We start from the raw sequence: 52873 nt of genomic DNA on the forward strand, positions 1-52873 counted from the left end.
GGCGCAGGGACAGGTAGATCGTGATATCGACCTCCTGATCCTCGAATCGATCGCGGACGGCGTCCACCAGACAAGCGGCCAGATCGGGTGCAGCTGCATACCCCTGTTCGATATTGCGGCTGGGTCGCAGGCCGCTGAAATTTTCTTCACTGACGATCAGGCCGCGTTTCGTTCCGAAGTTCCGCGTGGCCAGATACTCTCGGGCCTGCGAGCTGAATTCGGACAGTGTTCCCACGGTTCCATAGATGGAATGGCGGGTCGCGGCACCTGACAGCCCCAACTTGCGCGTCTTGTAAGGCAGCAACAGCGCAAAATGTGGCCAGATCAACTCGCGGTTTTCATACAGAAACGACTGTGCTGCAGTGGTTCCGGTTTTGTGCAGCCCCAGATGCAGCAGTACGCGTCGCATCAGATCAGCCCCTCGGGCGGGTCTGCGATGATGCGGCCTTTGTCCAGATCCACGGTCGGAACAACCTCAAGCGTGAAGGGCAGCAAAACGGTGCCTTTCAGCCCCGGCCCGTGCAGTTCTAGAAGATCTGCAGCACCGTGGTTTTGCACTGACTTTACACGACCCAGAAGCGTTCCGCCGGTGTCATAGACCTCAAGCTCGATCAGGTCGGTGTGGTAAAATTCATCATCAGGCAATGATGGCAACTGATCACGCCGCGCGAACAGGCGTAAGCCGTTGATGGCGTCTGCCTGTTCTTTGGTCTCGATCCCCCCCAGACGCGCCGCAAAGCCGTTTTTGATTGGGCGGGTCAGGACCAGCGGATAGCGTTCCTTGCCGTCTTCGTCAGTTAGGGGCGAATAGGCTTCGATATCCTCGGGGATTGCGCAAAAACTTTTCAGCCGCACTTCGCCGCGCACGCCGTAAGACCCCGCAACGCTGCCGACGCAGATCAGATCACTCATTTGGCCCTTCCGTCGTTACACATAATCCGTCCTGCCAGTCGCCCAGCGGGACACATGCCTCGCGTTGATTGTTGCGCTCAAAGAACACGCCCACAATAAATGCGATCAGCAGCAGGATGGGAAGTCGTATCAATCCGAACATCTGGATTTACCGCGTTTCGATATGCAGCCGGGCGCTGCGCTGTTCCCAGCCGGCACGCTCAAGTTCGGGTCTTTCAGACATTTCTTCCGGCCAGCCCACACAGTAGTAGCCGACCAGAGACCAATCGTCAGGCACAGCCAGATCGCGTTTCATCTGTTCTGGATCAAGGATCGAGACCCAGCCCAGACCCAACCCCTCGGCCCGCAAAGCGAGCCAAAACAAGGTGATTGCGGCAACGACGGAATAGCGGCGCATCTCGGGCATCGTGCCCGCGCCCAGCCCCAGACCTTTGTTGGTCGTCTCGTCTGAGAAAACAGCCAGCTGAACAGGCGCTTCCTGCATGCCGGACAGCTTGAGGCGGCTATATTTAAGTGCCTTGTCCCCCGAGTATCCCGCAAGGGCCTCTTCGTTGGCGTTTTGGAAATTCTCCAGCGCTGCGGCACGCGCCGCTTCGCTTTCGACGCGAATGACGCGCCAGGGTTCGCTCAGCCCCACTGAAGGGGCCAGTCGAAATGTGTCGAGGCAGCGCGTCAGCACCGCCTCGTCCACGGGATCGGTGCGGAACCGGCGCACATCGCGCCGGAGCCGCATCAACAGTTCGAACTGCGTGCGAAAATCGTCGGTGAAGTCCTGATCCTGCACGCGCCGACCTGCTTACTCTTCTGCTGCTTCTTCAGCCGGCGCAGCAGCCGCTTCGGCAGCTTCAGCAGCCTTTGCAGCTTTTTCTTCTGCGCGTTCCTGAGCTTTCTTGCCCGGGGTGCCCTTGTTGGGGTTGTTGCGCTCGGCCTTGTCGCGGGTGCCGGCAGCTTCCAGCATCCGTGTGATACGGTCGGTGGGCTGTGCGCCCTGGTCCAGCCAGTACTGGATGCGCTCCATGTTCATTTTCACGCGCTCTTCGCTGTCTTTGGGCAGCAGCGGGTTGTAGGTGCCCAGCTTTTCGATGAAGCGACCATCGCGGGGCATACGGCTGTCAGCCGCTACGATGCGATAGAAAGGACGCTTTTTCGAGCCGCCGCGGGCGAGACGAATTTTCATTGCCATGGTGGTATCTCCTTTGAATGGCGTATCCGGTGGTTCACCGGTTTAGTTCTGGTGTTTCTTGTGGTGTCGGATGACTTCCTGAATGATGAAATTCAGAAAAGCCTTGGCGAAATCGGGGTCCAGATCGGCTTCTTTCGCCAGTTCTTCTAACCGTGCGATCTGCGCGGCCTCGCGCGAAGGATCGGACGGGGGAAGTTCGTGTTCGGCCTTGAGCTTGCCAACGGCCTGGGTGTGCTTGAACCGCTCGCCCAACGTGTAGACAAGGATCGCGTCCAGCCGATCAATGCTTTCGCGATGCTCTTTCAGCAACGTCGCAGCCCGTGTCACAGGGTTGTTCATTGGCCGGTCCTCTCAGCGGTCAAAGCGGTGTCGGAAATGTCGATTATCGGGTGCCGCCAAACCTGGCAGCGTTCGCCGACAACCTCGCCTTCGCGCTCATAAGTGGCACCAAGACGTTCGGCTAATGCGCGCGAGCGGTCATTCGCGTGGGCGATGTATGAGATCGGACCGTTCACCCCCTGGTGTTGGGCGGCATAGGCGCGGGCAGCCATCGCAGCTTCGTATGCAATGCCCTTGCCTTCGAAGCCGTCGAAAACGACCCAACCCAATTCCGGCTCATCCCAGCCCGGGGCGTTGATGATCCCGGTCCAGCCTGCAAACGCGCCGCTTGCCTTTTCAACGATGTGCCAACCGCCGTAACCCATGATGGCCCAGTGCCCGATCCGGCCCAAAAGCGACCGCCATGCCTCCAGCGGCGTTTTTGGTCCACCGACCATACGGCTGCGGTCCGACGCGAAGAAGGTTGTCATCGCGGGCAGATCACCCTCTTGTGGTGCCCGCAGGATCAGGTTTTCTGTTTCAACGGTGGGGATGGTGTACGACGTCATGCGTAGGCCTCGATCCCGCCATTCACCAGATCGGCCGGCGCAGGGTGCCGCCAGACCTGCATTGTGCCGAAACCCGGGTGTTCGTAGGTATAATCAAACTGCGCGCCCAGCCTTTCGGCCACGGCCTTGCTGCCCAGATTGTCCGGATCGATCAGAGAAATCGCCGTTTCCCACCCCAGCACATCATAGGCATGCGCACGCGCGGCCAGAGCGGCCTCGGTCGCGTAACCTTTGCCGGTGGCGTTATTCATCAACGTCCAGCCGATTTCGGGCTCGGGCCAGCTATGGGGGAACCACAGGCCCACATGGCCGACATAGGTGCCGGTGCCCTTTTCTTCGATGCCCCAGAACCCATATCCGCGCATGGCCCAGTGACCCAGCAGCATCGCCATTGCGCGCCAAGTTTCGTCCGGGCGTTTTGGGCCGCCGACGAATTTTGAGGCATCGCTGGCAAAGAACTCGGCCTCGGCTGCGAAGTCAGCTTCGCAGGGGGCACGCATGATCAGGCGCTCGGTTTCCAGCGTCGGGATCGCCATGGAAAGTGTCATGCCTGCACCTCGCCATAGCGCCAGACATGTTGGTCTGCGCCAAAGGCGCTCTCAGCCATGGCGTCACGGGACGCACCAAGGCGTTGAGCCAGCGCATTCGAGCGGACGTTGGATGCCGATACATAGCTGACGAACTGGCCGGACCCGAGCAGGTCAAAACCGAAGTCGCGAACGGCAGTGCAGGCCTCAATGGCGTAGCCTTGCTTGCGGTATTCGGCGCTTAAAACATAGCCAAGCTCGGGTTCTTGATCGTCCCATTCCAAGCCCAGAATGACAAAGCCAATGACCTGACCGCCGTCTTTTAAAGTGACTGAGAACAGGCCATGACCATGCAGAAGCCAGCCGGAGGTATAGTAGGAAAACTCGGTCCAGGCTTCTTGCTCAGTGTCACCAAAGCTTTCTGCGCAGACTGACGTCCACACCGGCAGGTCGTCCAAAGTGGGCGCACGCAGGACCAGCCGCCGGGTCTGAATGACCGGCAGGGCCGCGCGATATTGCGCTGCTGCCATCGCCGCCTTTCCGGACGGGGGCTGGGTGCAGCGTGCTGGCGTCACTTTTTCTTTCCAAATCCGCTCAGACCCGGAGGCAGAGCCATGCCGCCACCCATTCCGGGCATGCCGGGCATTTTGCCGCCCATCGCTTTGGCGGCTTGTTCCAGTGCCTTGGGGTCCATACCCGCGGCCATTTCCTCAGGGCTGGGGCCACCTTTGCCAAACATGCCCTTCATGGCCTGCTTCAGCATCTTGCCTTTGCCCATTTTGCCCATCTTCTTCATCATGTCGGACATCTGCCGGTGCATCTTGAGCAGCTTGTTGAGGTCGCTGACCTCCATCCCCGAACCGGCGGCGATCCGTTTCTTACGGCTCGCTTGCAGCAACTGCGGGTTGGCGCGTTCGCGTTTGGTCATGGACTGGATCATGGCGATCTGGCGTTTGAGCACCTTGTCATCCATGCCTGCTTCTTCGACCTGCTTGGCCATTTTACTCATGCCCGGCATCATGCCCATCATGCCCTGCATACCGCCCATCTGGATCATCTGTTCCAGCTGCATTTTCAGGTCGTTCATGTTGAACTGACCTTTGACCATGCGCTTCATCATGCGCTCGGTCTGTTCCATCTCCATCGTTTCCTGGGCTTTTTCAACCAGGGCTACGATGTCGCCCATGCCCAGAATCCGGCCGGCAATCCGATCCGGTTCGAAGGTTTCGAGCGCGTCCATCTTCTCGCCCAGACCGACAAAGCGGATGGGTTTGCCGGTGACTGCGCGCATCGACAGCGCCGCACCGCCGCGCCCGTCACCGTCCATTCGGGTCAGGACGACGCCGGAAATGCCGACCTTGGCGTCGAACTCTTCGGCGACTTCAACAGCGACCTGTCCGGTTAGGCCATCGACGACCAGCAGGGTCTCGCGCGGGTCAACCGCGTTACGGACCTGCTCGACCTCGTCCATCAGGACTTCGTCGATATGCAGACGGCCAGCAGTATCCAACATATAGACGTCATAACCGCCAAGCGTCGCCTGCTGCTTAGCGCGTTTGGCGATATCGACCGGTTTCTGGCCGGGGACAATCGGAAGGGTGTCAACGCCAACCTGCGTGCCCAGAACGGCCAACTGATCCATCGCGGCCGGGCGATAAACGTCCAGCGAGGCCATCAGGACCTTCTTGCCCTCTTTCTCTTTCAGGCGCTTCGCCAGCTTACCGGTTGTGGTCGTCTTACCCGAGCCCTGGAGGCCGACCATCAGGATCGGGGCAGGCGGGTTGTCGATCTTCAGCGCACCTGGATCTTCTTCACCGCGCAGGGTGTCGACCAACGCGTCATGCACGATCTTGACGACCTGCTGTCCGGGGGTAATCGACTTGGTCACCGCCTGGCCGGTGGCCTGATCCTGCACTTTCTTGACGAATTCACGGGCAACCGGCAGCGAGACATCGGCCTCAAGCAGCGCAACCCGAACCTCACGCAGAGCGGTTTTGACGTCTTCTTCGGACAGGGCACCCTGTTTGGTCAGCCGGTCAAAGACGCCAGAAAGGCGTTCGGATAGATTTTCAAACATGCCTTCGGCCTCCTATGCCGGTTATCTGGTGGCGTGCCCTAGATAGGATGCGCCGGTTAAATGCACAAACGCCCCCACGGGCGTAACACGCTGGTGGGGGGCGATCCCTGAACGACTCAAGGGACCGGAAGATCAGACGCTTCCGGATGTTGGGTTGGGCTTTAGGCCGATCGGCTGGCAGAGTCAACCTTGCGCGCCGGAAGCCAGTCATTGACCGCATCAACCAGCCGATGCGCACCCCGACCATTTGAGAATGCCTCGACGATGGGATGCCGGCCCTCGCTCATTCCCTTGCCCAATATTAGCACAGGCCGATATAGGGTGGATGTCCCCTTATTGCTTCTCGATGCCGTGCTTTCGATCTCCGCATGGGACAAGTTTGAAAGCAAATGCTCGACGGTATCATAGCCAAAGACGGACTGCCTGCGGATCATTATTTTGTCTTTGTTCCGGTCCAAGATAACCTGAACGCGGCGCACAAAGGCGCAGAAGGCCCCAAGACCCATCCCACCGCCGAATAGGGCAAAGAAGATGCCGAACAAGATGCCCTCACCGCCCTCACTGACCATGAACAGGCCCGCGCCGACAAAAGCCAGAATGAAGAAGACCAGCGTGATGCCGATAAACCATGGCGTATCGGACAAGATCAGTTGGTTCGGAGAATTGCGCGTGACTTTCATGGCGGCACGCTAGCATCGATTTTCAGGCCTGTCGTGGCTTGAATCTGTCAGCGCATTGCGCGATTAGCGCCTCAAACGAGGAGGTACCCATGGATGCGTCATCCGCTTTTCAAGACACGCTGCCGATCAGTTCAGACGCGCTGTTGCAGCGGCTGGATGACGGGGGGCTGAGCTATCGTCTGCACACGCATATCCCCCTGCGCACGGTTGAGGATGCCAAAGGCGTTGAAGAGCAATTCCTGGTACCAGGCGAAAACGCCTTGCGCCTCAAGAACTTGTACCTGCGCGACAAGAAAAAGCGGAACTATCTGGTGACGCTGGAACAAAGCCGCGAGATTGACCTCAAGGCGTTGGGCACAGAGCTGGGGATCGGTAATCTGTCGTTTGGATCGGCGGATCGGCTGTTTCAGAACCTTGGCATCCGCCCCGGCGCGGTCAGTCCGCTGGCCATGATCAACGGGGCGTCAAACGATGTGCGGTTCTTCATGGACGCCGCCGCGCAAACGGCGGACGTCATCTATATGCATCCATTGGTAAATGACCGGACTGTCGCCATGACACGCGATGACCTGATGGCATTCTTCGATCAGATCGGATGCGAGATCACCTGGCTGCCGTGATCAATCGCTCAGCGCCTCTTCGAGGGTTGCGGCGACATGGGCGGCGGACGGATTGACGAACAGGTGGCCGTCAGCCTCAAAAACAGGGTCATCCAGATGGTCGGGAAAGGCCAGCGGTAGTTCGGTGCACGCCAGCAAGATCGCAGTTCCAGGCTTTGCGTGCTTGTCGCACAAAGTTAGTAAACGAGCACGCGCCGTGTCTGATGCGCCGCCGTAGAAGTCACTGTCGATCATAGCCTGAATCTCGGCAATTTCCGTTTCGGGCAAGCGATCATTTGCAGTGATCCCTTCAGCGGCCAATCGGTCTGAATAATTGCTGGCCTGCATGGTCACCGTCGTTCCCAGAACCAGGGCTGTGGACGCCTTGGCAGATGCCGTGGCCTCAGCCGTTGCATCGAAAATGCTGAGAATGGGCATGGTGATACCTTGCCGGATCGCATGCAGCCGCGCGTGCGGAGTGTTCGAGGCGATGATGCCAAAGTCGCAGCCCGCGTTTTCAAGCGTTAGCAATGCCTCGCGAAACACCGAGTCGAACCCGGACCAACTTGCCTCGTCCCCGGCGGTTCCCCGCAGGGCGCGGGTTTTGGCCTGCGTAACGGATTCGATTGTCATGGGCGGGATCGGCAGGGGCGAGCCGTGGCCGCGATTGGCAAAGTGCCTGCTGGCCCCTTCTGCGATCGCTCGGTAATAATCCACGGTCGAGGCCCAGCCCACACCGCCCAGAATGCCGATTTTCTTCATGATAGACGTCCAGTCTGCAAATCTCGCTTAAGGCAGACTGGACGTTATATAAGACAAAGGCCAGAGGTGGATCAGGCGGCGAGTTGAGTTACCGCTTTTTGGGCATTCGCCAACGCGGCGTCCGCATCCAGCGCCATCTTGTCAGCCGCAATCACGTCGACGTCGTGGATGCCGATGAATCCTAGAACGTGCTTGGCATAGTTGGTGGCAAAGTCGATCTCAGACCCTACTTCGGTGCCGCCGGACGCGATTGCCAGCACGGCGCGCTTGCCTTCCAGGAGGCCTTTGGGGCCAGTTTCCGAATAGGCAAAGGTCAGACCCACGCGGGCGACAAGGTCGATCCAGGCCTTGAAGGCCGCAGGCACCGAGAAATTGTAGATCGGCAGGCCAATGACAATGGTGTCGGCGTTTTGTAGCTCGCCAACCAACTCGTCGGACAGGGCCAACAGATCGCGTTGAACCTCGTCACGTTGATCGGCGGGGGTGAAGTTGGCGTTGATCCAGTCTTCGGTCAGCAGGGGCAGGGGGCTGGCAAGATCGCGGCGGATAATGCGTTGGGCTCCAAGGTGCCCGATAATCTGGCCGGAAAGGTCGCGGGTGGCGGATCCGGTGCGGCGGGCCGAGGCGTCGATATGCAGGATGGTCTTGGTCATGTCAGGGTTTCCTTTTTGGCGGGGAATCTGCTTCCGGTCCCAATATGAGTGTTGCGTCAGCGAACGAAACGCAGATATACCAACAGGTATTGTTGGATTTTGCACAGTAGGCTTGAGCATGGATAATTGGGACGAAGTCAAAACCGCGTATCAGGTCGCTCGGATGGGTACTGTCAGCGGCGCGGCCGAAATCTTGGGCGTTCACCATGCCACCGTGATCCGCCATATCGACGCGATCGAAGCGCGGCTGGGCGTCAAGTTGTTCCAGCGCCACGCCCGTGGCTATACCCCAACCGATGCCGGAGAGGACCTTCTGCGCGTGGCTCAGGCCACCGAAGATCAGTTCAATCAGTTGGTGGGCCGAATGAAAGGGCGTGGCGATGATGTGTCGGGCGAATTGGTTGTGACGTCTCTGGCCTCGCTGGCGCCCTTGGTCGTTCCCGCCCTGTCCGAGTTTCAATCAATGCATCCGGGTCTGATCGTGCGTTACCTCACCGGAGACCGCCTGTTCCGCCTGGAATACGGCGAGGCGCATGTGGCCATCCGTGCGGGTGCCGCCCCGGACCAACCCGACAATGTTGTGCAGCCGTTTATCGAACAGGAGGTCGGCTTGTTTGCCAGCAAGTCATATATCGAGCGCCGAGGCAAACCAGCGAGCATTGACGAATTTGCAGACCACTTGTTTGTCGGCACGGACGATGAAAACAGCCGCGCTCCGTTTTCCAAGTGGTTGCGTGCTACTGTCCCGGCCGAGGCCATCGCATTCCGCTGTACCAACAATTTCTGCTTGCGCGAGGCGGTTCTGGCCGGGGCCGGGATCGGTTTCATGGCCCGGTGGGAGGCATCGCGCGATCCGGAGTTGGTCGAAGTTATTGAGCCCTTGCCCGAATGGTTCGGCAAACTTTGGCTGGTGACCCATGTCGACCTGCATCGCACGACCAAAGTGCAGGCCTTCCTATCGTTCCTTAAGAAAGAATCCAAAGGTTGGCTCTCGTGACACCGCAGGGGCGTGGTCATTTGGCAATGATCACATTCACTCTGCTGGTGGCGGGTAGTTTCTCGTTGGGATCGATTGTTGCCAACCAGATTGCACCGTTGGCGATTACAGCCGGACGGTTTCTGATTGCGGCCGTCATCATCGGCATTGCGGCGCTTGCCACCACCGGGTTGCCGCGCAGCGCTGCGCACGCGCCGTGGCGATACGCTGTTTTGGGCGGGCTGTTCGCCACTTACTTTGTTCTTATGTTCTACGGCCTGAAAACCGCCGATCCGGTCAGCACATCCGCGGTCTTCACCCTGACGCCGATCATGTCGGCCATCGCCGGATGGGTTCTGCTGCGCCAGATCACCACGCCGCGCATGGCTTTTGCATTGACGGTGGGGGCTACCGGGGCTTTGTGGGTTATCTTTCGCGCCGATTGGCAGTCCTTTCGCGCCTTCGAGATCGGTGGCGGAGAGATCATCTTTTTCTGGGGCTGCATGGCGCATGCAATCTACACGCCGATGGTGCGTAAATTGAACCGGGGCGAGCCCGCAGTCGTGTTTACATTTGGAACACTGGTTGCTGGTTGTGTGATCCTGACGGTGGTCGGCTGGTCAGACATCCGTGCAACCGATTGGGCGAACCTGCCGCTGATCGTCTGGGTCAGTCTGCTGTATCTTTCTATCTTCGCAACGGCCTCCAGTTTCGTTCTGGTCCAGTTTGCAGCGCTACGCCTGCCGTCGGCCAAGGTTATGGCCTACACTTATCTGATCCCCAGCTGGGTGATCCTGTGGGAGATCGCGCTTGGGCGGCCTGCGCCAACCGTCATGGTGCTGGTCGGTGTCGTTTTAACCGCGATCGCGCTTGTTCTGCTGCTCAAAAGCGAAGAGCAACCTGCGAAAGACACTGCGCCGCTCTCGGAATGACCCTTGTCTTTTGGCCGTAATCTAACAACCCTCGGGTCTGATGAACCATCCCGGAGGGAATGATGAAGCAAGCTATTCTATTTGTCGTCGGTGCGATGTTATCCGCCTGTACGCAAGGAGGGGGGCAGGGGTCGTCGGAGACCGACCTTCAAGGCAGTTGTGAGGCGCTGGTATCGGCTGAGACGGGTGTTCAGGCCGCTGACGTCAACGCGATTTCGACTGAATCGGTACCGACCGGAACAATCACGACAATTGAGGTCACTGGCGCTCAGGCACCGTGGTTGTGTCTTGCGGATGCAACGGGTGTGATCATCGGCGTCGAGTATAGTCAGGAAGGCTAGCTGGGAACCGGCCGAACCGGATGAAATGGTCGGAGTCATCTACATGAGACAGATCAAAGTGCTCTATTCCTGAGCCCGCTAACATCGGCGGCAGGAGGAAGATGCCATGTTTAATCACATTATGATCCCGGTCGATATTCATCTGCCGCCGGAAATTCGCAAAGCTCTGGATGTCGCGGCGCAAATGGCGAGATGGCAAAACGCCCGGATCACGATCGTCAGCGTGACCGGAACCCAGCCGGGCGACGTCACGCATTCAGACGCGGAGATCAGCGTCGAGCTGCAAGCCATTGTGGATCAACTTACCGAGCAGAGTGGCTCCGAGGTTTCAGCGCGCAACATCCACTCGGTAGATGTAGCTGCAGAGGTCGACGGTGATTTGACCCGCGCCGCTGAAGAGATTGGGGCCGACCTAATCGTCGTTGGGACGCACGCACCGCGCATCACGGACCACATCTTTTCCAGCCATGCCGGATATCTGGCCAAACACGCCAAAGTATCGGTGTTTGTAGTTAGATAGATCTAGGGATCGTCTGTTGCGGGCAGTTCGACTTCCAAAAATCGTTCAAACGCATCCAGATTGACCGGTTCGAACTGACCGAACCCCTGCATCCAGACGGATGCCGCGCGCAGCGCATCCGGTTCCAGCTTACACCACTTCACCCGCCCGCGCTTTTCCTGGCTGATCAACCCGGCCTTGGTCAGGATGATCAGATGTTTCGAGATCGCGGCCAGCGACATCTCGAACGGGTCGGCGACGTCGGTGACGGCCATGTCATCCTCAAGCAGCATCGCAAGGATGGCGCGGCGGGTCGGGTCGGCGAGGGCCGCGAAAACGGTATCGAGGTCATTGGACATGCTATCGCTCAATCACAGCGCCCGGTTTTGGTCAACCATTTGGTTGAATATACGAATTGAGTGGTTTTTACGTGCGCCGATGGAAGAGGGCAACTTCAGGGTGCCTCGAGCTCATGAATAAATCACCTAAAAACAATTGTTTAACGTGCGGCAAATCGAACATTTAACACCGTTGACTCTGTGCCCCGCGCCCCTTAGCACCCTACTCAAGACTGTGCGAGGGAATTGCCCGTGACCGATGACGACCAAAAGCAGCGTATGGCGCAGCTGGAGGCCAAGATCGACGCGGCAAAAAAGGCCAAAGCGCCGAAACCTCGTGCGGATGCTGACGTATCCGGGGGCGAGCTAGCCTGGAGGATGGTCATCGAAATGGTATCCGGTCTGGGGATCGGATTTGGCATCGGATACGGGCTGGACAGCCTGCTCGGGACAATCCCGATCTTTCTGGTGCTGTTTACAATACTGGGCTTGATCGCCGGGGTGAAGGTTATGCTCCGCAGCGCACAGCAGGCTCAGGAAAAGCAAACGGCGGCTGAGGCAGCCGACAAGGACGAGAGGGACTGAACGTGGCGACTGAGACCACCGCAGCAGAAGGCAGCAGCCTGGTTTTTCATCCGATGGATCAGTTCATCGTCAAGCCGCTTTTTGGCGGTGACACGATTGCCTGGTACACACCTACCAATGTGACCCTGTGGTTGTTCCTTGCCATTCTGGCCATCATCGGCCTGTTGGTCCTGAGCACCTCGAAGCGCGCTATCGTTCCGACCCGTATGCAATCGATCGCGGAACTGGCTTACGGCTTCATCTACAAGATGCTCGAAGACATTTGCGGTAAGGAAGGCGTCAAATACTTCCCCTATGTCATGACCCTGTTCATGTTCATCGTGACCGCGAACTTCCTGGGTCTGATCCCGACGTCGTTCACGACGACATCCCATTTCGCCGTCACCATTCCGTTGGCGTTGGCCGTATTCCTGACCGTGACCATCCTGGGTTTCGTCAAGAACGGTGCCGCGTTTTTGGGACTGTTCTGGGTTTCAAGCGCGCCACTGGCGCTACGTCCGATCCTAGCGATCATCGAGCTGATCTCGTACTTCGTGCGCCCGGTCAGCCACTCCATTCGTCTTGCCGGTAACGTCATGGCAGGCCACGCGGTTATCAAGGTTTTCGCAGGATTCGCCGCGATTGCCGTGATCTCGCCCGTGTCGGTTCTGGCGATCACCGCTATGTACGGTCTTGAGGTCCTGGTGGCCTTCATTCAGGCCTACGTCTTCACCATTCTGACCTGTGTTTACCTGAAAGATGCGCTGCATCCTTCGCACTAAGGTCTGATACCCAAACATCGAAACTTCCAATTCGTAAGGAGAAACATCATGGAAGGCGATCTCGCACACATCGGCGCAGGCCTGGCAGCAATCGGTTCCGGCGCAGCCGCAATCGGGGTGGGCAACGTTGCAGGCAACTTCCTGGCCGGCGCCCTGCGCAACCCTTCGGCGGCTGCTTCGCAGACCGCAACCCTGTTCATCGGTATCGCATTCGCAGAAGCCCTGGGGATCTTCGCATTCCTGGTCTCGCTGCTGCTGATGTTCGCCGTCTAATCTGCGGAACCTGATCCTTACGCGCAGGTGGGTCCAAGCCATAGCGGCCCACCTGTTGTAAAGACAACGTTCCGACGGAGGACATCATGGCGACAGAACCCGTATACGAAGAGATTGCAGGTACCTGCGTTGACTCTCATGGGTCGGCGATCGGGATGCCCCAGCTCTGCTTCGATTGGTTCCCCAACCAGATTTTCTGGCTGGTCATTACGCTGGTCGTCATCTTTCTGGTCCTGTCTCGCGTGGCCTTGCCCCGCATCGCGGCAATCCTGGCGGAACGTCAGGGGACCATTACAAATGACCTGGCTGCGGCCGAAGATCTGAAGGCCAAAGCGGTCGAGGCTGAAGAGGCCTATAACAAGGCGCTGGCCGATGCCCGTTCTGAGGCACAGCGTATCGCAGCAGAAGCCCGCGCTGAAATTCAGTCTGGTCTGGATGACGCGATTGCCAAGGCAGACGCGGAAATCGCTGCAAAGGCGGCTGAATCGGAAAAGGCAATTGCCGATATCCGAGCCGGCGCGCTGGAAAGCATTCAAGTGGTTGCCAAGGACACGGCAGCTGAACTGGTCACAGCTCTGGGCGGCGAGGCGGATGCCAAAGCCATCGACAGTGCAATTGACGCGCAGACGAAAGGATAAGTGACATGCGGAATACTCTTGCCCTTATCCTGACCGTCGGCACCGCCAGCCCCGCGCTGGCCGCAAGTGGCCCGTTCTTCTCGCTTGGCAACACCGACTTTGTGGTCCTTCTGGGCTTCATCGTTTTCATCGCGGTCCTGTTCTACTTCAAGGTTCCGGGTATGATTGGTGGCGCGCTGGACAACCGCGCCGACGGCATCAAATCCGAACTGGATGAAGCCCGCGCCCTGCATGAAGAGGCACGCAGCCTGTTGGCCTCGTACGAGCGCAAGCAGCGTGAAGTGCAGACCCAAGCGGATGCCATCGTGGCTGCAGCCAAAGAAGATGCTGTTCTGGCGGCAGAACAGGCAAAGGTCGATTTGGAGAAATCCATCGCCCGCCGTCTGGCTGCAGCTCAGGACCAGATCGCTTCGGCTGAAGCGTCAGCTGTCAAGGAAGTCCGTGATCAGGCCATCACCGTTGCGGTATCGGCTGCCAACGCGGTTCTGGCCAAGCAGATGACGGCCGCACAGGCGAACAAACTGATCGACGCAGCGATTGCGGATGTTGGTGACAAACTGCACTGATTTTCACAACCGTTGAAGAATCTTGACCCGGAAGCTTGCTTTCGGGTCAAAGTGTTTTTGCGCCTCTGTTTTTCAGTCAATTGGAGGTCCCATGAACATTCTAGGAAGTGTCCGCTTTGGTGGGGACGCACTGGTTGCAACGCTGGCCCGCATTGACCGTCTGAGACGACAACTGCCCCGCAGCCACGTAATCATCGCCACAAACGACAATTCCGGCGAAACGGATCAGGTTCTGAAGGCGTTTGTCGAGAAGAACTCGGATGTCTATGTATTGGTTCCTAATTGTTTGCCTCGGCTCCTCGAGATGTAACGTTCCGGGGTGGAAGGACTAGATCGCCAATGAATTTGCCAAAGATTAGCCTGATCATCCCCAATCTGAACTGTGCCGGGTTTCTGGAGCAGACCATTACCTCGGTGCTGGATCAATCCTACCCAGATCTTGAATTGGCCCTGTCCGATGGCGGCAGCACAGACGGATCGCTGGAGATTGTCGAACGCTACCGGGATGCGTTCAGCCACGTGTTGTCCGGGCCGGATACCGGGCAGGCTAATGCTGTCAACAAGGGCTTTGCCGTGGCCACGGGCGAGGTCATGGGGTGGATCAATTCCGACGATATGCTTATGCCCGGAGGGTTGGAAACAGTGGGGTCCCTGTTCGCGGGAAACTCGGGTCCCGAGTGGATCACCGGCAAACTCACGACGATTGACGAATCCGGGCACGTTCTGCGCGCGGGCCGGCCCAGGCCGGTTTCATACCCTCGGCTTCTGGCGGGCGACTATCAATGGATTCAACAAGAGTCGACCTTTTGGCGGCGCAGCCTGTGGGACAAGGCAGGCAGCGGATTGGACGAATCTTTGAAATTGGCGGTGGATGGGGAATTGTGGCTGCGCTTTTTGCGTCACGCGGACCTGGTTCCGGTTCATACCGGCATCGGCGCGTTTCGCTTTCGTACGGGACAACGCTCTGAGGCGATGGATGCTTACCACGCCGAGATGCTTGAGGTTATTGAACGCGAGCGACAAAGGCCGATTATCGTTGGTGACATTGTAGAATCGGTTCTGAAGGAACCGCTGAAACTCAGGACGCGCGAGGAAGCAGATCAGGCATTTCCAACGCTTCGTCGCTCTGATCCGAAGCCTTTGAAACCTTTAGATTTGTGGAAGTCCAGGTTGGTCAGCAGGTTGCGTGGATTGTGACCAGGGATAAAACGTCGATGCCAAAATAAATGCTTACCGGGCAGCTGGGTACGTTCTTGTCCGATGCAGAATTCGTTGAGCGCCATATGGCCGCTTAGGTGGCTGCGCCGAAACCATGAAATATTGTATTGCGGCGCAAGTCTTGTCCGGCAGAACAATCACGAAATGACGCGGCGTGTCAGGGACCTTCAGCGCAAGCGTTAAGTGGTGCCTGCCTCGTGTTGAAGGCGTTGCTGAGCGATTTGTTCGTTTCTTTTTGCTTTTTGTTGATCGGCCATGCAGCGTTCAACAAAGCTCAGGTGTTCTTGAACCGCCTGTCTGGCAGCGGCCGGGTCGCGTGCCTGAAGCGCGGTGTTGATGGCGCGGTGCTGGTCCAGGATGGCCTCGCGCGTAGTTTGCTGCTGGAACATCATCTGGCGGTTATAGAACACGCCTTGCCGCAACAGATCGAACATTGACCGCATCATATGCAACATGACCACATTATGGCTGGCCTCGATGATAGCCATGTGGAATTGCGCGTCCAGCTGCGCCTCATCTTCGGTCGCATTGCTGGTATGGGCGGCTTCCATCTTTGCAAAAATCGTCTGTACCACCTTCAGGTCGCTGTCCGACCCCAACCGGGCCGCGCGTTCGGCGGCCAACCCTTCCATGTCGCGCCGGAACGAGAGGTAATCGAATACCGCCTCGTCATGACTGCCGAACAGCCGGATCAGCGCCGGGGAGAAGGCTGAGCCCAGAACCTCGGCCACATAGATCCCGGATCCTGCTTTTGCTGTTAGCAACCCTTGGCTTTGCAGGTCCGCGATCGCGTCGCGCAGGGACGGCCGGGATACGCCCAGCCGCTCGGCCAATTCGCGTTCGGCGGGCAGACGTTCGCCGGGGCGCAGTATGCCGCGCAGTATCAGCAGTTCAATCTGGCGAACCACCGCGATTGAAAGCTTTTCGGTCTGAACTTTTTGAAAAGGCATACAGGCGTCATTCCGGAAATTGGTCAAATGATATGACCATGGATGGCGGCGAGGTTCAAGAATTCGGGTTCACGTGGCTTGAAAAGATTAGGTCAGTATTGTTGACTTTATACTGTTCCTCTCTACGCTAGCCGTGAATGAGAGCGGAGGAGACTCATGTCTACGCACGAATTGTTCGCCACGCGGACATCCCGGATGAAAGCGTCTGAGATACGCGAATTGTTAAAGCTGTTGGATCAGCCGGGGATCATCTCGTTTGCAGGCGGCATCCCCGATCCCGCGTTGTTTCCAGCCGAAGGGTTCTCTGCCGCCTTTCAAGCTGCGTTGGGGCCGGACCAGCAGGCCCAGGCGCTGCAATATTCCGTCAGCGAAGGCTACGTCCCGCTGCGGGAATGGCTCGTCGACCACATGCGTTCAATCGGAGTGGAATGCGGGCTTGAGAACATTCTGATCACATCGGGCTCGCAGCAGGCGCTGGATTATCTGGGTAAACTCTATCTGTCGCCGGGCGATACTGCGTTGGTCGGATGGCCGACTTATCTGGGCGCGCTGGCCGCATTCAATGCCTATGAACCGCGGTTTGACCGGCTCAGCATCAATGGCAATCGGGGCGCGGCAGAATACGCGGCGTCAGCGGGCGAAGGCGCGGTCAAATTCGCCTATCTCTCGCCCGACTTCGCCAACCCGACAGGCGAAACCGTGGATCTGCGGGGGCGGGAGGCGCTGCTGGATCTGGCAGATGAGTTGAACTGTGCGGTGATCGAGGATGGCGCCTATCAGGCCCTGCGTTATGACGGGGATGCCATCCCCTCGGTTCTGGCACTGGAATTGGCGCGTAAAGGGTCGATTGAAGATTGCCGCACGATCTATTGCGGAAGCTTTTCGAAAACCCTGTCACCGGGGTTGAGGGTTGGTTGGGTCGTGGCGGCAAAGCCGGTGATTTCTCAATTGGTGCTGATGAAACAGGCTGCCGATCTTCATTCGGCGACCATCAACCAGATGGCCATTGACCAGGTGGCACGGGCTTGCTTCGACACGCATATCCCGATGCTGCGTCGTGTCTATGGTGCCCGCCGCGACGCCATGTTGCAGGCGTTGCAGGACCATATGCCCGATGGCGTGCAGTGGACCAAGCCCGAAGGCGGCATGTTCGTGTGGTTGACATTGCCGGTCGGTACAAACGGGGCCGAACTGTTAGCCCGGGCGCTGGACACGGTCAAAGTCGCCTTTGTCCCGGGTGGAGCCTTTTTCCCGGACGGCAGCGGGACCAACACGATCCGGCTGAGTTTCTCAAACTCGGATGAGGATACAATCCGCGAAGGTATTCAGCGATTGGGCGAGGTTCTGCGCGCCTGACCGGCGGAAAGGTTTTGTTAACCTTGATGGCGCAATGCTGGGGGTATGATCCGGTATCTGTCCCTCCTAGTGCTGGCCGCTTGCTCGGCCGGCACGCCCCACTTTCGCGATGTGCCTGCGACCCGTGTGGCGGTGAACGGCAGTGTATTTGACGTGCGGATCCGCGATCAACTGGCTGAGGCTGTACGCATCAATTCTCAATATGCTCCGCGCCTTGGCCCCGTACGCGACCGGGCCGCACTGGCTATGGCACAGGTGTCGGGTTGCCCGTTGCTGGATGTTCTGGGCGACGCTGCGGTCACTGTGGGCATTCTGGGTTGCGACCGGGAACTTGGGAAAAAGCTGATTTTCGGCAGCCTTCTTCGCGGTCCCTATGAATGTTCCGACTATGGCTACTACGAAGACTATGGCTATCAGGTTTTTGAGTGTGCTCCTTACTGAGATACGCGCTTTTTTGCGTATTTTGGCAAGATATTGTGGATAACTTGGCATGAAATCCCATATCCTGCGTTACTCCGTTGACTCACCCCCAATGGGTTGCGCAGACTTCCAGATATAGGAATCATGGGACGAGCGGCCTTTGCGTTTCAGCAAACTCAAACTCACCGGCTTCAAAAGCTTTGTTGACCCGACCGATCTGATCATCGCGGATGGGTTGACCGGTGTGGTGGGCCCAAATGGCTGCGGCAAGTCCAATCTTCTGGAAGCGTTGCGTTGGGTGATGGGTGAAAATCGCCCCAAATCCATGCGCGGTGGCGCGATGGAAGATGTGATCTTTGCCGGGGCCGCGACGCGTCCGGCACGCAATTTTGCCGAAGTTGTCCTGACAATGGATAACTCGGAGCGGTTGGCGCCCTCGGGGTTCAATGACAGCGACCAATTGGAAATCGTTCGCCGCATTACGCGTGATGTGGGCAGCGCCTACAAAACCAATGGTAAGGACGTGCGGGCGCGTGACGTGCAGATGCTGTTCGCTGACGCCTCGACCGGTGCGCATTCACCGGCGCTGGTGGGGCAGAACCGCATTGCCGAGTTGATCAACGCCAAGCCCCGTGCACGCCGCCGCATTCTGGAAGAGGCGGCGGGTATTTCGGGCCTTTATCAGCGCCGCCACGAGGCGGAGCTTAAGCTGAAGGGCACCGAATCCAACCTGACCCGTGTCGATGACGTGCTGGAGCAACTGGGCACCCAATTAGCGCAGCTTGCGCGTCAGGCGCGTCAGGCGGCGCGGTACCGCGAGATTGGCGAGCAGCTAAGGCAGGCCGAGGGCATGCTGCTCTATCGACGCTGGAAAGAGGCCGACATGGCCCGCCAGCAAGCCGAAGACGTCTTGCGCGAGCGGATCACCGAAGCTTCCCGTGCCGAGGCCGAAGCGCGCGCCGCCAGTACCAAGCGGTCTGAAATCGAGGAAACTCTGCCACCGTTGCGCGAGGAGGAGGCAATCGCCGCCGCCGTCTTGCAACGTCAGCAGGTGCAGCGTGATCAGCTGGCTGATCAAGAAACCCGCGCGTGTCAGACGATCGAGACGCTGGCCAACCGAATTCAGCAGTTGGCCAACGATATCGAACGCGAAACCGGCCTGAACCGGGACGCGGGCCAGATGATCGAGCGTCTGGAATGGGAAGCACGCGAACTGGCCAAAGCGGCAGAAGGGCATGACGACAAAGTGGCTAAGGCCGCCGAGATCGCGCGCGAAGCCGCATCTGTGCTGCAGGATCGTGAAGATCACTTGTCGCAGGAAACCGAGGATATGGCGCGTCTTGTAGCCCGTCACCAGTCGGCGCAACGATTGGTCGAAGACAGCCGTAAGACACTGGCCCGGTCCGAGGGTGAGGAAGAGAAAGCCCGTGGTGCAGTAGACGAAGCCCGAGATGCTTTGACCCGCGCCAGCGAAGCATACGAACAAGCGCAGGAAGGCGAGGAAGAAGCGCGCGAGGCTGCAGAGGCCGCCGAAGAAGCGCTGGCTGCGGCAGATGAATTGCGCAACGAAACGCAGGCGCGCGAGGCCGAGGCGCGCGCTCAGCGATCCGAGGCAGAGGGTGAATTGGGTGCAATCCGCGCTGAGACATCGGCCCTCGCCAAACTGGTCGAACGGGATACGGCCGAAGGCGGGCAGGTTCTGGATCTGCTGCGGGTCGAGCCCGGTTATGAAAAGGCGCTGGGGGCGGCACTGGCTGACGACCTGCGTACACCGTTGGTCGACGCCGACGGACCGTCGGGCTGGGTACAAGTTTCGGGCTATGATGCAGATCAGCCCTTGCCCGACGGGGCCGAACCATTGGCGCTGCATGTCTCGGGCCCAGACCGTCTGAGCCGCCGGATCGCTCAGATCGGGTTGGTTGATGCGGATCAGGGCGCGCAGCTGCAAGCCTCATTGAAGCCGGGGCAGCGTCTGGTGTCCCGTTCAGGTGACTTGTGGCGTTGGGATGGATTTCGGGCATGGGCCGAGGATGCGCCAAGCGCTGCAGCCTTGCGGTTGGAGCAGCTCAACAAGCTTGAAGCTCTGAAACAGGAACTTACCCGCGCCGAAGCGCAGGCTGATGGTGCCCGCGCCGCGCATGAAGCGCTGTCGCAGCAATTGGCGGACGTCACCGAAGCAGACCGCCGGGCCCGCGAAGCCCGCCGAGCAGCCGACCAGCGGATGGCGGAAACCGCGCGTCAGCTGAGCCGGGCCGAGGCCGACCGCAATCTGGCGCAGGGTAAGCTGGAAACTCTCGCCCTTGCTGTTGACCGGCACAAGGAAGATGCCATGTCAGCCCGCGCGCAACTGCGCGAGGCCGAGGGAGCGCTGGATGGCCTGGGTGATGTCGATAGCGCGCGTGCGCAGGTCGAGGACATCAAGCAAACGGTTGAGGCCGCAAGGATCACCATGCTGACCCATCGTTCATCCCATGATGAGCTGCGCCGCGAAGGCGAGGCGCGGACGCGGCGGGCTCAAGAAGTGACAAAGGACCTCAGTGGGTGGCGGCACCGGTTGGAGTCAGCAGAAAAACGTATCTCGGAATTGGTCGAGCGCAAGGAAAGCTCTGAGGGGGAACTGTCTGAGGCGATGGCCGCCCCGGGTGAGATCGCCGAGGCGCGTGAAGAACTGAACGAGTTGATCGAAACAGCCGAGGCCCGGCGCGCCGAGGCCGCCGACAAGCTTGCCGAGGCTGAAACGCAGCAGCGCGAGGTTGTGTTGGCCGAGCGTGAGGCTGAACGTTTGGCGTCGGAAGCCCGCGAATCCCGCGCGGCGGCCGAGGCGCGCTGTGACGCAGCCAAGGAAGGCGTCGTGGCCGCCGCTGAGCGGATCGCTGAAGACCAGCAGCTGACGCCGAACCAGTTGCTGAACCAACTGGATGTGAACCCCGACCAGATGCCTGCCGCCGACGCGCTGGAGGCCGAAGTGAACCGCCACAAGCGTCAACGAGACGCAATGGGTGCGGTGAACCTGCGCGCCGAAGAAGACAGCAAAGAAGTTCAGGAAGAGTTTGACACACTGAACAGCGAAAAGGCCGATCTGGAAGAGGCGATCAAGGCCCTGCGCAGCGGCATCGCCAGTCTTAACCGCGAGGGTCGTGAGCGTCTGCTGACTGCGTTCGAACAGGTGAATTCTAACTTCGCCATGTTGTTCAAGCATCTGTTCGGCGGTGGCGAGGCCAATCTGGTCATGGTTGAAAGCGATGATCCGCTGGATGCCGGACTGGAAATTATGTGCCAACCGCCAGGCAAGAAGCTGTCGACGCTTAGCCTGTTGTCGGGCGGTGAACAGACCCTGACCGCCACGGCGCTGATCTTTGGCGTCTTCCTCGCCAACCCCGCGCCGATCTGTGTGCTGGATGAGGTCGACGCGCCGCTGGATGACGCCAACGTCACCCGTTTCTGTGATTTGCTGGACGAAATGTGCCGCCAGACGGACACTCGGTTCCTGATCATCACCCACCACGCGGTGACCATGGCGCGGATGGATCGGTTGTTTGGCGTGACCATGCAGGAACAGGGCGTCAGTCAATTGGTTTCGGTCGATCTGAAAAAGGCCGAACAGATGGTCGCCTGATCGTTCACTGCAACGTTATGCCCCAATCGCCCGGTGGCGGGTTAAGGTGGCCGTATGACCCGATATCTGATCCTTGCCCTGTTGACTGCCAGCCCGGTTGTGGCGGCGGAATGGCCAACAAAACCCGGAGATGTCCCGCTTTCATCTGCCGATCTGGATGCCCTGGCGGGGCGAACGCTGACCTTCTATGACGACGGACAGTCCAAGTTTTCTGCTGGTGGGGCCTATTCCTTTACCTACGCCAGCGGGGAATCCGCGTTCGGGACATATTCCATCGCCGATGACGGCAGCGTCTGCATTGCCTATCGAAACGGATTCAGCCGCTGTGATCTCTATGTACGCAGCGGTAAGCGTTTGGTTTTGATTGACGAGAAAGGCAACCGATACCCGGTCCGGCCCGAGTAATTCGGCAGACTTCCCAGCGCATTCAAAACAGCATCTGGCATTGTGTTTGTGATTGCCTGGGCATGCAATAAGATCATGGGGCGACAGAGGTGCGCAGACCGCGGTGGCCAAAAAAGGAAAAGTAAGTGAGCGAAGCATCCAAAGACACACTGGCTCTTGGAAAACAACGCAGCTCTCATGGGCGTCAGCAGGACGATGGTGTGCTGGTGATCCGAAGTATCGCGATGCCGGCAGACACGAACCCTTCAGGGGATATTTTTGGCGGGTGGCTGATGTCGCAGATGGATTTAGCTGCCGGAAACATGGCCGGGCGGGTTTCGCAAGGGCGTGGTGCGACTGTGTCGGTTGAGGCGATGCAATTCCTGCGTCCGGTTAAGGTAGGGGATGAAGTCACACTTTATGCGACGCTGTTGAAAGTTGGGCGCACATCGATGCGCATTCACGTGGATGCATGGGCTCGCCCGAGGTATTCGGAAAAGGCGCAAAAGGTCACGGATGCGGATTTCGTATTTGTTGCGTTGGACGAAAATGGTGCGCCGCGACCGGTATTTGACGAGACATAAGTCGGCGGGGCGCAAATACGCCCCGGCCGACATTTGAGCGTTGCGTCAGAGGCTGTTCAACAACTCTGCCGTCGGCCACGCATCTGCTGGTAGCCCCAGTCGGGCTTGTTCCGCCTGAACAGCTGCGCGCGTTCCTGCACCGAGGATGCCGTCTATTTTGCCGACATCATGCCCACGCGCTTGTAATTTTGTCTGCAGCTGCTTCATCTGCGCACCCGACAGGCCTTGTGGCGGGGAACCTGCGTCGTAGATTTGCCCTCCCTCCAACCGCGTGCCGAAATAGGCGGCAGTCAGGACATAAACAAAGCTCTGGTTCCATTCGAAATAGACGTCAAAGTTTGGATAGGCCAAAAATGCGGGGCCGTTGCGACCCTGCGGCAGGATCAGCGATGCGGGCAGGTTGGCCAATGATCCGCTGCGCGCCTGAACGCCCATCGCCTGCCACTCTGATACGGACCGCGACTTGCCGGGTCCGGACAGGGACCAGTCCATCTGGGCGGGAACAGTCACCTCCTGCAGCCATGGTTCACCCGGACGCCAGCCCAGATGCGACAGCATCTTGCCGCCCGACATCAGCGCATCCGGGGCCGAGGTTTTTAACGAGACCTTGCCGTTGCCATCCCCGTCCACGCCATTTTCCAGAATGTCGCGGGGCAGCATTTGCACCATGCCGATCTCACCTGCCCAGGCACCGGTCGTGCGGTTGGGGTCAAAATCCCCTTGGCTGTAGAGTTCGATGGCAGCAAAAACCTGTGGGCGGAACAGCTTAGGGCGGCGGCAGTCATGCGCCAGAGTGACCAGAGCGTTGCGGGTGTTGAAGTCACCTTGTACCGCGCCATAGTCGGTCTCGAACGCCCAGAATGCCAGCAGTACACCGCGCGACACGCCATATTCCCGCTCTATCCGGTCGAACACCGCATCGTATTTGCGAGACATGGATTTGCCGCGATCTATCCGGTTCTGCGAGATCAGGCGGCGTGAAAAATCGATGAACGGTATTTGGAATACGCCTTGCGCCCGATCCGCCTTTAGAACCGCGCTGTCCTGCTGAACACCTTTGAAAAAGCTGTTCACGGTGGATTTGTCGAACCCTTGCTGAACGGCCTCGGCCTTCAGACCCTTCACAAAGGAATTGAACCCGCCGCCACATTGGGCCAGGGCGGGAGAGGCGAGCAGGGTGGCGGCAATGATGCCGGAGAGAAAACGCATTTTTAGGTCCCTCAGAAAATGAAATTTGCCCCAACCCACACCGACACGAGGCCCAGTGCAAGCCCCCAAACCCGCCAAAGCATGTCACATGCGCGGAAAATCTCCGGCGCGCCGATGTTACGTGACGCATCACCGTTGACCCAGGCCAGATCGCGGACCTGACCATCATAGCTGCGTGGCCCGGCTAGGGCGACGTTTAAGGCGCGCGCCATGGCGGCCTCGGGCCAGCCTGCGTTGGGTGAGATATGGCGGCGCGCATCCGCGACCATTTCGGGCCAGCGCGCCCATTGGCCGGAGTACGCCACGATCATCACGCAGGTCAGACGGGCGGGAATAAGGTTCAACACATCGTCTAGACGCGCAGCGGCCCAGCCGAAATCGCGGTACTTTTCTGATCGGTAGCCGATCATGCTATCGGCGGTGTTGACCGCCTTGTAGATCAGCAATCCAGGCAGGCCCGCAACCAGAAACCAAAACGCGGGCGCAATTACTCCGTCGCTGAGGTTTTCAGCGGCGCTCTCAATCGCTGATCGGGCGACCTGCGCTTCAGTCATATCCCGCGTATCGCGCGAAACAATCATGGCAACCTTGGCGCGCCCGTCGACCAACGAGGCGCGCAACCCTTCGCCCACGTCGCGGACATGGGTCACCAGTGACTTCTGTGCCAGCAGAATTGCGGCAAGGATGATCTCGATCACTGGCCCAAACACGGTCAGCGCGCGGCCCAGAGTCACTGCGCCAAAGATCAGCAGCACCACGATGGCCACGCCTTTCAGGCGTCTATTCGTTCCGTGGTTCAGACGCTGATCCAGCCAGCCGATGGCGGTGCCGATCATCACTGCCGGATGACGAATGCGCGACCAGAGCCAATCTGGCTCTCCTAGCGCCGCGTCCAGACACATGGCGCAAACCAGCAGGAAAGCTGTGCTCACAACGCGGCCTCAAGCCGGCTCCACCCGTCTGCGGGCGGTAAGCCAAGGCGCAGATAGGTGTTTGAGTAGGGGAATATACGGCTCCAGATATGGGCGCGGGCCAGTTTGGCCTGCCAAGCGGCGGCATCGTCGACGTCATAAAGGCGGAACAATGTGGTGCCGCCGACCAGTTCTGCACCTTTGCCCGTAACGAACCCGTCCAGCCGATCTGCCGCATCCGCCAATTGCTGACGGGTCGCCTTGGCCCAGTCTATGTCCTGCAGCGCCTGTTCCCCGATCCGAAGGGCAGGGCCCGAGACGGACCACGGCCCGGTCAGATCGTTCAGCTTTGAGATCAGGTCAGGGCGGCCAATCGCAAATCCCAGTCGTAACCCGGCCAAACCCCAGAACTTGCCGAAACTTTTCAACACGATCACACCGGGCTGCTCGGCCAGATGAATTAGGGATGCGTCAGGGCAAACGTCACAAAAACTCTCATCAATCACGGTCAGCGGGGCATCGGCGTCCTCTACGGTCCAGATACGTCCATCCGGATTATTCGGGTGCACAAGGACGCGCGCCTCGGCTGGGCCGTTCGACTGAACTGTCCAACCCTGCGCGGAGAAAGCTGCCGCGTGTTCGTTGTAGGTAGGTGCTGTGATCTGAACCCGACCCGTCGCAGCAAGTGCAGGCATGCGGGCGATTACTGCTGAAGCGCCGGGCGCGGGCAGAATCGCTGCACCTTTGGGAACGGACCAGAACTGGCGTGCTGCGGCAGACAGCCGTTCGAACGCACCGTGATCCGGCAGCGCGGCCCAATCCGATGGGGTCAGTCCCGACACCGGATACGGGTGTGGGTTGATGCCGGTGGACAGGTCCAGCCAGTTGTCGCGTGCCCCGCCGAACCGGGCGATAGCACCGTCCAGTCCGCCGCCATGGTCGCGCGCGGCACGGGGGTTCAAATCTGCGTTTGGGCTTGCCATCGATGTTCTCGCCGGAATTGCGCGTTTGTTGTGCTTCAAGCGGATTTTCGCCGCTTACACAAGCAAATCCGCGTGATCGGCCCGGATGACCGGCACCATTAACACTTTGTTAAGGAATAAGCGTGATCACAAACCACGGGGGTCGGCACCGCACACTCTACCAAGTGCCGAGGTTGTTGCAAATGAATGTACTGATTGTTGAGAGTAACCCCGACCTTGGTCGGGTCTGGAAAAGACATCTGGAACGGCAAGGCGCCGAAGTGACGCTTGTTGCCGGGCAAGAGGCTGCGATCCTTGCGCTGTACGGCACGGATTTCGATATCATCGTGCTGGATCTGGTGCTGGAAAATGGCAGCGCGTTGGCAGTGGCTGATTTCGCCAGCTATCGCCGCCCCGAGGCGCGGGTGATCTTTGTCACCAACACCACCTTTTTTTCAGACGGATCGATTTTTGCCCACAGCCCAAATGCGTGCGCTTATGTGCAAAGCGGCACGCCGCCAGAAGATCTGGCGGCGATGGTCGAGCATTACGCGGCGGGCCGCTGACCGCGCCCGTGCGGTTCCATGTAGTCCAAAACCGGGTTGGTCGGGATGATCCGATGCGGGTTGATGCTTTCGTGGCTATAGTGATAGTGGCGCACGATGTGATGCATGTTCACCGTCGAAGCGACGCCCGGCCATTGATACAACTCGCGCGTATAAGCCCAAAGATTCGGATAATCGATCAGCCGCCGCCGATTGCATTTGAAATGCAGATGATAGACGGGATCGAACCGGATCAGCGTCGTGAACAACCGCCAGTCAGCCTCGGTCATGCGATCACCCATCAGATAACGGTTTGAAGTCAAACGGTCTTCCAGCCAGTCCAGTGTTTCAAACAGCGGATCCACGGCGGCGTCATAGGCCTGTTGGCTGGTGGCAAAGCCTGACTTGTAGACGCCGTTGTTGACGTTGGAATAGATGCGCGCGTTCACTTCTTCGATTTCATCCCGCATTGTCTCGGGCCAGTAATCATCGGTATTTCCGGTGATCCCGTCAAAGGCCGAATTGAGCATGCGGATGATTTCCGAGCTTTCGTTCGAAACGATCGTCTGCTGTTTCTTGTCCCACAGGATCGGCACTGTGACCCGGCCCGAATAAGAAGTGTCGGCCTTGGTGTAAATCTGGTGGGCAAAGTCCAGACCATAGAGAGTGTCCCCGGTTGCCCCATTGCCATCAGTCTCAAAGGTCCAGCCCTTATCCAGCATGTCGGAATGCACAACAGAAACAGAGATGTGACTGGTCAAACCCTTCAGTTCCCGGAAGATCAGAGTTCGGTGTGCCCAGGGGCAGGCATGGCTTACGTAAAGATGATAGCGCCCGGATTCAGCGTTAAACCCGCCCTTGCCCGATGGTCCGGCGCTGCCATCTGTAGTCAGCCAGTTGCGGAACTGCGCGGCGCTGCGTTTGAACGCGCCGCCAGTAGATTTGGTGTCATACCAAGTGTCGTGCCATTTACCGTCGACCAACAGGCCCATCTCATGCCCTCCGAAAAGCGATTTAGCCAAACATAGGCGGTCGCAAGTGCCGTTCCTATGCGAGGACGCGCGCAATCTGCCTGCGCACACGCACAAGTTGGATTGGGATTTCTGTGCAACAAATTGATTTCTCGGCGCTGACTGTGACCGGGTTCACTGGATTTTTACAATTTGCGCCTCACAATAGAGTACTCTGTTGGGGGAAATTTTTATGAGTACGTATGTTTCAAAGGAAATTACTGCCGAATTGGATGCGGCCCGAATCGCCGGTTTGAAGAAAACCAGCCGCCTGCGTGTCGAAATTGGCGACAATTCCTATAAAATTCTTCGATTGTGGAAAGATGGCTTTACGGTTGAAGCCGAAACTACGCCGCAACTGCGCGGGCTCGTCGACATCTATGATGGCGCCAACCACCTGTACCAATGTCTGATCATCGCGGATGAGGATGAAGCAGGCGAAATGCGATACGAATTCAAGCGCAGCACGGCCGCTGCCGACAAGGCTCCGCTGGATTTCTACCGCGCGCCAGACGCGCCGATTGCGTTACTTGGGCACAAGGATTGAGGGCAGGGCCAACGACATTGCCGTTGGCCGCCTCTTTCACTGCAAATCAGCAAATGCGCGCTTTAGCCGTTCGCATGCCTCTTCGACCCGCGCACGCTGAGTAGCCAGGTTGAACCGTTCGAAGGTCTCACCCCCTGCGCCGAAACCGGGGCCTGAGGACGTTGCGATTTTGGCATCTTCGCGCAGGCGGCGGACAAACTCTTCATGGGGCATGCCGGTTCCTGAGAATTCTACCCAAGCCAGATAAGTAGCCTGCAACGGCATGGACCACAGACCAGGGATCTCGGCGATCGCTGCGTCAAAGACTTGGCAGTTGCCCGCCAGATGCGCGACCTGTTGGTCAACCCATGCCGCACCCTCGGGCGAATAGGCGGCAGTTATCATCGCCACGCCCAAAGCGCTGGGATCATAGTCCAACGTCTGAATGCGGTGCCGCATGGCCGCGCGCAGTTTGGGGTCCGGAATGATCATGTTACCGGTGCGCTGACCAGCGATGTTAAATGTCTTGGACGCCGCGGTCAGCGTCACGGTCCACGGCCGCGCATCCGGCGCGGCGACATCCATTGGCACAAACGTATTGCCGGGATAGACCAGATCGTGGTGGATCTCATCCGAGACCAAAATCAACCCATTACGTTCGGCGAATGCGGCCACGGCGCGCAGTTCATCCGGTGTCCACACCCGGCCCGAGGGGTTTTGCGGCGAGCACCACAGCAACAGCTTTTCCGACCCGTCCAGACGCGACTGAGCGTCGTCCAGATCCAGGCCATAGGTTTCGCCTTGGCGAACTAGCGGGCACTCGACAACGCGACGTCCCGATTTGTTCACCTTGTGGGCAAACTCATGGTAGACGGGGCTGAAGATGACGACGCCGTCGCCGGGTTCGCTCCAGACATCCAGAGACAGGGCGATCGCATTGCCTAACCCCTGTGAAGTCAGCACCCAATCGGTGTCGATGTCCCAGCTATGGCGGTTCTTCATCCACCACTGAATCGATGCCAGATAGTCCGGGTGACTCCACGAATACCCAAAGACCCCATGGTCAGCCGCTTTTCGAACGGCATCTATCACGCATGGTGCTGTTGGGTAATCGGAATCCGCGGTCCACATGGCCAGCCCATTCTGCGGCGACACGCCGTAGAGCTGCTCCATCTTATCCCATTTTGAACTGTTGGTTCCCCGGCGGTCGATCAGGTCGTTGAAAGTCATGTCTGCTCCATCTGTCCGGTCGAAAGCTAGCCACAATTCCGGCGGGTGCAAGGGGGGCGTTGCGGCGCGGGTCGGGATGGCCTAAATCAACCCCATGAAACGCAATATCCTGATCCATCCCGACCCCCGCCTGAAAAAGGTCTGCGCGCCTGTGGCAGATATCAGCGACGAGCTGCGCAAGCTGGCAGACGACATGCTGGAGACGATGTATGACGCGCCTGGCGTTGGTCTGGCCGCGCCTCAGATCGGTGTGCTGGATCGGTTGATCGTGTTGGACTGCGTTAAGGAAGAGGGCGAAGCCCCGCGTCCGCTGATCATGTTCAACCCCGAGGTCATCGCCTCGTCCGATGAGACCAATGTCTACGAGGAAGGCTGCCTGTCGATCCCCGATCAATTCGCCGAAGTCACGCGCCCCAAAGTTGTTGATGTCACGTGGATCGACCGGGATGGCAACTTGCAGCAGGACACATTCGATGGCCTGTGGGCGACCTGTGTCCAGCATGAGATCGACCACCTGAACGGCAAGCTGTTCATCGATTATCTCAAGCCGCTTAAGCGTCAGATGATAACGCGCAAGATGCAGAAACTAAAGCGCGAGCAGGCCCGCGCATGACCTCTCGCACCCGCCTGCCATGGCCCGATAAACGCCTGCGCACCAAGGCGGAGGACGTCGCCGAGATCACCGATGAAATCCACGCCATTTGGGACGACATGATCGACACGATGGAGGCGATGCCCGGTGTTGGCCTTGCCGCACCGCAGATCGGTGTCATGTTGCGGCTGGCTGTGGTGGACGGCTCGGTCGAACGCGGTAAGGCTGTGCGTTTGGCGAACCCAGAAATCCTGCACAGCTCAATCGAATTGCGCGAACATGATGAGGCCAGCCCGAACCTGCCCGGTGTCTCGGCCAAGTTGAAACGCCCGCGCGCGGTGACGATCAAGTTTCTGAACGAACAGGGCATGGTGGATCGCCGCGACTTTGTCGGGATCGAGGCCACAAGCGTACAGCACCAGATCGATCATCTGAACGGGAAGATGTATTTCGACCGGCTCAGCAAGGTCAAACGGGACATGCTGCTGCGCAAAGCCAAAAAGCTGGGGTAGAGATGCGCGTTGTATTCATGGGTACGCCCGACTTTTCGGTTCCGGTTCTGGATACGCTTGTCGAAGCTGGGCATGATATCGTCGCCGTATATTGCCAGCCCCCGCGCCCGGCTGGCCGGGGCAAAAAGGACCGACCGACACCGGTTCACGCACGGGCCGAAGCGTTAGGCCTGACTGTCCGCCATCCGGTGTCTCTGAAATCGTCAGATGAACAGGATGCCTTTGCTGCACTGAACGCAGATGTGGCTGTGGTGGTCGCTTATGGCCTGATCCTACCGCAGCCCATTCTGGACGCGCCTGCCCAGGGATGTCTGAATATCCATGCCAGCCTGTTGCCGCGCTGGCGCGGGGCGGCCCCGATCCATCGCGCCATCATGTCCGGCGATGCGCAAACCGGTATCTGCATCATGCAGATGGAGGCCGGTCTGGACACAGGCCCGGTTCTTATGCGCGAAGCAACCGATATCGGGATCGAGGAAACCACCGACCAGTTGCATGACCGGCTGTCGATAATGGGCTCCAAACTGATCGTTGGGGCTTTGCATGACCTGCCGAATCTGACGCCCGAGCCGCAGCCCGAGGTCGGTGTGACCTATGCCGCCAAGATCGACAAATCAGAGGCACGGATTGACTGGTCCCGGCCCGCAGCAGAGGTGGACCGGCAGATCCGCGGTCTGTCCCCGTTCCCAGGTGCCTGGACCGAGATTGACGGAGACCGCGTGAAACTACTGGCGTCGCGTCTGGCCGAGGGGCAGGGCGTACCCGGCGAAGCTCTGGACGATGCCTTGACAGTAGCTTGCGGCGAGGGTGCCGTTGATCTGTTGCGCCTGCAACGGGCGGGCAAAGGCGCACAGGATAAGGAAACCTTTCTGCGGGGCTGGCCTGTGGCCAAGGGAAGTCGGATTTAGAAGGAATAACAGACTTGTACATGACTTTGATGGGGACGGTGTTGATTGCAGCCGTCGTTGGAAGCCTTGCGGAAAAAACCGGGTTTACCCGAAACGGCTATCTGCAATCTATCATCATTTGTATCGGCGGTGCCTTTCTGTTTTTCTTTGCTCAGATCATGTTTGGCAGGATGTTCGGGTTTAACCTTGCTTTTGGGTCCCCGGGATTGAACGCTATTGTGTCATCCGTCGGCGCGCTGATCATCGTGCCGACCCATTGGAGGAAGTGACATGCCTGTCATCGCCCTGATCGTCATCGGAGCCGCCGCAGGGTTCCTGGCCACCCGTTTAATGCGGATCGAGGCCAACATCCCCACAACCATGTTGATTGGCATCGTTGGTGCACTGGTTGGCGGATTTCTGTTGCGGGCCTTGATCACCGTGGCAGGGTGGTTGTCCGGATTTGTAGGCGCGGTTCTGGGCGCGCTGCTGGTAATCTGGATATGGCAGACCTATCTGCGTCGTTGAGCGGGGCTACCGCTCGTCGCAAATCACTGTTGATCCCAACGATTTCGAATTGCGCGTCGCCATTTTGAAGCGATTGGCTTCCTCTGCTGACATCCAGTGCATTTCGTCCTCGGACGCTGCATCAAGCGTGAACCAATAAAAGGCCGGGTCGACACCAATATCATTGAAATAGTCGAGATAGCGATCGTGCTCGGGGTGGTTTTCGGGCAGGTTGGCAGCCACATATCCGCCGCCGCCCCAGCTATGAACCCCGACACATGCGCCAGGTTCCAGAGTGCGTCGATTGCCGGCCAGGAACAGATCAGTGCCACCAGAGGCGACCAAGCCGTTTGAGGGCACCACTGTATCGAACCCTTCTTCCCTGACAACGCGGCTGAAAATTACATTGGCATCATCATCGACCGAGCCTTCGATGTTCTGCAGCACAAGTGTTTTAATCCCGGGGTTCGAGGCAGTGATTTCTTCGAAAGCATCGAGCGTCGTGTGATCAATGGACCCCGAAGCAACGATTTCGTCCCCCTGCACAACGAAGCTGACAGGGTCATATTGCGCTGCACAAGCACCCAGAAGAGCCAGTGAGGCGACAAAAATAGGGAAAGTGAAATTCATTTCAGTTCTCACATCTGTGGCACAGGAAATGCAGATCGAACATTTTATACCCAATTACTGCCGTGGCGGGCGTGCTTTGTAAACCGGAAGCCGCCAGCCAAACACCAATGATCCCGCCCGCAATGCCCAGCAGATCAACGCACATGCGGCCAGTGTGGCCAGCTCGTCGAAACCAAGTCGGGTCGCGATCACAGCGGCAAAAGCCCCGGCAAACGCGCAAGAGACATAGAGCTCACCCTGTTTCAGGACCAGTGGCACTTCGTTGCAGACCACGTCCCGCATTAAGCCGCCAAGGCAGCCCGTTGTGACGCCCATCAGCACAACGATCACACCGGATTGGTTCAGCGACAAGGCTGCGCCAGCACCTGCTGCTGCGGCAATCGACAGGGCGAAACTGTCCAGCCAGACCAGCAAGTTGTATCGGCTTTCCACCAAATGAGCAGTAAAAAACACAACCACGGCAGCCGCTGTGGCGATCAGGATATAGTCTGGCTGGCCGACCCAGAACACCGGATGCCGGTCCAGCAGCAGGTCGCGGACGGTTCCGCCGCCCACAGCAGTCAGGCAGGCCATAAAGGCGAAGCCAACCAAATCCAGCTGTGCCCGGCTGGCCACCAATGCGCCTGTCAGGGCAAAAACCAGAACTGAGGCATAGTCGAGCAGTGCCAGACCGCTCACGTTTGCGCCTTTTTTGGTTTGAACGGGGCCATGCCCGCGCGGGCCAGCTCGTCGGCTTTTTCGTTTTCGGGATGGCCAGCATGGCCTTTGACCCATTCCCAGGTCACGTCATGGCGGGCCTGTGCCTCATCCAGTCGCTGCCACAGATCGACATTCTTGACCGGTTTCTTGTTCGAGGTCTTCCAGCCGTTGCGTTTCCAGCCGAAAATCCAGCCGGTCACGCCATTTTTTACATAGGCGCTGTCGGTCACCACAGTGATCTTCGAGGCCCGTTCCAGGGTTTCCAGCGCGCTGATCGCGGCCAGCAATTCCATGCGATTGTTGGTGGTCTCAGCTTCGCCGCCGTTCAGCTCGCGTTCTTTCAGGACTTTTTCGCCGTCCATTGCGCGCATCAGCACGCCCCAGCCGCCCGGGCCAGGATTGCCCGAACAGGCACCATCGGAGTAGGCAAACAACTCAGGCATGGGCGATCACCAGAATAAAGCCGTCATAAGACCCGGCCAGACCTTTGCCGACTCCGGTTGTAATCCGGTCAATTGTGAACCCTGCCTCGGCCAGCGCCTCTTCGATCTCGGTCTGTGAGAAATAGGTGTAATAGCGATCAATGTCGTCACGGTGTTCACCGGTTCCCAGTTTCAGACCAAGGAAAAAGATACCCTCGGGCTTCAATGCCCGGTGGATGGCCGCCAAATGGCGCGGGAAATCCTTGCGCGGTGCATGCAGCAGCGAAAAGCTGGCATAGATGCCGTCAAACGTGGCCGTATCGGTCACATCGTCAAATGTACCGACATGCGCATCTACGCCATTTTCGCGGGCGTGTTCCACAAAGGTCGGCGTCGCATCCAATGCCCGAACCCGCAGCCCCTCACGCAGGAAAAACATGCTATCCGCCCCAGGGCCTGAGCCGAGGTCCAGCACATAGCCACCCGGCGCAACCGCTTCGGCAAAGGCCATACGCGCTTCGATCTGTTCGGGCGGCAATGGGACGCTCAGATACTCGGCAACACGCGTGGTGTAGGCATCAATTGTCTTGCGATCGGTCACAGGTACACTCCTACGGCAAGGCATATCAGGACGATGGCTGTCAGCAGAACGCGCAGCCTCAGCCACCATGTTGGGGTCAGCCGCCAATATGCAAATATCGCATCCAACATCAGCAAACCAGCGAAGCCGTACATCAGGTTGATGCCCGCCTCGACAGGTCCACCGCCGGTCATGAAAAACGCCCAAAGCGCCGGGAGGACTGACAGCACATAGCATGTCGCTGCCTTACTGCCCGAGGTCTTGGTGGCGAACCCCCACAGAACACCGGACATAAAACTTAAGATCACCGAGCCGTAGAACAGTTGAATATACGGCCCGACGAACCGCGAACCAAGCTCTTGCCTGCCCCAATCCTGCAAATCGCCGTTCAAGGAGGTCAGCGCGCCCCAAATGAACGGGATCAACCCCGCCAGCGCTAAAACCAGTGGCGCCCTGGGGACGCCTCTCATGCGGTTTGCCTCAGGACGCGGGGCACTTTGAATTCGACATTTTCGACGGCGGTTTCGACCAGTTCAACCGTCACGTCATAGTGGGTGTCGAAAGCGTCAATCACCTCATTCACCAGCACTTCGGGTGCTGACGCGCCCGCGGTAATGGCGATGGTTGAGATGCCTTCCAGCGCCCGCCAGTCGATATCGTGGGCGCGCTGCACCAATTGCGCATAGTTGCACCCGGCGCGGGCCGCAACCTCGACCAGTCGGCGTGAGTTCGAAGAGTTCGGTGCGCCAACAACAAGCAAAGCATCCGATTTTGGAGCCACGGCTTTGACGGCCTCTTGCCGGTTGGTGGTGGCGTAGCAGATGTCTTCCTTATGCGGGCCAACGATGGCCGGGAACCGGACTTGGAGGGCTGCGATAATATCCTTGGTGTCATCCACCGAAAGCGTCGTCTGGGTGACAAATGCCAGCTTTTCCGGATTGCGTACCTGAACCGAGGCCACGTCATCGACGGTTTCAACCAGCAGCACTTCGCCGTCGGGCAACTGGCCCATGGTGCCGATGGTTTCCGGATGGCCCTTGTGCCCGATCATGATCATCTGCAATCCGGCCTCAGCATGGCGCTGAGCCTCCACATGAACCTTGGAGACCAGCGGGCAGGTGGCATCGACATAGATCATCTCGCGCTGGGCCGCCGACGCGGGAACGGATTTCGGTACGCCATGCGCTGAAAAAATAACGGGTCGGTCGTTAGGACACTCGTCCAGCTCTTCGACAAAAACGGCCCCCTTGGCGCGCAGACCATCTACGACGAATTTGTTGTGCACAATTTCATGCCGCACATACACCGGAGCACCCCATTTCTGCAGCGCCATTTCAACGATCTTGATCGCCCGGTCGACACCGGCGCAGAACCCGCGCGGCGCGGCGAGGTATAGGGTAAGGGGCGGCTTGGTCATGTCTTGGTCTCCATAGGCCACAGGTAAGTCTTTTCCCGGCTATGGTCCAGACAGGACATTGTCATTGATATGACATGAATCACTGCTAGCCAGCAGGTGTTTCAGTACCTGCTTTTAGTTAAAGAAGCGCGGTCAGGTTGGTACAGCCTGACCGCGCTAATTTCTTCCCCAGGGTTTGGTAAGTGGCCCGGTCTTACTGTCCACCCGCAGCAACGCTGCGTGGCTCCATGGGCATTTCACGCGGAGGCCGCCCGATCACGTCGCGCAGGTCTTCAAGTTCGATGAAGTTGTCAGCCTGGCGGCGCAGCTCGTCCGAGATCATCGGCGGCTGGCTGCGGATGGTCGAAACCACCGAAACGCGCACGCCCTGACGTTGCAAGCTGGCAATCAGCGGGCGGAAATCCCCATCGCCCGAGAACAACACGATATGATCGACACGCGGTGCCAGTTCCATGGCGTCGACCGTCAGTTCGATATCCATGTTACCTTTGACTTTCCGACGCCCCATGCTGTCGGTGTATTCCTTCGCCGGTTTTGTCACCATGGTGAAGCCGTTGTAATGCAGCCAGTCAACCAAGGGGCGGATCGGGGAATACTCATCGTTTTCCAATAGCGCCGTATAGTAAAAAGCCCGAAGCATCTTGCCGCGGCGCATAAACTCCTGGCGCAGCAATTTGTAGTCGATGTCAAACCCCAGTGCTTTTGCGGCTGCATAAAGATTCGAGCCGTCGATGAACAGCGCTAGCCGTTCGTCTTTATAGAACATAAATAGGTCCTTCCGGTACAATACAGAGCGCCGTGGTGTTACGTGAGTGGGTGTTTGAAAAATAGGCGGCGCGCTGATCTTCTATAATTAGGCCATTTCGGTCGTATCGCAAGTATGCAATTCGCCGAATATAGTGAATGGAACGTACAAATCTATGTCAAAAGCGGTTATCGCGCTGGGCGCAAATCTCAAATTGAGAGGTATTGGCCCCAAGGTGACACTTCAAAGCGCACTTGACGCTATCTTGCGTCACGGGGTGGTGATTCGTGCCGTCAGCCGTTTTTTTGAGACCCCGTGCTTCCCGGCAGGTGCCGGGCCTGACTACGTCAATGCGGCTGCTTTGATCGAAACGGACAGGACGCCGACCGATTTGTTGCACCTGCTTCACCAGATTGAGCATCAGTTTGGGCGCGAAAGGGTGCAGCGATGGGGTATGCGAACGCTGGATCTGGATCTGGTCTGCTATGATGATCTGGTTCTGCCAGATCGCACCGAATTTGACAGCTGGCTGACCCTGCCAGTACAGGAGCAGACGCAAAAGGCGCCGGACCGGCTGATTATTCCACATCCGCGCCTGCAGGATCGTGCTTTCGTCCTTGTTCCGATGGCGGACGTCGCCCCGGATTGGCGGCATCCGGTGCTGGGCCGGACGGTAACCGAAATGCTGGCAGACCTGCCCGCGTCGGATATTGCGGCAGTCACGGCTGTGTGAACGGTGCATTTGCAGCATTTCTTGCTTGTCAAGGCGGGGATTCGCCCTTAGATAAACCTCTTCCTGACATGGATTCAGTAACGGAGAGCGCCCCATGGCCCGCGTGACGGTTGAAGATTGCGTAGACAAGGTTCCTAACCGGTTTGAACTGGTGATGCTTGCCGCCCATCGTGCGCGCGAGATTTCTGCCGGCGGCCCGATCACCGTCGACCGTGACAATGACAAGAATCCCGTCGTGTCGCTGCGTGAGATTGCGGACGAAACCCAAAGCGCGGATGAACTGCGCGAGCGCCTGATCGAGGCCAACCAGACCCAGATTGAGGTCGATGAGCCGGAAGAAGATCAGATGGCTCTGCTGATGGGTGCGGAATCGGACAAACCGGCCGATGACGATATGTCGGAAGAGAAGCTGCTGCGCGCTCTGATGGAGGCTCAAGGCCAGGGGTAAGCCCCAAAGATGAAGGTGCGGACCGGATGATTTCTGCAGACGACTTGATTGCGCTGGTCCGCAACTACAACCCCAAGACAAATGCTGACCGCATCGCCCGGGCCTATGAGTTCGGAAAGCAGATGCATGACGGTCAGTTCCGCCATTCAGGCGAACCCTATTTCACACATCCCGTTGCCGTGGCCGCCATCCTGACCGAACAGCGCCTGGATGATGCGACGATCATTACAGCGTTGCTGCATGACACGATCGAAGACACCAAAGCCAATTATGGCAAAGTGTCCGAACTGTTCGGGGAAGAGGTTGCCAAGCTGGTCGACGGCGTCACCAAACTGACCAACCTGCAACTGTCCAGCCGCGAAACCAAACAGGCCGAGAACTTTCGTAAGCTGTTCATGGCCATGTCCAAGGATCTGCGGGTTATTCTGGTCAAGCTCGCTGACCGTCTGCACAACATGCGCACGATCAAGGCAATGCGCCCGGAAAAGCAGGTGCAGAAGGCACGCGAGACGATGGATATTTATGCGCCGCTCGCAGGTCGCATGGGTATGCAGTGGATGCGCGAAGAGCTTGAGGATCTTGCTTTCCGCGTTCTGAATTCCGAAGGTCGCCAGTCGATCATTCGCCGCTTTATCACCTTGCAGCGCGAAACCGGCGACGTGATCCACCGGATCACTGGCGACATGCGGCACGAGCTGGAAAAGGCGGGCATCGAGGCCGAAGTGTTTGGGCGTGCCAAAAAGCCTTACTCGATCTGGCGCAAGATGCAGGAAAAGGATCAGGGCTTTTCGCGCCTGTCCGACATATATGGTTTCCGCATCATCACCCGGTCCGAGGAAGATTGTTATCGCACGCTGGGTGCCATTCACCAGCGCTGGCGCGCGGTGCCGGGACGGTTCAAGGATTACATCAGTCAGCCGAAATCAAACGGCTATCGCTCGATCCACACTACAGTTTCGGGGCGCGACGGGAAACGGGTCGAGGTTCAGATCCGCACCCGTCAGATGCATGATGTGGCTGAAACCGGCGTTGCGGCGCATTGGTCGTACCGCGACGGTGTCCGCTCGGAAAACCCTTTTGCCGTTGATCCGGCGAAGTGGATTGCAAACCTGACTGAACAGTTCGACAGCGAGGAGGATCACGAGGATTTCCTCGAAGCGGTCAAACTGGAAATGTACTCGGACCAAGTGTTTTGCTTCACGCCCAAAGGTGACGTGGTCAAGCTACCGCGCGGGGCCACGCCGATTGATTTCGCCTATGCCATCCACACCCGTATTGGCCATGCCTGCGTTGGCGCCAAGGTGGACGGTATCCGCGTGCCATTGTGGACACGGATCAAGAACGGTCAGTCGGTGGATGTGATCACCGCTGACGGTCAGACGCCTCAGGTTACGTGGCTTGAGATTGCAGTGACAGGCAAGGCCCGCACCGCGATCCGGCGGGCGCTGCGTGAGGTCGACCGCGAGCGGTTTATTAAGCTGGGCAAGGAACTTGCGCGTTCTGGGTTTGAACATGTTGGTCGAAAGGCCACAGAGAAGGCCTTGGATACAGCCGCAAAACACCTGCGTCTGAAGGATCGTCACGAATTGTTGGCGCGTCTCGGCAGTGCCGAGCTGACAGCCCATGATGTGGTCAGCGCTGTGTATCCTGAACTGACTCAGGATGAAGGGGATGCCATTTCCCCACGCCGCGCGGTGATCGGCCTTGAGCCGGGACAGAAATTCGACCGCGCCCCCTGTTGCCAGCCTTTGCCGGGTGAACGCATCGTCGGCATCACCTATCGTGGTAAAGGCGTTGTCGTGCATGCCATCGACTGCGACCGCCTGTCCGAGTTCGAAAGTGAGCCCGATCGTTGGGTCGATTTGCACTGGCACTCGGGAACGCACCCGGCTGTCTATGGTGCGACGCTGGATATGACCATTGGCAACGATGCCGGTGTTCTGGGACGCATTTGCACGTTGATCGGCGAGAAAAAGGCCAATATCTCGAACCTCGAATTCGTCGACCGCAAACCGGATTTTTACCGCTTGCTGATCAATGTCGAACTGCGTGACCTGGAGCAGCTGCATTCGCTCATGCTGATGCTCGAGGCCGAAAGCGACGTGGCGGCTGTGGAGCGGTATCGGGACAGGGCAAAAACCGCAGTTGCGGCTGGCTGAGAAGGGGTGATCAGGAGTGGTATTTAAGCGCCGAGACCGACGCTCGCCTGTCCAGATCGCGTCTGAATTCGTCTATCCCCGTGGTGGATGGACGCGGGCCTTTCACTACGTCAAGCATCGTGTTCGTAGGCTGCCGGATTCCCCCGAGCGCATTGCGCGTGGCATCGGGGCAGGCGTCTTTGCCTCATTCACTCCGTTCTACGGATTGCATTTTCTTGTCGCTGCCGTGGTGGCGCGCCTGCTGAACGGCAATATTCTGGCGGCTCTGAGTGGAACATTCTTCGGCAACCCACTCACCTATGTGCCAATCGGCGTGGTTTGCCTGCAGACCGGGCATTTCCTGCTGGGAACCAAATTCCACAAGGGTGATACACATGGGCTGATGGGCAAGTTCACAGATGCAATGGGTGATCTGAAGAACAATTTTATTGCCATGTTCACCGACCGTGTCGCGGACTGGCATGGGCTCAGCATCTTCTATAACGAAGTGTTCTTTCCCTACATGATTGGCGGCGTTCTTCCGGGCATTCTGGCGGGTGTAATCTGCTCCTATCTCAGTTTGCCGCTGATCCGCACCTATCAGCAACGCCGTCGCGACAAGATCAAGGCAAAGTTTGACGAAATCAAACGCTTGGCCGAAACAAAGCCTGCCGTTCCATTGATGAATGCCCTAGGTTCAGATCAAGGCCTTAAGAAGGATTCGAGCGATGTCTGACAACCACCTGCGTCTTGGCGTGAATATCGACCACGTGGCCACGGTTCGCAACGCGCGGGGCGGGGCCTATCCTGATCCGCTGCGTGCCGCCAAGTTGGCAGAAGAGGCTGGGGCTGACGGGATTACCGCGCATCTGCGCGAAGACCGTCGCCATATCTCGGACGCCGATATCGATGGCCTGATGGAGGTCCTGTCGGTGCCGTTGAACTTTGAGATGGCTGCGACGCCTGAGATGCAGAAAATTGCTTTGCGCCATAAGCCGCATGCCGTTTGTATCGTCCCTGAAAAGCGCGAAGAACGCACCACCGAAGGCGGGCTGGAGGTCGCGCGCGAGGAAAACAAGCTGGCTCATTTTATCGCGCCGCTGCGCGATGCCGGGTGTCGTGTGTCGATCTTTATCGCTGCTGATCAGCGCCAGATCGAGGCCGCGCACCGTATCGGCGCCGAAGTGATCGAGCTGCACACCGGTGCATATTGCGATGCCATGGCCGAAGGCCACGCGGACAAGGCCAACAGTGAGTTGGAAGCCCTGCGCGAAATGTCTGCATTTGCCCATTCACTGGGCCTTGAGGTCCACGCGGGCCACGGCCTGACCTATGACACCGTACAACCAATTGCGGCGTTCCCAGAAGTGCGCGAGCTGAATATCGGCCATTTCCTTATTGGCGAGGCCATCTTTCGCGGCCTCACACCTGCCATGGCCGAGATGCGGCGTCTAATGGATGAGGCGCGCGGATGATCACACCCGGATTTGTTGCGATCTGGTTTGCCTGGCTGATGGCCGGTGGCTCTCCGGGGCCTGCAACAATGGGGATTGCCGGAACGGCAATGAACGAAGGTCGCCGCGCTGGTCTGGTGTTTGCTTTGGGCATTTGCGCTGGTTCTGCCGCTTGGGGCATCGCCGCAACGCTGGGCCTATCAGCAATCATGCTGGCCAATGTCTGGGTGTTCGAGGTCATCCGCTATGTTGGTGTGGCCTATCTGGGTTGGTTGGCGTTCAAAGCGCTGCGCCGAGCACTGACGTCTGATGAGGTTGCTATCGGCAACCCGGTGACCGGCTTACTACGCACAATCTTTGCAAAGGGCGCAGCTATCCACCTGACCAACCCCAAGGCGATTCTGAGCTGGGGCTCGATCTATGCCATCGTCGCCCCGAATGATGCCAGCCTTTCGATGTTGCTGGGCTATTTCGCCATGCTTTACGCCGGATCGTTGTTGATCTTCATCGGCTACGCCTTCCTCTTTTCCTCTGAGCGTATGGTGCAGGCCTACCGCCGCGCTCGCCGGTGGTTCGACTTCGCCTTTGCCGGGTTCTTTGGGGTCGCGAGTTACAAGATTTTGACTGTGCGGCTGTCATGATACTCGGCATCGGCACAGATCTTGCAAATATCGACCGCATTCAGGGCACATTGGACCGGTTCGGAGATCGATTCCGCAATCGTGTCTTCACCGAAATCGAACAGAGCAAAGCGGAACGTCGCGCTGATGTTGCGGGAACATACGCCAAACGCTGGGCCGCGAAAGAGGCTTGCTCCAAGGCGCTGGGCACCGGTTTGGCCATGGGCATTGCCTGGAAGGACATGTCGGTGACCAATCTGCGCACGGGTCAGCCTGTGATGCATGTCACGGGGTGGGCGGCAGATCGGCTGAAAGAGATGACGCCCGAAGGGTATGAGGCGATTATCCACGTCACCCTGACCGACGATCACCCTTGGGCACAGGCATTCGTGGTGATCGAGGCGCGTCCGCTTCACGATGCGCCTGCGCAGTCTTGACTTGCCCCCAACCGACCCGCATGTAGCACCCCAACGAATAAACGACCGGAGAGCAGTATGGCCGAGGAAGCCAAAACAGGTAACGCCGTTTGGGAGACGATCAAAACCATCGTCTATGCCCTGCTGATCGCGGGCGTCTTCCGCACGATCCTGTTTCAGCCGTTCTGGATTCCGTCGGGTTCGATGAAGCCCACCTTGTTGATCGGGGATTTCCTGTTCGTCAACAAAATGTCTTACGGTTATTCCTACGCGTCTTGCCCCAGCCTGATCATCCCAAGCGTCGGCCTGAATGTTGACGCCGAAGATCTCTGCGGCTGGATGCAGAGCGATGAAAACACTCGTATCTGGGGCGGCGACCCCGAACGCGGTGACGTCATTGTTTTCCGCCACCCGGTCAGCGGCCGCGATTACATCAAACGTCTGATCGGTCTGCCCGGGGACCGTATTCAAGTGCGGGATGGTCAGATCATTCTGAACGGTACGCCAGTGCAACAAGAACCTGATGGTGTATTCACCGAAGTCGCCGAACCACAAGGCTCGCAAGGTTTGCGCCCACGCTGCGAAAACGGTCCTGTCGGCTTTGGCGGTGTCTGCGAAAAATTGCGTATGATCGAAACACTGCCAAACGGTGTGTCTTACGAAGTGCTGAACATCGGCAACCAGGCGGCTGACAATACCGGCATCTACACGGTTCCCGAAGGCCATTACTTCTTCATGGGGGACAACCGCGACAACTCCAGCGACAGCCGCGTGCCGCAATCCGCAGGCGGCGTTGGCTATGTGCCTTACGAAGACCTGATCGGGCGGGCTGATCGCATCCTTTTCTCATCCGCGGGCCGGTCGATGCTGTTCTTCTGGACATGGCGCGGGGATCGCTTCTTCAAGGCGGTCAATTGAAGCTTTCGACCGAGATAAAGGCGTTCCAGCAGCGTCTGGGGTATGAATTCGCCAACCCTGAACTGCTGGTGCGCGCCCTGACCCATGGATCGGTCTCGTCCTCGACACGACCCGACAATCAGCGGTTGGAGTTTCTGGGCGATCGGGTTTTGGGTCTTGTCATGGCGACTGCCCTGTTGGAAGCCGACAAAAAAGCATCCGAAGGGCAGTTGGCCCCTCGGTTCAACGCTTTGGTCCGCAAAGAGGCCTGCGCTGATGTGGCTCGGCAAATCGATCTTGGCGTGGTGCTGAAACTGGGCCGGTCCGAGATGCTGTCAGGTGGGCGCCGCAAACAGGCCTTGCTGGGTGATGCGATGGAGGCTGTGATCGCCGCAATCTATCGCGATGCCGGATTTGAGGCAGCCCGGGACGTCATCCTGCGACTGTGGGGGGATCGCGTCCACAACGTTGAAGCGGATGCGCGCGACGCCAAAACCTCGCTGCAGGAATGGGCGCAGGCGCGCGGGCAAAAGCCGCCAGCTTACGTCGAGGTCAAGCGCAGCGGCCCCGATCACGCCCCGGTGTTTACCATTGCGGCTCGGTTGCAGGACGGAACCGAAGCGCAGGCAACGGCGGGGTCGAAACGCCAGGCGGAACAAGCCGCCGCAAAGGCGCTGCTGGATCAGTTGAAATAGCAACCCTCGACAGCCCGAACATGTCACAATTCTCAATCTAACTTGAGGCCTATGGCAGACCTCGGGTCGCGGGCGTATCTGAACATCATCCGCTTTGGCCCATGTCTAAGAACAAGCGAGCAAAGCGAAATGGATACAATGAGTTGAGGCATTTCAATGCAAAACGCAAAACTGACTACCGTGAATATCGGCTTTTTGTTCATCGCCGGTTTTATCGCTACGATAGCCTTCGATTTCTGGGGGCAGGTTGTCAGCCCCGGTATCGGCTGGGCCAATCTGTCGCCCGAAGGGCTGGCCCAAAGCCTGCTGGCCAGTCTCGGCCTGCCCAGCAATGCCTTCCTTGGCTTCTTCGTGCATTTCTACCTTGTGGGTCTGATTGCGTACCCGCTGGGGTGGTTTCTGATCTTCAAGCCGATCTGGGTTAAGGTCCTTGGCCCCGTTCATATGTTCGCGGCCTCGGCCATCTATGGGTTTGGCCTTTGGGTTTTTGCCCTGGGTGGGATCACAACTTTGTCCGGATTGCCGACTTTCCTAAACTTCTCGGCGATCACTTGGGTCGCACTAGTCGGGCATGTTCTTTACGGGATCGTCATGGTTGCCGTCTTGCGCTTGATTGAGCGCCAGAACGCATGAAATGCCTGGGGGGGCGTCTAGCACGCCCCTCAGACCACCCGGATAAATCCAGTCAGCCCGGTCTTTTGGTGTTCGATGACGTGACAGTGGAACGCCCAGTCGCCCGGGTTGTCAGCGACCAACGCGATCTCGACTACCTCGTCCTTTAGCAACAGCATCGTGTCGGTCATCAGAGGCGGCAGTTGGCGCAGGTTCGACCGTATCGGCACAAAAGCCAACCCGTGCAGATGGATCGGGTGCAAGTTAGGGGATTCATTTCGCAGCCGAAGGACATAACTTTTGCCCATTTCCAGCGTTGCCAAAGGCCCAACACCCTGCGCCGCGTCGCCGGGCCATGGTTTGCGGTTGATAGACCAGAAGTTATACCCCAGCGAGCCGCAGAACCCGTTGTTGGGTTCACCACCTTCGGGGGTCCAGCCAAATACAAACTCGTGCAGCTCGGAATTGGTCAGATCGGGTTTCGCGACCGGGTTGACGGTCAGAGGGCGCAACTCTTGCAGGTCCCGTGACGCTGATGATCCGATTGCGCGCAGCTGTGCCATAGGTCTGTGCGGCTGACCGGGCAGTTTTGCCATCAGCGCAACGCTGCGCCCCTCGTCGCCGGGCATTGCAACCGCAAAATCCACCCGCTGACCGGGACCGACAAGAAGCGGCTCATCAGCGCTGGGCATTGGGATGTTAATCTCAAGCGGATGGCCATCCCACGCGATAATCCGTGCATCGCCGCCCTCAAGATGCAGTTTGTAGATACGCGTTGTGTCCGTATTTACGACTCGCAGTCGCACCAGACTGCCGGCGGCATGATCGTAGACAGGACCCTGCACCCAATTAGCGGTATGGACGTTGCCAAAGGTTCCGGCCCGTGCCGCGCCGCGCTGGGTATAGGCGGGCAGGAACGCGCCATCTTCATCCACCCGAAAATCGCGCAGGTTGATCACCTGTTCGCTGTCAAATCCGGGGTCTTGGGGTTCTGTAATCACCATGACGCCCGTCAAACCGTGGGCCATCTGCTCCATCGTCATGCAATGTGGATGATACCAGCAGGTGCCTGCATCGGGCGGAGTGAATTCATAGTTAAAGACCTCACCTTCACCCAATGGCATTTGGGTCAGGTAAGGGACGCCGTCCATGTTGTTCGCGATCCGCATGCCGTGCCAGTGCATTGCCGTGTATTCCGACAGCGTATTGCGCACGGGTAACCGCATCACTTCCCCTTGCTTGCCATACAATACCGGCGGCGGTGCGTTAGGGGACAGGCTGACCATTCCGGTCGTCACCGTATCCCGCAGGGCAAAGCTTGCTGGTTGAATGGTTAACTCCGGCGTCCCCTGCGCCAACCCGAAACCGCCCAGACCCAGCGCGCCGGCAGCGGCCCCGCTGCCCAAAAGAAACTCGCGACGTTTCATGTCTTGCCTCATTTTCCGATGGTTGCCTGGCTGGATTTGGCGCGGCTTGGAATAGGCGTGCCACCGATTTTGCATGACCGCAATGCGACAAATCCCTCTGGCCCGCGCGGCCTTTCTGCTATAGGGGTGCGCACTTGCAACCAGGAACGCCAGACACATGACCATACGCGCCGGATTTATCGCCCTGATCGGAGAGCCCAACGCAGGCAAATCCACACTGCTGAACCGCATGGTCGGGGCCAAGGTTTCGATCGTGACGCATAAGGTGCAAACCACCCGCGCCCGTATCCGCGGCGTGGCAATGGAAGGCGATGCGCAGCTGGTCTTTGTAGACACACCCGGCCTGTTCAAACCGCGTCGTCGTTTGGATCGCGCCATGGTTGCCGCGGCCTGGGGCGGGGCAGCGGATGCAGATGTCGTCGTGCTGATGATCGAGGCGCATCGCGGCATCACCGAAGGGGTCGAGCGCATCCTGGAGGGCTTGGAGGAGATTGGGCAGGGCCGAAAGATTGCGCTGGCGATCAACAAGATCGATAAGGTCCAATCTGAGGTTCTGCTGGCCCTGACAAGTGACTTGAACGCACGCTACCCGTTTTCCGAAACCTTCATGATTTCCGCTGAAAAGGGCTATGGCGTTGACGACCTGCGCAAATGGCTGGCTGCGGAATTGCCCGAAAGCCCGTGGCTGTATCCTGAAGATCAGATCGCCGATCTGCCCCTGCGCATGATTGCGGCCGAAATGACGCGCGAGAAACTTACCCTGCGCCTGCATCAGGAACTGCCCTATCAGCTGACGGTCGAGACCGAAAACTGGGAAGAGCGAAAAGACGGCTCTGCCAAGATCGACCAGATCATCTATGTCATGCGCGATGGACACAAGGGCATCGTGTTGGGCAAAAAGGGCGAGACGATCAAAGCGGTCAGTCAGGCCGCGCGGGCCGAGCTGGAAGAGTTCCTGGACCGCAAGATACATCTGTTCCTGCAGGTCAAAGTGCGTCCGAACTGGCTCGAGGAATCCGAGCGTTACTCGGAAATGGGTCTGGATTTCAAAGACGGTAATGCATGACTCGCCTGACGGCTGATTTCTGGGTCCACGCCTATCTGGCGCGGCTGCGTTTTCAGGAAATCCCGGCGTTTGTCGTAGCCCATGGCGACGATACGGCGGGTGCAGTGCTTGTCAAATTGAACACTCTGGACGGGCACGCCGTGGCGTTCCAACGCAGCTTTGATCTGATGAGCGGCGAACGTAGATGGGTCGAGCTTTCCTCCGGCGCCGAAGCAGAGGTTGACGACGCCATCACCCGGCAACGCAGTTTTGATCCGGACCTCTGGGTGATTGAAGTCGAAGACCGGCAAGGCCGACATCTGTTGGGTGAAGAGGGGTTGGACTAGCCCGCGGTTCAACGGGTCTTGGTCACTCGGGTCAAAACGTTTATTTTACCCTATACCATGTCGGTGAGGATCGCCGTACCGTTTGAACAAATTATGGGGGTGTGTGTGGCCGAAACACTCGCTGAAAAGCTTGAAAAATCAGAATTTGGGCATTGGATGCAGCGGTTTGAGGGCTTCATGGTCTTCATTGGCGTTGTCGGCCCTTTTGCCACGTTGCCGCAGCTGATCAAGCTGTACTTCACGCATTCGCAACACGCGACCGGCCAGTCTCTGCTGTCTTGGTCGCTCTATGCTGCGCTGTCATTCCTTTGGTTCGCCTACGGGCTGGTGGTCGGCAAGTTGCCCATCTATTTGGGCAACGGTATATCGATGGTGCTGAACCTCCTGATGGTTCTGGGCATCCTGATCCACGCCGGTTTAACGTTTTGACCGGCCGCCACAGTCCGGTGCTAAGACGTCACCAACCGCTGCTTTTAAGCGTGATATCGTGCCCGGTGGTGGTCAATGTCTCACCGGCGAATTGCTTTACTTTGGGTGCGAAGGCCTGAAAATAGGGTTGCGACTGCACGTGGGCCAATGTCTCAGCGCTGTCCCAGCGGCCCCAATGAACCCGGGACTTTCCGTCATCAGCGACCGCAACCTGGTAGGTGAATTTTCCGGCCGCCTCAGGATCGGCGTCGATCGCCTCGATAAAGGTGCGGATAGTGGTCTGCCATTCGGCTTCATCACCGTCATAACGGTATGAGATTGTGATGCCTCGCATGATCTGGCCTCTTGTTTAACAATATTGTTAATTAAGTGTAGGAATGCCCGCGAGTCAAGTATTCGCGGTTGCGGCTTCCCGCAATGCCGGGTCAAGTTGAGCAAGGCAAACAGTGCGAGGCCCAATTGGACTGGCGTGATCACGGCATACTTCTGACCTCTCGCGGCCATGGCGAGACAGCGGCGATAATCGAGGTCTTCACCGAAGGCCACGGTCGTCATGCTGGCGTCGTACGCGGTGGCACCAGCCGCAAGATCGCTCCGATCCTGCAACCCGGCGCGCAACTGGATGTTTTGTGGCGCGCGCGGTTGGAAGAGCATCTTGGCACATTTCAGGTTGAACCTTTGCGTTCACGCGCAGCAGCGGCGTTTTCGGGTCGGATGGCGTTGGCAGGATTGAACGCGTCCGTTGCGCTGTTGTCCTTTTGCCTGCCAGAACGTGAACCGCATCCTGCAATCTACAAACGGACCGAACAGTTGTTGGATCTGCTGGGGCAAGACGAAATCTGGCCGCTGGCTTATCTGCGCTGGGAATTGGCGTTGCTTGACGAACTGGGCTTTGGCCTGGACCTGTCGGCCTGTGCTGTGACCGGGGCGGCTGATGGGTTGGTCTATGTTTCACCCAAGACCGGCCGTGCCGTCAGTGCCAAGGGTGCCGGTGAATGGGCAGATAAGCTGTTGCCCCTGCCACCCTGTCTGCGCGGTGAAGGTCAAGCACCGGACGCTGAGATTGCCGCAGGGTTTAAAACCACCGGTTACTTTCTGGAGCACCATCTAGCCCCGTCCCTGGGGCATAACCCCTTGCCTGATGCGCGGGCAAGATTTGTGGATCAGTTCACTCGGCGGCTTTGAACACCATCTCGTGCCCGTCATCATTGCGCAGTATCAGCAGGTCGCCTGATACTTCGGACTGCGTCATCGCAATCAGCGCAGCGAAATAGAAGCCTTCGGCCTCAAGTCCGGCACAGGCCGCGCGTGTTGCGGTTAGGTCCATAATCTCGAACCAGGGGTAGGGCGCGTTCAGGGTGCCGCTATAGCTGTTGCACGGGGCGTTACCCGTGATCTTGCCCTCTTCGGGGAACTGCAACATGGCACTGGCCTCGAAAGGCTGCCCGTCAATTTCCTGCAGCACCCAAGTCTGGTCTGCAGCGCCATAGGCCGCAACGGATTCGTCCCTGTCGCACTGAAACAGGGCAATCAGGGGCAGTGTCAGGATCAGGCGTATCATACGGGTGTCTTACTTTCTTACTGGTGCCGAGGGAACCGGCGAAGCCAGCTCAGTACGGGATCTCGCCGCTGATAAGTTCTTCGCGAACGTCCAGGCGTGGCCTCCAGTTGTATCTGGTGTCCTCGCTTACCTGATCCCAAAACAACGCACCGCTGTTGCGCCATGGGTCGAGGATGATGCCGTCCTTCATCGTATCGCCCTTGGCGCTTATTGCTGCCGAGTGGTGGATGATCCGGAATGCGGTTGGCGGCGAGGTGGCCCAGTGGATGTCCAAAGTGCGGAAGTTTTCCTTCCGCAGGCGGCGGCTCATCGCCTGCGCCCAGTCGTTGCACAACCCCTTTTCCCGGAACCCGTTGATGACCTTGGCGTTGTGGATAATCGCCGGGTCTGTGACGTTCCAATCCCGCTTCAGTTGCTGCGAATAGGTGTAGGCGATGTTGGCGGCCTTTTGCGCCTCGGCGGGATCGACTTGGGGGCCAAGGTTTTCGATCGCCAGTGCCAGCTCGTCCATCTCGGTGTAGCCCGCCACAGGTTGGGTTGTGGCGCATCCGCCCAGTATCAGGGCTGCAACGGTCGCCCAAAGCGCAAATAATAGTCGGGTCATTCTGTCATCACCATCCTTGGGCCCGGTCTGGGTCGCAGCGTGCCCTAAAGGGGTTTCAACAAAAAGCAAAGGGGGAAGTTTTTTCGGTCAAGGATCAGAAAAGGTCTCTATCTGGTCACAGATCGGATGGCATGAATTTCAAACTGGGGTACGGAATAAAGAAAATGACCCGGCGCAAGGCCGGGTCTAGTTGGGGAAACGGGATGCCTAATTCCGGTTAGCCCAGCAAACGCCGTGCAATAACCTGTGCCTGAATTTCGGCAGCCCCTTCAAAAATATTTAGAATGCGCGCGTCACACAGAACGCGGCTGATTTTGTATTCCAGAGCGAACCCGTTGCCGCCATGGATCTGCAGGCCGTTGTCAGCCGCAGCCCAGGCCACACGAGCGCCAAGCAGCTTGGCCATACCGGCCTCAAGGTCGCAGCGATGACCGTGGTCTTTTTCCCAGGCCGAGAAATATGTCAGCTGACGTGCGATCATGATTTCGACCGCCATCATGGCCAGTTTGCCGGACACGCGGGGGAAGTTGATCAGCGACTTGCCAAATTGCTTACGATCCTGCGCGTATTGCATCGCGATATCCAACGCGCTTTGGGCGACCCCAATGGCGCGGGCAGCGGTTTGAATGCGTGCGCTTTCGAAGGTTTCCATAAGCTGTTTAAAGCCTTTGCCTTCTTCACCGCCCAGCAGGTTTTCACCTTTGACTTTGAAACCGTCAAAGCCCAGCTCGTATTCCTTCATGCCGCGATAGCCCAAAACTTCGATCTCACCGCCGGTCATGCCGGGGGTGGGGAAAGGGTTCTCATCTGTGCCCGGCGTCTTCTCCGCAAGGAACATGGACAGACCGCGGTGATCGGTGGTGTCCGGGTTGGTCCGGGCCAGCAGCGTCATCACATGGGTCCGCGCCGCGTGGGTGATCCAGGTTTTGTTGCCGGTGATTTCATAGTCACCGTCCGCGTTCTTGACCGCACGTGCACGCAGGCTGCCCAGATCCGAGCCGGTGTTTGGTTCGGTGAAAACTGCGGTCGGCAGAATTTCGGCGCTGGCCAGTTTTGGCAGCCAGTTGGCTTTTTGTTCATCGGTGCCGCCCGCGATTATCAGCTCGGCCGCGATTTCGGAGCGCGTACCAAGAGAGCCCACGCCGATATAGCCGCGTGACAGTTCCTCGGACACGACGCACATCGAGGCTTTGGACAGGCCGAACCCGCCGAATTCTTCGGGGATGGTCAGGCCAAAGACACCCATTTCTGCCAGTTCCTCGATGACTTCCATCGGGATCAGTTCATCTTTGAGGTGCCAGTCATGGGCGTAGGGTTCGACCTTTTCGACCGCATAGCGGCGGAACTGGTCACGGATCATCTCAAGCTCTTCGTCCAGACCCGAGGCACCGAACATGGTGGCACCGGCCTGATCTTCCATCAGCTTGACCAGACGGCTGCGGGCGGCCTGAGAATTGGCCTGCGCCATCAGTGTTTGAATTTCGGGGATCTGAAAACCGGAAAGCGCGTCCCAGCCCAGACCCATATCCTGAAGGCGGACAACCTCGCCCTGGTTCATCGGAATGCCGCCTGCAACCTGGTGCAGGTATTCGCCAAAGGCGATTTGGTGCAGCAATTGTTCGATCTCGCCGAACTTGCCATCGGCCTCCAGCGTTTCGGCCCAGCGTTGCATCTGTTTCAGCGACTGAGAATACGTGGCCAGCCATGACAAGCCATGGGCGGCGGTTTGATTGGCTTCGATCAAGGCACCGGAAACACGGCCATCGGCGGAAACCATACCGCGCACCGACTCGCGCGCACGCTCGAACACTGTTTCAACGGCGGGTGCGGCCGCACGGGTCAGCGTCAGAAGATCGGGCAAAATCGCAGGTGTTGTCATCTGGGTCATATCCTGTCCGTCATGGGCCATGAATCGTGTCCTTTTCTCGTGTCGTCTGGTCATATCATGCTGCACGTGCAGCGCAACAAAAATACGTATTACGTTGCGAAAAAGTTCTAATATTTCTCGAACGTTTTTGCAGTGCAGCGCCCGTCAGGAATGATATCAGGGGGCCATGACATTGTTTTCTTTATTACCTCCACAGGATCTTCTGCTGGCTCTGAGCGTTGCGTTTCTGGCAGGGTGGGTCAAAGGTATCGTCGGTTTTGCCATGCCGATGGTTATGGTTTCAGGGTTGAGTGTCTTTCTGCCGCCCGAGTTGGCCATCGCGGGTCTGATCCTTCCGACACTGGTAACTAATGTCTTTCAGGCTTTGGGACAGGGTGTTTCCGCGGCCGTGTCGTCGGTCAGGGAGTTTCGTATATTTCTGATTGTGGGCTTGGTGTTCCTTCTGGCCGGAGCCAAGCTGGTCACTTTGGTGCCGACATCGACCTTCCTGTTGATGATCGGCGTTCCAATCACCTTCTTTGCCTTGATCCAGGTCCTGGGTGTAAAGCTGGTGCTGAAAGAACCATCGGCCCGTGTTGAGGTTCTCATTGGGGCCGTCGCAGGATTTGTGGGCGGTATGTCTGGTATTTGGGGGCCGCCAACGGTGGCGTACCTGACGGCCCTGAACACACCGAAAGCCGTGCAAATGCGGGTACAGGGGGTTATCTATGGGCTGGGCGCAATTGCCTTGATGGTCGCCCATATGGGATCAGGTATCCTGCGGGCCGACACGGCGCCGTTCTCGGCTGCTCTGATCGCTCCAGCAGTGATCGGGATGTGGGTGGGTATGCAGTTGCAATCGAGAATCGATCAGGCGTTGTTTCGCAAAGTAACTTTGGTTGTGCTGTTGGCCGCTGGATTGAACCTGCTGCGCCGCGGTCTGATGGGTTAAGTTCTGCGGTCCATATACCGAAACGCGAAGTAAAGCCCCAGCATCAGGAAAAACAGCCCTGAGATATCGCCGATCAGAAAGGCGATGTACTCTACCCCTGCGCTGCCAAAACTCATGTTTGTCATAGCGGATGCCAAGAACGACGTGATCACGCCGACACCCATGACGCACAACCAGCAGGGTTTGCGATCGGGTCTGGGGAACAAGTCCCAACCTGCCCACTTGAGCAAGTAGAACACGGTGGGAACCGTTGTGACCGCGATGACAATTGCCAACAAGCGGCTGGGCAAAAAGACATCCGCACCCCCCAGAAATGCGAAAACTGCAAAGACACCCGGCAACAATGCGAAAATCGCGCGCCACCCCAGTAACCACGCTGCCAGGACCCTTACCCCGTGAGGCAGGAACAGCAGGCTGGCCCGGCTTGGGTATTCCGGAAAGAACACGTTTTGCAGCGGCATCAAGACCTCAAAGGTGAGGAATGATGCAACTATGTAAGCCAGTGAGGCGAAGAAAGTGTCAGAGGC

At 58.3% G+C, this 52873-nt stretch carries 72 protein-coding genes (1 of these 72 cut by a window edge); 39 read left to right on the forward strand and 33 right to left on the reverse strand.

The window, feature by feature from the left end:
- The 11 genes from AC2FGC_RS20275 to AC2FGC_RS20325 all read right to left on the reverse strand — a co-directional run.
- A protein-coding gene (locus AC2FGC_RS20275) for a hypothetical protein (protein ID WP_496783290.1) crosses the window boundary here: on the reverse strand, nt 1-409 show its 5' portion. The gene continues 407 nt to the left of window position 1, outside the view; 409 of the gene's 816 nt are visible here — the first part of the coding sequence; the start codon lies at nt 407-409; its stop codon lies off the left edge, out of view.
- Nucleotides 409-912, reverse strand: coding sequence for a ribosome maturation factor RimM (rimM, locus tag AC2FGC_RS20280; protein ID WP_496727020.1), 504 nt, complete (start codon nt 910-912; stop codon nt 409-411). Before rimM ends, AC2FGC_RS20275 begins: the two co-directional genes overlap by 1 nt.
- Nucleotides 905-1054, reverse strand: a complete 150-nt coding sequence (locus AC2FGC_RS20285) for a hypothetical protein (RefSeq protein WP_496727021.1) — start codon at nt 1052-1054, stop codon at nt 905-907. The genes rimM and AC2FGC_RS20285 overlap by 8 nt, the downstream gene beginning before the upstream one ends.
- 6 nt (nt 1055-1060) lie before the next feature.
- Nucleotides 1061-1696, reverse strand: coding sequence for a 5,6-dimethylbenzimidazole synthase (gene bluB, locus AC2FGC_RS20290; protein WP_496727023.1), 636 nt, complete (start codon nt 1694-1696; stop codon nt 1061-1063).
- A gap of 12 nt (nt 1697-1708) precedes the next feature.
- Nucleotides 1709-2095, reverse strand: coding sequence for a 30S ribosomal protein S16 (gene rpsP / locus AC2FGC_RS20295; protein ID WP_496727024.1), 387 nt, complete (start codon nt 2093-2095; stop codon nt 1709-1711).
- Nucleotides 2096-2137: 42 nt separating this feature from the next.
- Nucleotides 2138-2434, reverse strand: coding sequence for a chorismate mutase (locus tag AC2FGC_RS20300; protein WP_170561253.1), 297 nt, complete (start codon nt 2432-2434; stop codon nt 2138-2140).
- Nucleotides 2431-2982, reverse strand: a complete 552-nt coding sequence (locus tag AC2FGC_RS20305) for a GNAT family N-acetyltransferase (RefSeq protein WP_496727025.1) — start codon at nt 2980-2982, stop codon at nt 2431-2433. Before AC2FGC_RS20305 ends, AC2FGC_RS20300 begins: the two co-directional genes overlap by 4 nt.
- The gene (locus tag AC2FGC_RS20310) at nt 2979-3530 is read right to left on the reverse strand and encodes a GNAT family N-acetyltransferase (protein WP_496727026.1); all 552 of its coding nucleotides are present in this window, start codon (nt 3528-3530) and stop codon (nt 2979-2981) included. The genes AC2FGC_RS20305 and AC2FGC_RS20310 overlap by 4 nt, the downstream gene beginning before the upstream one ends.
- Nucleotides 3527-4039 (reverse strand): GNAT family N-acetyltransferase, encoded by a 513-nt coding sequence (locus AC2FGC_RS20315; protein WP_496727027.1) that lies wholly within the window; start codon nt 4037-4039, stop codon nt 3527-3529. The genes AC2FGC_RS20310 and AC2FGC_RS20315 overlap by 4 nt, the downstream gene beginning before the upstream one ends.
- A gap of 41 nt (nt 4040-4080) precedes the next feature.
- Nucleotides 4081-5586: a signal recognition particle protein gene (gene ffh / locus AC2FGC_RS20320; protein ID WP_496727028.1), complete on the reverse strand. Its 1506-nt coding sequence runs from the start codon at nt 5584-5586 to the stop codon at nt 4081-4083.
- A 161-nt stretch (nt 5587-5747) separates the two neighbouring features.
- Nucleotides 5748-6266: a hypothetical protein gene (locus AC2FGC_RS20325; protein ID WP_496727029.1), complete on the reverse strand. Its 519-nt coding sequence runs from the start codon at nt 6264-6266 to the stop codon at nt 5748-5750.
- 89 nt (nt 6267-6355) lie between these two features.
- Between AC2FGC_RS20325 and AC2FGC_RS20330 the strand changes: the two genes are divergently transcribed.
- Nucleotides 6356-6886, forward strand: coding sequence for a prolyl-tRNA synthetase associated domain-containing protein (locus AC2FGC_RS20330; RefSeq protein ID WP_496727030.1), 531 nt, complete (start codon nt 6356-6358; stop codon nt 6884-6886).
- Here the strand turns inward: AC2FGC_RS20330 and AC2FGC_RS20335 are convergent, their stop codons facing one another.
- Both AC2FGC_RS20335 and AC2FGC_RS20340 read right to left on the reverse strand, forming a co-directional pair.
- On the reverse strand, nt 6887-7627 hold the full coding sequence (locus AC2FGC_RS20335) for an aspartate/glutamate racemase family protein (RefSeq protein ID WP_496783292.1): 741 nt from the start codon (nt 7625-7627) through the stop codon (nt 6887-6889).
- A 71-nt stretch (nt 7628-7698) separates the two neighbouring features.
- On the reverse strand, nt 7699-8280 hold the full coding sequence (locus tag AC2FGC_RS20340; RefSeq protein ID WP_496727032.1) for an FMN-dependent NADH-azoreductase: 582 nt from the start codon (nt 8278-8280) through the stop codon (nt 7699-7701).
- 118 nt (nt 8281-8398) lie between these two features.
- Here AC2FGC_RS20340 and AC2FGC_RS20345 point away from each other — a divergent pair, with 118 nt between their 5' ends.
- The 4 genes from AC2FGC_RS20345 (at nt 8399) to AC2FGC_RS20360 (ending at nt 11049) form a co-directional block, all read left to right on the forward strand.
- Nucleotides 8399-9277: a LysR family transcriptional regulator gene (locus AC2FGC_RS20345; protein ID WP_058273318.1), complete on the forward strand. Its 879-nt coding sequence runs from the start codon at nt 8399-8401 to the stop codon at nt 9275-9277.
- The gene (locus tag AC2FGC_RS20350) at nt 9274-10188 is read left to right on the forward strand and encodes a DMT family transporter (RefSeq protein ID WP_496767229.1); all 915 of its coding nucleotides are present in this window, start codon (nt 9274-9276) and stop codon (nt 10186-10188) included. The genes AC2FGC_RS20345 and AC2FGC_RS20350 overlap by 4 nt, the downstream gene beginning before the upstream one ends.
- Nucleotides 10189-10250: 62 nt before the next feature.
- On the forward strand, nt 10251-10529 hold the full coding sequence (locus AC2FGC_RS20355; protein ID WP_496767227.1) for a hypothetical protein: 279 nt from the start codon (nt 10251-10253) through the stop codon (nt 10527-10529).
- 106 nt (nt 10530-10635) lie between these two features.
- Nucleotides 10636-11049 carry a universal stress protein gene (locus tag AC2FGC_RS20360; RefSeq protein ID WP_496767225.1) on the forward strand — a complete coding sequence of 138 codons (414 nt, stop codon included), beginning with the start codon at nt 10636-10638 and terminating at the stop codon, nt 11047-11049.
- Nucleotides 11050-11051: 2 nt separating this feature from the next.
- Here AC2FGC_RS20360 and AC2FGC_RS20365 read toward each other — a convergent pair whose 3' ends face one another.
- Complete coding sequence (locus AC2FGC_RS20365; protein WP_058273314.1) at nt 11052-11387, reverse strand: ArsR/SmtB family transcription factor; 336 nt, start codon at nt 11385-11387, stop codon at nt 11052-11054.
- 231 nt (nt 11388-11618) lie between these two features.
- Between AC2FGC_RS20365 and AC2FGC_RS20370 the strand changes: the two genes are divergently transcribed.
- The 7 genes from AC2FGC_RS20370 (at nt 11619) to AC2FGC_RS20400 (ending at nt 15386) form a co-directional block, all read left to right on the forward strand.
- On the forward strand, nt 11619-11951 hold the full coding sequence (locus tag AC2FGC_RS20370) for an AtpZ/AtpI family protein (protein WP_496727035.1): 333 nt from the start codon (nt 11619-11621) through the stop codon (nt 11949-11951).
- 2 nt (nt 11952-11953) lie between these two features.
- Nucleotides 11954-12712: a F0F1 ATP synthase subunit A gene (locus AC2FGC_RS20375; protein WP_496727036.1), complete on the forward strand. Its 759-nt coding sequence runs from the start codon at nt 11954-11956 to the stop codon at nt 12710-12712.
- A gap of 48 nt (nt 12713-12760) precedes the next feature.
- Nucleotides 12761-12985, forward strand: a complete 225-nt coding sequence (locus tag AC2FGC_RS20380; protein ID WP_005981269.1) for a F0F1 ATP synthase subunit C — start codon at nt 12761-12763, stop codon at nt 12983-12985.
- A gap of 86 nt (nt 12986-13071) precedes the next feature.
- The gene (locus tag AC2FGC_RS20385; protein ID WP_496727037.1) at nt 13072-13623 is read left to right on the forward strand and encodes a F0F1 ATP synthase subunit B'; all 552 of its coding nucleotides are present in this window, start codon (nt 13072-13074) and stop codon (nt 13621-13623) included.
- Between the two features lie 5 nt (nt 13624-13628).
- Nucleotides 13629-14189: a F0F1 ATP synthase subunit B gene (locus AC2FGC_RS20390; RefSeq protein ID WP_496727038.1), complete on the forward strand. Its 561-nt coding sequence runs from the start codon at nt 13629-13631 to the stop codon at nt 14187-14189.
- A 91-nt stretch (nt 14190-14280) separates the two neighbouring features.
- Nucleotides 14281-14499, forward strand: a complete 219-nt coding sequence (locus tag AC2FGC_RS20395; RefSeq protein WP_496727039.1) for a hypothetical protein — start codon at nt 14281-14283, stop codon at nt 14497-14499.
- 29 nt (nt 14500-14528) lie between these two features.
- Entirely contained in the window at nt 14529-15386 is an 858-nt protein-coding gene (locus tag AC2FGC_RS20400; protein WP_496783295.1) for a glycosyltransferase family 2 protein, read from the forward strand.
- Between the two features lie 200 nt (nt 15387-15586).
- On the opposite strand, the gene AC2FGC_RS20405 is transcribed toward AC2FGC_RS20400, so the two are convergent.
- A complete protein-coding gene (locus AC2FGC_RS20405; protein ID WP_496727041.1) occupies nt 15587-16357 on the reverse strand; it encodes a FadR/GntR family transcriptional regulator in 771 nt (256 codons plus the stop codon).
- Nucleotides 16358-16513: 156 nt separating this feature from the next.
- Here AC2FGC_RS20405 and AC2FGC_RS20410 point away from each other — a divergent pair, with 156 nt between their 5' ends.
- The 5 genes from AC2FGC_RS20410 to AC2FGC_RS20430 all read left to right on the forward strand — a co-directional run bounded on the left by AC2FGC_RS20410 (nt 16514) and on the right by AC2FGC_RS20430 (nt 22717).
- Complete coding sequence (locus AC2FGC_RS20410) at nt 16514-17713, forward strand: aminotransferase-like domain-containing protein (protein ID WP_496727042.1); 1200 nt, start codon at nt 16514-16516, stop codon at nt 17711-17713.
- Between the two features lie 45 nt (nt 17714-17758).
- On the forward strand, nt 17759-18154 hold the full coding sequence (locus AC2FGC_RS20415; protein ID WP_496727043.1) for a hypothetical protein: 396 nt from the start codon (nt 17759-17761) through the stop codon (nt 18152-18154).
- A gap of 139 nt (nt 18155-18293) precedes the next feature.
- Nucleotides 18294-21749, forward strand: a complete 3456-nt coding sequence (locus tag AC2FGC_RS20420) for a chromosome segregation SMC family protein (protein ID WP_496727044.1) — start codon at nt 18294-18296, stop codon at nt 21747-21749.
- Between the two features lie 54 nt (nt 21750-21803).
- Nucleotides 21804-22154 carry a hypothetical protein gene (locus tag AC2FGC_RS20425; protein WP_496727045.1) on the forward strand — a complete coding sequence of 117 codons (351 nt, stop codon included), beginning with the start codon at nt 21804-21806 and terminating at the stop codon, nt 22152-22154.
- 224 nt (nt 22155-22378) lie between these two features.
- Nucleotides 22379-22717, forward strand: a complete 339-nt coding sequence (locus AC2FGC_RS20430) for an acyl-CoA thioesterase (protein ID WP_113791500.1) — start codon at nt 22379-22381, stop codon at nt 22715-22717.
- Between the two features lie 45 nt (nt 22718-22762).
- Here the strand turns inward: AC2FGC_RS20430 and AC2FGC_RS20435 are convergent, their stop codons facing one another.
- Genes AC2FGC_RS20435 through AC2FGC_RS20445 form a run of 3 tightly spaced genes read right to left on the reverse strand, consistent with a single transcriptional unit; the run spans nt 22763 to nt 25820 of the window.
- A complete protein-coding gene (locus AC2FGC_RS20435; protein ID WP_496727046.1) occupies nt 22763-23926 on the reverse strand; it encodes a lytic murein transglycosylase in 1164 nt (387 codons plus the stop codon).
- A gap of 11 nt (nt 23927-23937) precedes the next feature.
- Entirely contained in the window at nt 23938-24858 is a 921-nt protein-coding gene (gene cbiB / locus AC2FGC_RS20440; protein ID WP_496727047.1) for an adenosylcobinamide-phosphate synthase CbiB, read from the reverse strand.
- Nucleotides 24855-25820 carry a threonine-phosphate decarboxylase gene (locus tag AC2FGC_RS20445; protein ID WP_496727048.1) on the reverse strand — a complete coding sequence of 322 codons (966 nt, stop codon included), beginning with the start codon at nt 25818-25820 and terminating at the stop codon, nt 24855-24857. Before AC2FGC_RS20445 ends, cbiB begins: the two co-directional genes overlap by 4 nt.
- Nucleotides 25821-26002: 182 nt before the next feature.
- On the opposite strand from AC2FGC_RS20445, the gene AC2FGC_RS20450 reads away from it, so the two are divergent.
- Nucleotides 26003-26365 (forward strand): response regulator transcription factor, encoded by a 363-nt coding sequence (locus AC2FGC_RS20450; protein WP_108861296.1) that lies wholly within the window; start codon nt 26003-26005, stop codon nt 26363-26365.
- Here the strand turns inward: AC2FGC_RS20450 and AC2FGC_RS20455 are convergent.
- Nucleotides 26347-27336 carry a glutathione S-transferase family protein gene (locus tag AC2FGC_RS20455; protein ID WP_496727093.1) on the reverse strand — a complete coding sequence of 330 codons (990 nt, stop codon included), beginning with the start codon at nt 27334-27336 and terminating at the stop codon, nt 26347-26349. The genes AC2FGC_RS20450 and AC2FGC_RS20455 overlap by 19 nt on opposite strands.
- Before the next feature lie 211 nt (nt 27337-27547).
- Between AC2FGC_RS20455 and AC2FGC_RS20460 the strand changes: the two genes are divergently transcribed.
- Complete coding sequence (locus AC2FGC_RS20460; protein ID WP_496727050.1) at nt 27548-27901, forward strand: hypothetical protein; 354 nt, start codon at nt 27548-27550, stop codon at nt 27899-27901.
- Nucleotides 27902-27937: 36 nt separating this feature from the next.
- Here AC2FGC_RS20460 and AC2FGC_RS20465 read toward each other — a convergent pair whose 3' ends face one another.
- Nucleotides 27938-29110 (reverse strand): MalY/PatB family protein, encoded by a 1173-nt coding sequence (locus AC2FGC_RS20465; RefSeq protein WP_496783298.1) that lies wholly within the window; start codon nt 29108-29110, stop codon nt 27938-27940.
- A gap of 94 nt (nt 29111-29204) precedes the next feature.
- Between AC2FGC_RS20465 and def (AC2FGC_RS20470) the strand changes: the two genes are divergently transcribed.
- Genes def (AC2FGC_RS20470) through AC2FGC_RS20490 form a run of 5 tightly spaced genes read left to right on the forward strand, consistent with a single transcriptional unit; the run spans nt 29205 to nt 31629 of the window.
- Nucleotides 29205-29723, forward strand: coding sequence for a peptide deformylase (gene def, locus AC2FGC_RS20470; RefSeq protein ID WP_496727052.1), 519 nt, complete (start codon nt 29205-29207; stop codon nt 29721-29723).
- Nucleotides 29720-30214 carry a peptide deformylase gene (gene def / locus AC2FGC_RS20475; RefSeq protein WP_496727053.1) on the forward strand — a complete coding sequence of 165 codons (495 nt, stop codon included), beginning with the start codon at nt 29720-29722 and terminating at the stop codon, nt 30212-30214. The genes def (AC2FGC_RS20470) and def (AC2FGC_RS20475) overlap by 4 nt, the downstream gene beginning before the upstream one ends.
- Before the next feature lie 2 nt (nt 30215-30216).
- Nucleotides 30217-31122, forward strand: a complete 906-nt coding sequence (gene fmt / locus AC2FGC_RS20480; protein ID WP_496727054.1) for a methionyl-tRNA formyltransferase — start codon at nt 30217-30219, stop codon at nt 31120-31122.
- A 14-nt stretch (nt 31123-31136) separates the two neighbouring features.
- A complete protein-coding gene (locus AC2FGC_RS20485) occupies nt 31137-31391 on the forward strand; it encodes a hypothetical protein (protein ID WP_058278955.1) in 255 nt (84 codons plus the stop codon).
- Between the two features lies 1 nt (nt 31392).
- The gene (locus tag AC2FGC_RS20490; protein ID WP_058273291.1) at nt 31393-31629 is read left to right on the forward strand and encodes a GlsB/YeaQ/YmgE family stress response membrane protein; all 237 of its coding nucleotides are present in this window, start codon (nt 31393-31395) and stop codon (nt 31627-31629) included.
- A 6-nt stretch (nt 31630-31635) separates the two neighbouring features.
- On the opposite strand, the gene AC2FGC_RS20495 is transcribed toward AC2FGC_RS20490, so the two are convergent.
- From AC2FGC_RS20495 to AC2FGC_RS20525, 7 genes are all read right to left on the reverse strand, one after another.
- Nucleotides 31636-32238 (reverse strand): COG3904 family protein, encoded by a 603-nt coding sequence (locus AC2FGC_RS20495; RefSeq protein ID WP_496727056.1) that lies wholly within the window; start codon nt 32236-32238, stop codon nt 31636-31638.
- A 54-nt stretch (nt 32239-32292) separates the two neighbouring features.
- The gene (locus AC2FGC_RS20500) at nt 32293-32916 is read right to left on the reverse strand and encodes a trimeric intracellular cation channel family protein (RefSeq protein ID WP_058273289.1); all 624 of its coding nucleotides are present in this window, start codon (nt 32914-32916) and stop codon (nt 32293-32295) included.
- Nucleotides 32913-33380, reverse strand: a complete 468-nt coding sequence (rnhA, locus tag AC2FGC_RS20505) for a ribonuclease HI (protein WP_496727057.1) — start codon at nt 33378-33380, stop codon at nt 32913-32915. Before rnhA ends, AC2FGC_RS20500 begins: the two co-directional genes overlap by 4 nt.
- Nucleotides 33373-33960: a class I SAM-dependent methyltransferase gene (locus AC2FGC_RS20510; protein WP_496727058.1), complete on the reverse strand. Its 588-nt coding sequence runs from the start codon at nt 33958-33960 to the stop codon at nt 33373-33375. The genes rnhA and AC2FGC_RS20510 overlap by 8 nt, the downstream gene beginning before the upstream one ends.
- Nucleotides 33957-34409: a DUF3429 domain-containing protein gene (locus AC2FGC_RS20515; RefSeq protein WP_496723284.1), complete on the reverse strand. Its 453-nt coding sequence runs from the start codon at nt 34407-34409 to the stop codon at nt 33957-33959. The genes AC2FGC_RS20510 and AC2FGC_RS20515 overlap by 4 nt, the downstream gene beginning before the upstream one ends.
- On the reverse strand, nt 34406-35356 hold the full coding sequence (gene ispH, locus AC2FGC_RS20520; RefSeq protein WP_496723282.1) for a 4-hydroxy-3-methylbut-2-enyl diphosphate reductase: 951 nt from the start codon (nt 35354-35356) through the stop codon (nt 34406-34408). The genes AC2FGC_RS20515 and ispH overlap by 4 nt, the downstream gene beginning before the upstream one ends.
- 193 nt (nt 35357-35549) lie before the next feature.
- Entirely contained in the window at nt 35550-36122 is a 573-nt protein-coding gene (locus AC2FGC_RS20525; protein WP_058278950.1) for a LabA-like NYN domain-containing protein, read from the reverse strand.
- Between the two features lie 154 nt (nt 36123-36276).
- Between AC2FGC_RS20525 and folK the strand changes: the two genes are divergently transcribed.
- The 10 genes from folK to AC2FGC_RS20575 all read left to right on the forward strand — a co-directional run bounded on the left by folK (nt 36277) and on the right by AC2FGC_RS20575 (nt 44135).
- A complete protein-coding gene (folK, locus tag AC2FGC_RS20530; protein WP_496727059.1) occupies nt 36277-36834 on the forward strand; it encodes a 2-amino-4-hydroxy-6-hydroxymethyldihydropteridine diphosphokinase in 558 nt (185 codons plus the stop codon).
- Between the two features lie 94 nt (nt 36835-36928).
- Nucleotides 36929-37282 (forward strand): DNA-directed RNA polymerase subunit omega, encoded by a 354-nt coding sequence (gene rpoZ, locus AC2FGC_RS20535; protein WP_010437681.1) that lies wholly within the window; start codon nt 36929-36931, stop codon nt 37280-37282.
- Between the two features lie 26 nt (nt 37283-37308).
- A complete protein-coding gene (locus AC2FGC_RS20540) occupies nt 37309-39441 on the forward strand; it encodes a RelA/SpoT family protein (protein ID WP_170561209.1) in 2133 nt (710 codons plus the stop codon).
- Nucleotides 39442-39457: 16 nt separating this feature from the next.
- Nucleotides 39458-40156 (forward strand): DUF2062 domain-containing protein, encoded by a 699-nt coding sequence (locus AC2FGC_RS20545; protein WP_058273282.1) that lies wholly within the window; start codon nt 39458-39460, stop codon nt 40154-40156.
- Nucleotides 40149-40895 carry a pyridoxine 5'-phosphate synthase gene (locus AC2FGC_RS20550; RefSeq protein ID WP_496727060.1) on the forward strand — a complete coding sequence of 249 codons (747 nt, stop codon included), beginning with the start codon at nt 40149-40151 and terminating at the stop codon, nt 40893-40895. Before AC2FGC_RS20545 ends, AC2FGC_RS20550 begins: the two co-directional genes overlap by 8 nt.
- The gene (locus AC2FGC_RS20555; protein ID WP_496783300.1) at nt 40892-41515 is read left to right on the forward strand and encodes a LysE family translocator; all 624 of its coding nucleotides are present in this window, start codon (nt 40892-40894) and stop codon (nt 41513-41515) included. Before AC2FGC_RS20550 ends, AC2FGC_RS20555 begins: the two co-directional genes overlap by 4 nt.
- On the forward strand, nt 41512-41931 hold the full coding sequence (gene acpS / locus AC2FGC_RS20560; protein WP_496727062.1) for a holo-ACP synthase: 420 nt from the start codon (nt 41512-41514) through the stop codon (nt 41929-41931). The genes AC2FGC_RS20555 and acpS overlap by 4 nt, the downstream gene beginning before the upstream one ends.
- Before the next feature lie 57 nt (nt 41932-41988).
- Nucleotides 41989-42828: a signal peptidase I gene (gene lepB, locus AC2FGC_RS20565; RefSeq protein ID WP_496727063.1), complete on the forward strand. Its 840-nt coding sequence runs from the start codon at nt 41989-41991 to the stop codon at nt 42826-42828.
- On the forward strand, nt 42825-43502 hold the full coding sequence (rnc, locus tag AC2FGC_RS20570; protein WP_496783303.1) for a ribonuclease III: 678 nt from the start codon (nt 42825-42827) through the stop codon (nt 43500-43502). The genes lepB and rnc overlap by 4 nt, the downstream gene beginning before the upstream one ends.
- Nucleotides 43503-43658: 156 nt before the next feature.
- Nucleotides 43659-44135 (forward strand): hypothetical protein, encoded by a 477-nt coding sequence (locus tag AC2FGC_RS20575; protein WP_496783305.1) that lies wholly within the window; start codon nt 43659-43661, stop codon nt 44133-44135.
- Nucleotides 44136-44164: 29 nt separating this feature from the next.
- Here the strand turns inward: AC2FGC_RS20575 and AC2FGC_RS20580 are convergent, their stop codons facing one another.
- Nucleotides 44165-45541 (reverse strand): multicopper oxidase family protein, encoded by a 1377-nt coding sequence (locus tag AC2FGC_RS20580; RefSeq protein WP_496783307.1) that lies wholly within the window; start codon nt 45539-45541, stop codon nt 44165-44167.
- 157 nt (nt 45542-45698) lie between these two features.
- Between AC2FGC_RS20580 and era the strand changes: the two genes are divergently transcribed.
- From era to AC2FGC_RS20595, 3 genes are all read left to right on the forward strand, one after another.
- A complete protein-coding gene (gene era, locus AC2FGC_RS20585; RefSeq protein ID WP_496783309.1) occupies nt 45699-46607 on the forward strand; it encodes a GTPase Era in 909 nt (302 codons plus the stop codon).
- Nucleotides 46604-46933, forward strand: coding sequence for a DUF1491 family protein (locus AC2FGC_RS20590; RefSeq protein ID WP_496727068.1), 330 nt, complete (start codon nt 46604-46606; stop codon nt 46931-46933). Before era ends, AC2FGC_RS20590 begins: the two co-directional genes overlap by 4 nt.
- A 105-nt stretch (nt 46934-47038) precedes the next feature.
- Nucleotides 47039-47362, forward strand: coding sequence for a SemiSWEET transporter (locus tag AC2FGC_RS20595; RefSeq protein ID WP_496727069.1), 324 nt, complete (start codon nt 47039-47041; stop codon nt 47360-47362).
- 28 nt (nt 47363-47390) lie between these two features.
- Here AC2FGC_RS20595 and AC2FGC_RS20600 read toward each other — a convergent pair whose 3' ends face one another.
- A complete protein-coding gene (locus AC2FGC_RS20600; RefSeq protein WP_496727070.1) occupies nt 47391-47696 on the reverse strand; it encodes a hypothetical protein in 306 nt (101 codons plus the stop codon).
- A gap of 125 nt (nt 47697-47821) precedes the next feature.
- Here AC2FGC_RS20600 and recO point away from each other — a divergent pair, with 125 nt between their 5' ends.
- Nucleotides 47822-48547, forward strand: coding sequence for a DNA repair protein RecO (gene recO / locus AC2FGC_RS20605; protein WP_496727095.1), 726 nt, complete (start codon nt 47822-47824; stop codon nt 48545-48547).
- Here recO and AC2FGC_RS20610 read toward each other — a convergent pair.
- The 3 genes from AC2FGC_RS20610 to AC2FGC_RS20620 form a co-directional block, all read right to left on the reverse strand.
- Nucleotides 48531-48923: an META domain-containing protein gene (locus tag AC2FGC_RS20610; protein ID WP_496727071.1), complete on the reverse strand. Its 393-nt coding sequence runs from the start codon at nt 48921-48923 to the stop codon at nt 48531-48533. The genes recO and AC2FGC_RS20610 overlap by 17 nt on opposite strands.
- A 49-nt stretch (nt 48924-48972) precedes the next feature.
- Nucleotides 48973-49527, reverse strand: coding sequence for a hypothetical protein (locus tag AC2FGC_RS20615; protein WP_496727072.1), 555 nt, complete (start codon nt 49525-49527; stop codon nt 48973-48975).
- A 217-nt stretch (nt 49528-49744) separates the two neighbouring features.
- A complete protein-coding gene (locus AC2FGC_RS20620) occupies nt 49745-51436 on the reverse strand; it encodes an acyl-CoA dehydrogenase family protein (protein WP_496727073.1) in 1692 nt (563 codons plus the stop codon).
- A 145-nt stretch (nt 51437-51581) separates the two neighbouring features.
- Here AC2FGC_RS20620 and AC2FGC_RS20625 point away from each other — a divergent pair, with 145 nt between their 5' ends.
- Nucleotides 51582-52346, forward strand: coding sequence for a sulfite exporter TauE/SafE family protein (locus AC2FGC_RS20625; RefSeq protein WP_496727074.1), 765 nt, complete (start codon nt 51582-51584; stop codon nt 52344-52346).
- On the opposite strand, the gene AC2FGC_RS20630 is transcribed toward AC2FGC_RS20625, so the two are convergent.
- Nucleotides 52343-52807: a hypothetical protein gene (locus AC2FGC_RS20630; protein ID WP_496727075.1), complete on the reverse strand. Its 465-nt coding sequence runs from the start codon at nt 52805-52807 to the stop codon at nt 52343-52345. The genes AC2FGC_RS20625 and AC2FGC_RS20630 overlap by 4 nt on opposite strands.
- Nucleotides 52808-52873 lie beyond the last annotated feature (66 nt).

The sequence above is a fragment of the Ruegeria sp. CDSC054 genome (genome assembly GCF_059610645.1).

Coding starts and splice junctions, on each gene's coding strand:
- def (WP_496727052.1), top strand. CDS start 29,205: ATGAAACGCAATATCCTGATCCATCCCGACCCCCGCCTGAAAAAGGTC.
- AC2FGC_RS20360 (WP_496767225.1), top strand. CDS start 10,636: ATGTTTAATCACATTATGATCCCGGTCGATATTCATCTGCCGCCGGAA.
- AC2FGC_RS20610 (WP_496727071.1), bottom strand. CDS start 48,923: ATGATACGCCTGATCCTGACACTGCCCCTGATTGCCCTGTTTCAGTGC.
- AC2FGC_RS20540 (WP_170561209.1), top strand. CDS start 37,309: ATGATTTCTGCAGACGACTTGATTGCGCTGGTCCGCAACTACAACCCC.
- AC2FGC_RS20435 (WP_496727046.1), bottom strand. CDS start 23,926: ATGCGTTTTCTCTCCGGCATCATTGCCGCCACCCTGCTCGCCTCTCCC.
- AC2FGC_RS20515 (WP_496723284.1), bottom strand. CDS start 34,409: ATGAGAGGCGTCCCCAGGGCGCCACTGGTTTTAGCGCTGGCGGGGTTG.
- folK (WP_496727059.1), top strand. CDS start 36,277: ATGTCAAAAGCGGTTATCGCGCTGGGCGCAAATCTCAAATTGAGAGGT.
- AC2FGC_RS20490 (WP_058273291.1), top strand. CDS start 31,393: ATGCCTGTCATCGCCCTGATCGTCATCGGAGCCGCCGCAGGGTTCCTG.
- ispH (WP_496723282.1), bottom strand. CDS start 35,356: ATGACCAAGCCGCCCCTTACCCTATACCTCGCCGCGCCGCGCGGGTTC.
- AC2FGC_RS20575 (WP_496783305.1), top strand. CDS start 43,659: ATGCAAAACGCAAAACTGACTACCGTGAATATCGGCTTTTTGTTCATC.
- AC2FGC_RS20555 (WP_496783300.1), top strand. CDS start 40,892: ATGATCACACCCGGATTTGTTGCGATCTGGTTTGCCTGGCTGATGGCC.
- AC2FGC_RS20390 (WP_496727038.1), top strand. CDS start 13,629: ATGCGGAATACTCTTGCCCTTATCCTGACCGTCGGCACCGCCAGCCCC.
- AC2FGC_RS20305 (WP_496727025.1), bottom strand. CDS start 2,982: ATGACGTCGTACACCATCCCCACCGTTGAAACAGAAAACCTGATCCTG.
- AC2FGC_RS20495 (WP_496727056.1), bottom strand. CDS start 32,238: ATGAATTTCACTTTCCCTATTTTTGTCGCCTCACTGGCTCTTCTGGGT.
- AC2FGC_RS20345 (WP_058273318.1), top strand. CDS start 8,399: ATGGATAATTGGGACGAAGTCAAAACCGCGTATCAGGTCGCTCGGATG.
- AC2FGC_RS20590 (WP_496727068.1), top strand. CDS start 46,604: ATGACTCGCCTGACGGCTGATTTCTGGGTCCACGCCTATCTGGCGCGG.
- AC2FGC_RS20335 (WP_496783292.1), bottom strand. CDS start 7,627: ATGAAGAAAATCGGCATTCTGGGCGGTGTGGGCTGGGCCTCGACCGTG.
- fmt (WP_496727054.1), top strand. CDS start 30,217: ATGCGCGTTGTATTCATGGGTACGCCCGACTTTTCGGTTCCGGTTCTG.
- AC2FGC_RS20620 (WP_496727073.1), bottom strand. CDS start 51,436: ATGGCCCATGACGGACAGGATATGACCCAGATGACAACACCTGCGATT.
- AC2FGC_RS20410 (WP_496727042.1), top strand. CDS start 16,514: ATGTCTACGCACGAATTGTTCGCCACGCGGACATCCCGGATGAAAGCG.
- rnhA (WP_496727057.1), bottom strand. CDS start 33,380: ATGCCTGAGTTGTTTGCCTACTCCGATGGTGCCTGTTCGGGCAATCCT.
- era (WP_496783309.1), top strand. CDS start 45,699: ATGACCATACGCGCCGGATTTATCGCCCTGATCGGAGAGCCCAACGCA.
- AC2FGC_RS20430 (WP_113791500.1), top strand. CDS start 22,379: ATGCCGGCAGACACGAACCCTTCAGGGGATATTTTTGGCGGGTGGCTG.
- AC2FGC_RS20300 (WP_170561253.1), bottom strand. CDS start 2,434: ATGAACAACCCTGTGACACGGGCTGCGACGTTGCTGAAAGAGCATCGC.
- def (WP_496727053.1), top strand. CDS start 29,720: ATGACCTCTCGCACCCGCCTGCCATGGCCCGATAAACGCCTGCGCACC.
- AC2FGC_RS20405 (WP_496727041.1), bottom strand. CDS start 16,357: ATGCCTTTTCAAAAAGTTCAGACCGAAAAGCTTTCAATCGCGGTGGTT.
- AC2FGC_RS20550 (WP_496727060.1), top strand. CDS start 40,149: ATGTCTGACAACCACCTGCGTCTTGGCGTGAATATCGACCACGTGGCC.
- AC2FGC_RS20355 (WP_496767227.1), top strand. CDS start 10,251: ATGAAGCAAGCTATTCTATTTGTCGTCGGTGCGATGTTATCCGCCTGT.
- AC2FGC_RS20310 (WP_496727026.1), bottom strand. CDS start 3,530: ATGACACTTTCCATGGCGATCCCGACGCTGGAAACCGAGCGCCTGATC.
- AC2FGC_RS20400 (WP_496783295.1), top strand. CDS start 14,529: ATGAATTTGCCAAAGATTAGCCTGATCATCCCCAATCTGAACTGTGCC.
- AC2FGC_RS20325 (WP_496727029.1), bottom strand. CDS start 6,266: ATGAAAGTCACGCGCAATTCTCCGAACCAACTGATCTTGTCCGATACG.
- AC2FGC_RS20615 (WP_496727072.1), bottom strand. CDS start 49,527: ATGACCCGACTATTATTTGCGCTTTGGGCGACCGTTGCAGCCCTGATA.
- acpS (WP_496727062.1), top strand. CDS start 41,512: ATGATACTCGGCATCGGCACAGATCTTGCAAATATCGACCGCATTCAG.
- AC2FGC_RS20415 (WP_496727043.1), top strand. CDS start 17,759: ATGATCCGGTATCTGTCCCTCCTAGTGCTGGCCGCTTGCTCGGCCGGC.
- rpoZ (WP_010437681.1), top strand. CDS start 36,929: ATGGCCCGCGTGACGGTTGAAGATTGCGTAGACAAGGTTCCTAACCGG.
- rpsP (WP_496727024.1), bottom strand. CDS start 2,095: ATGGCAATGAAAATTCGTCTCGCCCGCGGCGGCTCGAAAAAGCGTCCT.
- AC2FGC_RS20380 (WP_005981269.1), top strand. CDS start 12,761: ATGGAAGGCGATCTCGCACACATCGGCGCAGGCCTGGCAGCAATCGGT.
- AC2FGC_RS20450 (WP_108861296.1), top strand. CDS start 26,003: ATGAATGTACTGATTGTTGAGAGTAACCCCGACCTTGGTCGGGTCTGG.
- AC2FGC_RS20330 (WP_496727030.1), top strand. CDS start 6,356: ATGGATGCGTCATCCGCTTTTCAAGACACGCTGCCGATCAGTTCAGAC.
- AC2FGC_RS20465 (WP_496783298.1), bottom strand. CDS start 29,110: ATGACTTTCAACGACCTGATCGACCGCCGGGGAACCAACAGTTCAAAA.
- AC2FGC_RS20630 (WP_496727075.1), bottom strand. CDS start 52,807: ATGCCGCTGCAAAACGTGTTCTTTCCGGAATACCCAAGCCGGGCCAGC.
- AC2FGC_RS20395 (WP_496727039.1), top strand. CDS start 14,281: ATGAACATTCTAGGAAGTGTCCGCTTTGGTGGGGACGCACTGGTTGCA.
- AC2FGC_RS20580 (WP_496783307.1), bottom strand. CDS start 45,541: ATGAAACGTCGCGAGTTTCTTTTGGGCAGCGGGGCCGCTGCCGGCGCG.
- ffh (WP_496727028.1), bottom strand. CDS start 5,586: ATGTTTGAAAATCTATCCGAACGCCTTTCTGGCGTCTTTGACCGGCTG.
- AC2FGC_RS20460 (WP_496727050.1), top strand. CDS start 27,548: ATGAGTACGTATGTTTCAAAGGAAATTACTGCCGAATTGGATGCGGCC.
- lepB (WP_496727063.1), top strand. CDS start 41,989: ATGGCCGAGGAAGCCAAAACAGGTAACGCCGTTTGGGAGACGATCAAA.
- AC2FGC_RS20625 (WP_496727074.1), top strand. CDS start 51,582: ATGACATTGTTTTCTTTATTACCTCCACAGGATCTTCTGCTGGCTCTG.
- AC2FGC_RS20385 (WP_496727037.1), top strand. CDS start 13,072: ATGGCGACAGAACCCGTATACGAAGAGATTGCAGGTACCTGCGTTGAC.
- AC2FGC_RS20445 (WP_496727048.1), bottom strand. CDS start 25,820: ATGGCAAGCCCAAACGCAGATTTGAACCCCCGTGCCGCGCGCGACCAT.
- AC2FGC_RS20365 (WP_058273314.1), bottom strand. CDS start 11,387: ATGTCCAATGACCTCGATACCGTTTTCGCGGCCCTCGCCGACCCGACC.
- AC2FGC_RS20340 (WP_496727032.1), bottom strand. CDS start 8,280: ATGACCAAGACCATCCTGCATATCGACGCCTCGGCCCGCCGCACCGGA.
- rimM (WP_496727020.1), bottom strand. CDS start 912: ATGAGTGATCTGATCTGCGTCGGCAGCGTTGCGGGGTCTTACGGCGTG.
- AC2FGC_RS20525 (WP_058278950.1), bottom strand. CDS start 36,122: ATGTTCTATAAAGACGAACGGCTAGCGCTGTTCATCGACGGCTCGAAT.
- AC2FGC_RS20285 (WP_496727021.1), bottom strand. CDS start 1,054: ATGTTCGGATTGATACGACTTCCCATCCTGCTGCTGATCGCATTTATT.
- AC2FGC_RS20600 (WP_496727070.1), bottom strand. CDS start 47,696: ATGCGAGGCATCACAATCTCATACCGTTATGACGGTGATGAAGCCGAA.
- AC2FGC_RS20425 (WP_496727045.1), top strand. CDS start 21,804: ATGACCCGATATCTGATCCTTGCCCTGTTGACTGCCAGCCCGGTTGTG.
- AC2FGC_RS20455 (WP_496727093.1), bottom strand. CDS start 27,336: ATGGGCCTGTTGGTCGACGGTAAATGGCACGACACTTGGTATGACACC.
- AC2FGC_RS20315 (WP_496727027.1), bottom strand. CDS start 4,039: ATGGCAGCAGCGCAATATCGCGCGGCCCTGCCGGTCATTCAGACCCGG.